We start from the raw sequence: 54,212 nt of genomic DNA on the forward strand, positions 1-54,212 counted from the left end.
CCGCGAACCTGGACGCGAAGTACCTGGCGAGGTCGGCCAACGGCCGCACGGTGTGGTTCCGCACCGACGAGGCGATCCCCGGCACCGGGGACACCGACCTGTCCACCGACGTCTACGAGCGAAGCGCCGGCTCGCCGGCGCGCCTCATCAGCACCGGCCAGTCGCCCGCCGCGGGCGGCGCGTACTTCCTCGGCGCGTCGGCGGACGCCTCCCGGGTGCGCTTCATGACCACCGAGGCGATCCCCGGCACCGGCGACACCGACACGGCGATGGACGTCTACGAACGCCGCCCCGACGGCACCCACCGGTTGATCTCCACCTGAAGGGGGAACGATGCGACTCGTCCTCGCGCTCGTCCTGGCCGCGCTGTGGGCGCAGCCCGTGCACGCCGCCACCGCCGGCATACCCGGACTCGAGCGGGTCGTCGGCTACAGCACCATCGACTCCGCCCAGACCAAGAGCGCGCGCGCCGACTGCCCCTTCGGCAAGGTCGTCATCGGCGCGGGCGGCGGACTCAGCGCGGTCAATCCGCACCTGGTCCTCAACGGGATCAAGGTGTCCGACACTCTTCGCCACGTCGAGGCCGGTGGCTGGGAGGACGAGAACGGGACCACGGCCAACTGGATGGCCTTCGCCACGGCGATCTGCGCCGATCCGCTCCCCGGCCTGGAGAAGGTCACAGTGAGAAGCCCCTACGACTCCAAACCCGTGAAGACGCTGAGCACCGGATGCCCTGACGGCAAGGAGATCCTGAGCGTCGGCTGGGAGATCGACAGCGCGCCCTCGCAGGCGTGGCTGTCCTGGCTCAGCGTGTACGAGGGCAGGCCCGCGTACGGCATCCGGAGCCGGGCGTTCATGTCCGCGAGCGAGGACCAGACCGGCTACGACCTGGATTGGTGGATCCACCTCCACCTGCTCTGCGCCTTCCCGCCCCCCGGGCTCGACTGGGTCCGCACGGGCGGCCTGCCCGACTCCACGCCGTACAAGACCGTTGAGCCGGTCTGCCCGCAAGGCAAGCGGGTGATCGGCGTGGCCGGCACGATGGAGACCGACGGCGCGCGCAGCCAGCTGGGCATCCGCCAGCTTGAGGTCGGCTCGAGCCGGTCCGCCTTCGTCACCGCGTCGGAGGATCACGACGGCACGACCGACATCTGGCAACTCGTCGGCCAGGCCGCCTGCGTGGACACCTGACCCGCCGGTACGGCCCGCCTGAGCTGCGGAAAGTGACGTGGAGGCGGGGAAGGCACCGCCCGGCGCGGCGCCCGCCAAGCCGGTCGCGGCCTACACGGGGACCTACGCCAACGCTCACTACGGGCCGCTCACCGTCACCGTGGACGGGGATGAGCTGGTGATGCGGCTCGGGCCCGAGGATCGGCGCTTTCCGCTGCGCCACTACGCGGGCGTGAACCGGGCGACCCGTCCTCGCGGGCCGCCCGGGAGGCGATCGGTCAGCGGTCCACGTGGACGACGCCGAACTCCACCAGCGGCGTGCTGCCGGCGAAGTAGCGGTCGACCTCGGCCCGCTCGGCCGCGCTGGGGTTCGGGTTGGTGCAGCTCACCCCGGCGCTGGAGCCCGACATCAGGTCCGAGCAGCGGCCGGTGCGCCGGTCGGGCAGGCCGAGGATGTGGCCGATCTCGTGGGTGGCGATGCGCAGCGGGCTGTAACCCTGGGAGGTGGCCTGCCTGCCCATCCAGATCCTCCCGCGGCCCAGGCTGGTGGGCTGCGCCCGCGGCCAGCCGTTGTCGGCGTACACGACGAAGTCGGCGGGTGTGCCCGGCACGAGCCTGACGTTGCTGACACTGGCGTTCCAGAGCTGTGCGGCCTGGTCCACCGTGGCCCGGAACTCCGCCGCCCTGGTGGCGTCGTACCGGAGCACCCTGACCAGGGATACGGCCTGGGCGGGGGAGCTGATGAGGAGGAAGGAGAGGGTGAGGGCGAGACTGACCGCGAGACGAAGGAATCGTGGCATGGGGGGATCCTCCGGGAGTGGGGGTGCTGCCACGGTATGCGCGGCTTCTCGCCCCGGAGAGCTGGCAGATTGCCCCTATCGCGGTGATATGCCCCTGTGTCGTTACGCCTGACGCGTGAGATAGCCGCCCATGGTGCGGAAGAGCTCGGTGGCCGGCAGGTCGGCGCCGTCCTCGGTGCGGACGCGCTCGATCACCAGCCCGTGGTTACGGCCACGGCGGGCGTCGGCGCCGGCGACGATGACCACGCCGTCCCCCTCGCGGATGAAGACACGGCCGGGGGTGCCGCCGTAGATCCCCCGGGACACCGAGGCCTTCAGCACCCGGACGCGCTCGCCGTTGTAGTGGGTGAAGGCGTTGGGGTAGGGGTCGGACTGCGCGCGGACCAGCCGGGAGATGTCCTCTGCGGGCCACGTCCAGTCGATGTTGCCGTCCTCGATCGACCGCTTGTGGAAGAAGCTGGCCTTCGAGCGGTCCTGCGGGGTCCAGTCCGCCCGGCCGGAGGCGATGAGGTCCAGCGCCTCGGTGACGACCGGGCCGATCAGGTCGACCGTGCGGTGGAACAGGTCGGTGGCGGTGTCCTCGGGCCTGACGGGCACGGCGCGCTGCACCACGATGTCGCCGGCGTCCAGCTCCTCGTCCATCATGTGCGCGGTGACGCCGACCTCCCGCTCGCCGTTGATCAGCGCCCAGATCAGCGGTGAGAAACCGGCGTAGGCGGGCAGCAGCGAGTCGTGCACGTTCAGGGTGCCGTGCCGGGGCAGGCGGAAGATCTCCGGCGGAATCCAGGTCCGCCAGTTGTTCGCCACGATGAGGTCCGGCTCGGCCTCCTTGAGCCGGGCCATCAGCTCCTGGTCGTCGGGCCGGTTGCGCAGCAGCACCGGGACGTCGCGCGCCTGCGCCAGCTCGGCCACCGAGTCGCTCCAGATCCGCTCGTAGGCGTGGTCGCTCTTGGGGTGCGTCACCACGAGCACGACCTCGTGCCCGGAATCCAGCAGCGCCTGGAGCGTGCGGTGTCCCCAGGTCTGGTAACCGAACATCACGACCCGCATGGTGTCTCCTTGTCGAGGGGATCCGATCAGGTTAGGCTCACCTTAATTAGGCCAGGCTAACCTAATTCAGGTCGGTCATCCACCCCGGAATCGGCCGCCAGGAAGGCACTACATGTCCTCTTCGGATCAGCACGTCCACGACCTCATAGGCATCGGCTTCGGGCCGTCCAACCTCGCCCTGGCGATCGCGCTGCGCGAGCACCAGGCGAGGACGGGCGAGGTGATCGACGCCGTGTTCCTCGAGAAGCAGCATGCCTTCGGGTGGCACCGGGGCATGCTGCTGGAAGGGACCACCATGCAGGTGTCCTTCCTCAAGGACCTGGTCACCATGCGGAACCCGGGGAGCGAGTTCAGCTTCCTCAGCTATCTGCAGGACAAGGGGCGGCTGCTGGACTTCATCAACCACAAGACGATGTTCCCGTCCCGGCTGGAGTTCCACGACTACCTCGAATGGGCGGCCGCCCCCTTCGCCGACCAGGTGGCGTACGGGTCCGAGGTGGTCATGGTCACCCCGGTGACCGTGGACGGAGCGGTGGATTTCCTGGACGTGGTCGTCCGCCAGAGTGACGGCACGCTGACCACCCGGCGCACCCGCGACCTGGTCGTCGCCGCCGGGCTCGAACCGGTCCTGCCGGAGGGCGTGGTGAGCGGCGAGCGGATCTGGCACAGCGACGAGTTACTGGACAGGCTGCCCGAGCTGCGGGATCCGCGCCGGCTCGTCGTGGTCGGAGCCGGGCAGAGCGCCGCCGAGGTGACCGACCACCTGCACGCCGTCTTCCACGACGCGGAGGTGTGCGCCGTCTTCGCCAAGTACGGCTACACCCCCGCCGACGACAGTTCCTTCGCCAACCGCATCTTCGACCCGGTGGCCGTCGACCACTTCTACACCGCGCCCGACGAGGTCAAGTCGCGGCTGCGCGCCTACCATGCCTCCACCAACTACTCGGTGGTCGACCTGGAGGTCATCGACGGCCTGTACCGCCGCCACTACCAGGAGAAGGTGCTGGGCAAGGAGCGCCTGCGCATCCTCAACGCCTCCCGGCTCGTCGACGTCGACAAGGACGAGGCGGGCGTGCGCGCCACCGTGGAGTTCCTGCCCACCGGTGAGCGCACCCTGCTGGACGCCGACGTCATCGTCTTCGCCACCGGCTACCGGCCGGCCGACCCGCTCACCCTGCTCGGCGCGATCGGCGAGCACTGCGACCGGCTGCCCGGCGGCGGCGTGCGCATCGGCCGCGACTACCGCGTCGCGACCCCACGGGCGGTGCGCTGCGGCATCTACGTCCAGGGAGCCACCGAGCACACCCACGGCCTCACCTCCACCCTGCTGTCCAACACCGCGGTCCGGGTGGGGGAGATCGTCCAGTCGATGGCCGACCGGCTCCGCCGCGGCACCTACGCCATGTCGCGCTGAGCCGCGTCGTGGTGGCGGCCGATCGGGATGACCGGCGGAGTCACGCCGACGGGGTCGGCCGTCGCCACGCAACGCCCGCGAAGACGTCCTCGACGAGGTCGGTCTATCGGCGCGCCTGGTCGAGGTCGTGCGGCGCCATGACGACCGTGCGGGCCTTTGCCAAATTTTACCGAGCGCGAAAACCCCGGCGGGTACGGGGTTTCGGGGGCAGGTAAGGCTCAGTCAGGCCATCTGTAAGGTTTGCCTACTTGTGCACTTATGGGGCTGTATATACCTTTTGCCTCATCGTGGCACACGGATCGGGCTCCCCTCGCCCATCCGTTGCCCATTCGTTGACCGGACCGTGCGCTGTCCTGGCGAGCCCCCTCCTCGGGACGGCGCACGGCCGCCGAGTCCGCATCTCGCGGAGCCGGGGACCCAAGTTTCTGGGGTGAATCGGACGCCTTGCGTCCGTAGGGCACTTCCACGCCCGAACCCGTCAGCTAACCCGGTAGGCGGCATGGAAGCAAGGAGTCAATTCCCTCATGCCCGAGCCTCGGCTCGCCGCCCTTTCCCCCAGGCGCCTGCTGAACCTCCCCGGCTACGCCATCGCCGGTGCGATCCTGGCGGCGGTCGCCCTGACCGGCCCCGCGTACGCCGTCGACCATCCGCCGGCTCACCAAGGCCGCGAACAGGTCCCGCTCACCTACGGCCAGGACGTCTCCAACTACCAGCCCCAGCACGACTGGAACGCCAGCCCCGCCAAGTTCGGCATCATCAAGGCGACCGAGGGCGTGAGCTTCCGCGACGGCACCTTCGCCCGGCACTGGCGGGAGCTGGACAAGAAAGGCATCGTGCGCGGCGCCTACCACTACGGTCACCCCGGCAACGATCCCGTCGCCGAAGCCGACCACTTCCTGTCCGTGGTGAACGCCCAGCCCGGCAAGCGCGGTGACCTGCTGGTGCTGGACCTGGAGACCACCGACGGCCTGTCCGTCGAACAGGTCAACAACTGGGCCAGGACCTGGCTGTCCTACGTCGAGGACACGACCGGCATCACCCCGATGTTCTACAGCGGATGGAACTTCGCCGACACCTACGGCAGGGGACTGGCCGAATATCCCCTCTGGGTGGCCCACTACAGCAAGCCCAAGGGCACCGTCACCCCGCCCGCGGACTGGAAGTACTGGACCATCCACCAGTACTCCGACACCCCCGTCGACCAGAACGTCTCCTCGCTCACCCCCGACGGGCTGCGCGCCCTCGGCCGGCGCTGAGGCGAGCTATGGTCGTAGTTCAGCCCTTTCGGCAGCGGAGATCCGCAGCATACGCAGACACCTGGCACGACCGCCCACGCAGCCAACTTCCGGCAGGCGCACGCCTGGGCATGCTCTCAGGCGAAGTGCATGACGATGGCCAGCCCGATGAGGTGCATGGCTGCCACCGCGGTGAGCAGTGCGATGAACACGAACTTGGCCGGGCCATGCTCGAAGTGCCTGCCCTCCTTCAGCGGAGGCAGCTTCGCTACGCGCTCGGCGATGCGGTCCTCGATCGGCTTGCGATGAAACATGAGGTGTCCCTCCCCGAAGGGCCCGGCCACAGTCGATTTGCGTGGCATCTATTGGTAGGCTAACGATTTGTACACCAAGTAAACTACCAGAGCTCGTAGGAGGCGTACACATATGGAGACTGTGAGAGAGGCAACAGGCCTCTTGGCGCTGGACCGGCAGGTGTGTTTCGCCCTCAGCATCGCCTCACGCAGCGTGATCAGCCTCTATCGACCGCTGCTGCAACCCATGGGGCTGACCCACCCGCAATACCTGGTCATGCTCGCGCTCTGGGAAAACGAGCCCTTGTCGGTCAAGGAACTGGGAGAGCTGCTCCAGCTCGACCCAGGCACGCTCTCCCCGCTCCTCAAGCGGCTCCAGGCCCTTGGCTACATCCACCGCGAGCGCAACAGTCAGGACGAACGCGCCTTGGCCGTGACCCTCGCTCCAGCCGGTCGGCAACTCAGGGCCGAAGCGGAGAAGATCCCTCCTGCCATCATTGCCCGGCTCGGCATGGACATCGAGGAGCTCGAGAAACTGCACCAGTCGCTGATGCGAGTGATCTCGGCAACGCACCGCGCCAATAATCCCCAGGTGCAGGCCTAGGCAACCTCTCCACCCCGAGGCAGCTCGCGCGCCTCCCTGGCGGCCAGTTCGGAGGGCAGGACCGATCGCCGACCAGGGCGACGAGCATGCCCGGGGACGTACCCACGGGCGCCCTGCCGCCATCCTGGTGGCTATCGCGATACACGGTGTCATCCCTGGTCAAGCGGGTACGGGCCGGGCACGAGGCCCACAGCGACGTGGTGTCTCGCCGTACACCGAACAGCTGTGAGGACGTATGAGAACCGATGGATTCGCCCGCGCGCTCGGGTGGGTCAGCCTGGCGCTGGGCGCGGCGCAACTGACCGCGCCCCGCGCCATCAGCCGCCTGAGCGGCGTCGACGACCACCCGGCGGCAGCCAGGATCACCAAGCTGGTGGGCGGCCGGGAGCTGATGCACGCGGCACTGATGCTGGGCGGCCGCCAGCCCGCGCGATGGGCGTGGAGCAGGGTGGCCGGTGACGCGATGGACCTGGCCCTGCTGGGCACGGCGCTGACCGGCCGCTCGGGAGGCAGGCGCCGCCGGGTCGCGGCCGCGACGGCGGCGGTCACGGGTATCACCGCACTCGACGTGCTGTGCGCGGTGCGCGGCTCCCGCGCCCGGCGGGGCCCGCTGAAGCTGCGCGCCTCGATCATGATCAACCGGCCGCGCGACGAGGTCTACCTGTTCTGGCGCGACCTGGAGAACCTGCCGACGTTCATGACCCACCTGAAGTCGGTGCAGGTGCGCAGCGAGCGCCGATCGCGGTGGACGGCGAAGGGGCCGGCCGCCGACCTCGTGTGGGAGGCGGAGATCCTCGACGAGCGGGCGGGTGAGGTGATCGTCTGGGGATCCGTGCGCGGCTCGGACGTCACCACCAGCGGTTCGGTGAGCTTCATCGACGGCCCCAACGGGCACGGCACGCGGGTGGACGTCACCACGCAGTACGGCATGCCGGGCCGCACGCTCGGCGCCGCCATCGCCAGGATGCTCGGCGAGCACCCCGAGCAGCAGATCCGCGACGACCTGCGCCGCTTCAAGCAGGTCATGGAGACCGGCGAGGTGCTGCGCTCCGACGCGAGCCCCGAGGGCACTCACACACTGCGCCAACTCGGGCAGCGCCCGGCCCAGCCGGTCGGGGGGCGGTCATGAAGGCCAACTGCTGGACCGGCCGCAACACCGTCGAGGTGCTGGACGTGCCCGACCCCCGGATACTCAACGCCCGCGACGCGATCGTCCGCGTCACCTCGACCGCGATCTGCGGCTCCGACCTGCACCTGGTCGACGGCTACATCCCGACGGTGAAGAAGGGCGACGTGCTCGGCCACGAGTTCATGGGCGAGGTCGTCGAGGTCGGTCCCGGCGTGTCGAACCTGCGCGCCGGCGACCGGGTCGTCGTGCCGTTCCCGATCGCCTGCGGCAACTGCTTCGCCTGCGAGCGGGGCCTGTACTCGGTGTGCGAGAACTCCAACCCCAACGCCGGCCTGGCCGAGAAGCTGATGGGCCACTCCCCGGCGGGCATCTTCGGCTACTCGCACATGCTGGGCGGCTTCGCGGGCGGGCAGGCCGAGTACGCGCGGGTGCCGTTCGCCGACGTGGGGCCGATCAAGATCGAGGACGACCTGCCCGACGAGTCGGTGCTGTTCCTGTCCGACATCCTGCCCACGGGGTTCATGGGCGCGGAGATGTGCGACATCAAGCCCGGCCAGACGGTCGCCGTCTGGGGGGCGGGGCCCGTCGGCCAGTTCGCCGTGGCCAGCGCCTTCCTGCTCGGCGCCGACAGGGTGATCTGCATCGACCGCTACGACTACCGGCTGGAGTACGCGCGGCGCGCGGGCGCGCAGACGCTCCACTACGAAGAGGTGGACGTGCTGGACGCGCTGCGTGACATGACCGGCGGCCAGGGGCCCGACGCCTGCATCGACGCCGTCGGCATGGAGGCGCACCACCCGACCCCGGCCATGTACGCCTACGACCGCGCCAAGCAGGCCACCCGGATGGAGACCGAGCGCCCGTACGCCCTGCGCGAGGCGATCATGGCCTGCCGCAACGGCGGCGTGGTGTCGGTCATCGGCGTCTACGGCGGGCTGCTGGACAAGTTCCCGATGGGCTCGCTGATGAACCGGTCCCTGACGCTGCGCACCGGCCAGTGCCACGTGCAGCGTTACCTGCGGCCGCTGCTGGACAGGATCCGCGGCGGCGAGATAGACCCGAGCTTCGTCATCTCCCACCGGCTGCCGCTGAGCGAGGCGCCGCGCGGGTTCGAGCTGTTCAAGAACAAGCAGGACCGCTGCAACAAGGTCGTGCTCACGCCGTAGGAGCCTGATGAGGCCTCAAACGCTGCACGCCGCCGGCGGCGCCGGTCTCGGCGCCGCTCCTGCTGCCGTCGCTGTGGTGGTGGTACGCCACCTCCGGCATGATCGCGGAGAATAACCTGAGCGCATGCTTGATGAGGTGACCCTGTTCCGAGCCTGCGCTTCCGGAAAGACGCTTCGCGCGCGCGACGGCGAGGAGCTCGTGGTGGACAGCCGGCTGCTGCGCGACCTGTGCCGGCGCGGCCTCGACGACATCGACCCGCGAGGGCTGACCGTCGAGGCCGCCAGAATCGACGGGGACCTGGACCTGAGCGGCATGCAGGTCCCCTTCCCGCTGCGCTTCGTGGACTGCGCCTTCGAGCGTCCCGTCAACCTGGACGGCGCCGAGTTACACCTGCTCGTGCTGGACGGATGCACCGTTCCCGGCATCCTGGCCAACGGGCTGCGCGTGCGCCGCGACCTGGACCTGTCCCGGTCGCGCATCAGCGGCGGCTTGTGGACCTCGGCCAGCACCTCCTGCAGCGCGGCGGTGTGGCTGTGCGAGTCGGAGATCGGCGGGCGGCTGATCTGCCTGGACACCGTCATCGACGCCGAGATGCGCGCCGTGCAGGCCGACCGCATGCGAGTCGGCGGGACGATCCGGCTGCTGCACGGGTTCGAGGCCCGCGGCGGAATGCGGCTCCTCGGCATCCAGGTGGGCGGCTCGCTGGACCTGACCGGCGCCCGCCTGACCCGGCCGGACCGGGGGCTGGCCCTGGACCTGGGCGATGCCCAGATCGGCGGCAGCTTCTTCCTCATCGACGACCAGACCGGCCGCCGCCCCCTGCTCGGGGGCCGCCTGGACCTGGGCCACGCCAGGATCTCCGGGCAGTTCCTCATCCGCAACGCCGACTTCGAGCCCACCGGGTCCGTCACCGGGGTCGGCTACTCCAGCCTGCGCAGCGCCGGGACCGCCGTCAGCGCGCCGGGGCTCTACGTGGGCGGTGACCTCAGCGTCGAGGGCGAGTGCCGGATCGGCGGCGGCGTCGATCTGTCCATGGGGTCCTTCAGCACCATCCAGGTGCGCAGGGGCAGCCGGTTCGCCGTCGGCGGGGGGCGTGCTCTCGACCTGACGAACGCCGAGCTGCGCTCCAGCCTCCTGTTCGAGGAAGGCGTGACGGTGCAGGGCACACTGCGCCTGGCGGGGGCGCACCTCAAGGGTGACCTCATGCTGCGGAAGACCCGGTGGAGCGACCCCGAGGACGGCTCGCTCGTCGCGGCCCAGGGCGTCGTCGTCGACAGCGCGGTGAACCTGCGGGACGTGGAGACCACGGGCGGCAGGCTGAGGTTCCGCTCCGCGACGATCGGCGGCATCCTGGACGCCAGCGGCGCCCGCCTGCGCAATCCAGGCGGCGACGCTCTCTCACTCCAGCGGGTGGTGGTCAGGGGATCGGTGCTGCTCGGTGACGGATTCACCGCCGACGGCCGCGTGTCGCTGAACCGGTGCGTCGTGGAGGGGCGGCTCGACTGCGAGGGCGGCACCTTCGCCGACGGGCTCGAGGCGGTCTCCGCCACCGCTCGCGGCGGCATGGACCTGCGCTGGGCGCGGGTCCCCGACTGGGTCGACCTTACGGGCGCGATCACCACCGTGCTCACGGACGACCCCGCGGGATGGCCGCGGCGTTCGGCGATCGCCGGGCTCACCTATGACCGCTTCGACGGCTCCTGGGACTGGCGGGCGCGCCGCGACTGGTTGCGCGCCATGGTCCCCTTCGACGCGGGCCCGTACGAGCAGGTGGCCAGGGTGTTCCGCCAGCACGGGCACCCGGGGGAGGCCGAGCGGCTGCTCATCGAGCAGCGCAGGCACGCCAGGCGGCAGCGACCGCCGGGAGGGCGCTCACCACGCCGCTTCCTGCGCGACACGCAGGACCTCCTCTACGGCCTCACCGTCGGCTACGGCTACCGGCCTGGCCGTACGTTGTGGTTGCTCGGCGCGCTGCTCGCCCTGGTGGGCGTCATGATGATGATGCCCGGCGTCCAGCAGACACTGCGGGCCACCGACCCCCGCGGCAACGTCTACGCGGTCGACGGCAGGCTGGTGACCGTGGACGGCACGTCGCGACCGGCGGACGCCACCGCGACGGCGGCGAGGCAGCCGACTCGTCCGGGGCCGTGCGGCGACGGGCAGGTGCGCTGCTTCGACCCCGTGTTCTACACGGTCGACACCGTCATCCCGCTCATCTCCCTGGGCCAGCGCGCCACGTGGTACGCCGAGACGCGCACCAGGGCGGGGACGCTCACCTCGACGCTCCTGAACATCGCCAGCATGCTGGGCTGGCTCCTGTCGACCGTCGTCGTGCTGTCCTTCGCCCGCCTCGCCAGACCGGCCTAGCTCCACCGTGTCCCGACTTTCGGGCGATCGGGGGAGTTTCTCCCGGTAGTCAACCCGCCTCTGTCAAGGGCGGTATCTTTCGTCGATGACCGAAGGCAGGCCGAACCGGAACGCCGTCATCATCCCTGGCGCCATGTACGGGCCGCAGGCAGGGCTGCTCGCCTACGTCAGCGAGGCGGTCGCCCGGCGTGACGCCGAGCTCGAACTGATCTCCTGGACGCCGCCGAGGGACCGGCTCCTGGAGAGGGGGCCGTCCTGGGTCCGCGAGCAGGTGTCGCCCGTCGTGGAGAGGCTGGCGGCGCCAGTGCTGATCGGCAAGTCGCTCGGCTCGTTCGGCGCCGCCGTGGCCGCGGACCGGGGCCTGGCAGGCATCTGGCTGACGCCGTTGCTCACGGTTCCCGCGTGCGCGGAGGCGCTGCGCCGGTCCACGGAACCCTTCCTGCTCGTCGGCGGCACGGCGGACGACTTCTGGGACGGCGCGCTGGCGGGGGAGTTGACGCCGCACGTCATGGAGGTCGAGGGCGCCGATCACGGCATGAAGCTGCCGGGGCCGCTGCACAGGTCGGCCGAGGTCCTCGGCCGCGTGACCTCGGCCGTCGAAGCCTTCCTCGACGACGTCGTCTGGTCTCGACGAGCGTCCTGAATCACCCGGGCCCGCGACAGGCGCCGGCCGCTCAGTGGATGCGCCGGCCGCGCGCGTCGGGCACTCCCGACTTGCGGAAGAAGTAGGTGTTGACCTGGTCGCGCCACTCCTCGGCGGAGCGGAGCTGCTCGTCGAGGAGCTCCGCGACCCGCGCGTGCAGTTCCGGGTTCACCAGGCCGGCCACCTCCCGCCACAGCCGCCGCGTCTCGGCCACCTGCGCGGCCCCGAACCCGACGCCGAGCGGCGCGGTGTAGCGCTCGTAGGTGCGCCAGGAGCCGTCCATCATCGCGTGCAGCGTGCGCCGTAGCCGCTCCGGGACACCGGCCGCGTCCGGTGTGAAGGTGAGGTCGATCCACTCGTCGAGAACGGCGGCCGGGTCGAGCCGCGGATCCCAGGCGAGCCGGCCGAACGCGTACAGGTTGGCCTGCGCGAGCGGATGGCCGGTCCAGTAGAGGTCGTCACCCACGTTGGAGACGGCGACCAGCTCGGACGCGATGTCGGACACGGTCGGCCCGCCGGGCCCGCCCGGCGAGAAGCCGAGCACCTCGCGCCACATCGGGGGCAGGTGACACAGGTGCCGCTGCTGACCGGTGTACTCCTGCGTCACCTGCAGCTCCACCGCCAGGCGGGTGCGCGGCATGGCCGCGATCACCGGCGACACCGGCTCGCGCGCCTGGAAGTCGATCGGCCCATGCTTCACCTGCAGGATCGCGTTCGGCCTGAACCGCCCGTCGAGCGGGGCGAAGTGGTCGTACGCGGCGCGGGCGCGGTCGGTGGTCCGGTCGCGCCAGTCCTGCCGGTGGTCGTACACGAAGGCCCGCCAGTGCACGACCCCGCCGAACGGAGCCAGCGCGTCGGCCAGCATGTTGGCCCCGTCCGCATGGTCGCGTCCGTAGGCGAACGGCCCGGGCTGCCCCTCGGAGTCGGCCTTGACCACGTAACCGCCGAAGTCCGCGATGGTGTCGTACACCCGCGCGGTGGTCTCCGCCCACCAGGCCCGCACCGCCTCGTCGAGCGGATCGGCGGCCGGCAGCCCGCCGAGGACGACGGGCGCGGCGAAGGTCACCGACAGGTGCGTGCGGATGCCGTACGCGCGCAGCTCGTCCGCGATCGCGGCGACGTCGCCGAGCCGGTCCGACAGCAGGCGGGCCTCCGTGGCGTGCACGTTGACGTTGTTCACCGCGACCGCGTTCACCCCGGCCGCGGCCAGCAGCCGCCCGTAGGCCCGCACCCTGGCCAGGTCGCCACGCGGGCGGCCGTCCTTCCAGAAGATCGACCCGCCCGCGTACCCGCGCTCGACCTGCCCCATGACCGGATGCGCGTCGACGTTGTCCCAGTGGTCGAGCATGCGCCGGCGCATCGCGGGCCGGTGGTGCTCGACCGGCCGCGCGGGCCCGAACGCCGCCTCGCCCAGCCGGACCACGTGGAACAGCCCGTACAGCAGCCCGGCGGGCCCGCCGGCGAGCACCACCGTGACTTCGCCACGCCGGGCGAGCAGGAACCCCTCGTCTCCGATCGCCCGCGCGTCCAGCCCGGACACGTCACGCACCGCCTGCGCGGCGGGCGGCAGGCGGTCCGCGGTGGCGAGCGCGAGCACGAGGTCGGCCTGCCGTCCGTCGGTCCGGCGCCGCACGCTGCCGCCATGGCACGCGCAGGCGTGCGCGACCTCGTCGAGGACGGTGCCGGTTAGGGCTCCGTCCCCGTGTACGAGGGTGCGGCGGGCCCCGACCGCCCGGAACGCCGGCGGAGGGAGCCACGCCGCGTGCACACCGGCTGGTTCGGGAACGGTCATGGGGTCCTCCGGCATGGGGTGTCGAGGTTCCGCCCGCCTCGGGGAGTCGAGCCGCGAACCCAGGAGATCTACGGTCCGGCTCTGACAACTATCGCTCCGTCGTGACCGACCATAAGTCGATCGTGATGATGGCCTCCCGAAGCGGCCTGCGTCGACACAGGGGTTCGGTGCCCGCCCAGACCTTTTCTCGCGGGTGAGCGGCGGGCGGAGAGGCCGCCTGTCACAGTCGGGCGCGTGGAACGCGACGAGATCATGGAGCGGATGGATGTCCGGCGGAGGCCTCGGCGCCCCTTCGAAGCCCAGCTCCTGAGCCCGTAGCCGGGCGAGGCCTTCCCCGGCGCCCACAGCGGCCCATCTAAGCGGATTTCCCGGTTGCCTTGACTCCCAGAGCGACCTAACCTATAACTGTGGTTAGAGGTTAGGTCTCACTGAAGAGTCTACAAGGAGGTTCGGACCATGCTTCTCACGTCGATCGACCCGTTCCTTCAGGAGTTCGAGCGTCAGTTCAGCCGGCTCGCGCACCAGGCCATCGACACCGCAGGCGCGGCCATGCCCATGGACGGGCTGCGCCGCGAGGACGACGTGATCCTGCGCTTCGACCTTCCCGGTGCCGACCCCGACTCCATCGAGGTGACGGTCGACCGCGGCGTCCTCAGCGTCACCGCACGCCGTGAAGAGGAGATCGGCCAGGACGAGCGGCTGTTCGTCCGCGAGCGTCCCATGGGCGCCTTCACCCGGCGCGTCTACCTGTCAGAGCACCTCGACAGCGACAGGATCGACGCGGGCTACACCAACGGCGTGCTGACCGTGCGGATCCCGGTCCTCGAGCGCGCCAAGCCGCGCAAGGTGGAGATCCAGCGCGCCGACACCCGCACCGACAGCAAGGCCATCAGAGCCTGACGGGGACACCGGGGGCGGGTGCCCCGGCCCGCCCCCCGAGGAGGTCACCATGCCCGAGCTGCCCTTCGACGACGAGCGCGCGCCCCTGTATTCCCTCGGGCAGGTGGCCGACATGCTGGAGGTCCGGCAGGCCTTCCTGCGGCGCCTCGACCAGCACGACGTCGTCAGCCCCAGCCGCTCCGCCGGAGGCCAGCGGCGTTACTCCCGCCGGGACGTCGTCGACGTCCAGCACGTCACGCGGATGGCGGACGAGGGCATGACGCTCGTCGCCATCCGCCGCATCCTCGAGCTCGAGCAGGAGCTCGCCGAGGTCCGCGAGCAGCTGCGGCAGGCCAGGGCCAGGCTCGCCCGGGATCACGGCTGAGCGCCACGCCCTCGGCGAGGAGCCGAAGGCGGCGGTCTGACGTCACAGCGCCGACAGGTGCACCAGTACCGACTCGTCGGGGAAGAGCTCCGGCACGGCGATGCCGGAGGCGGCCAGCACCAAGCCGGGCAGGGACAAGCCGTCGCCCGCCGTCCAGGCGGGCCCGGACCCCCGCGAGCGTGAGATCACCGGCACGAGGGGGCGGACCCGGTAGACGGTTCCCGGCGCCAGGCCGGGCAGGCGGATCAGGCCGGGAGGCCAGGTGGCGGGGCGTTCCAGCATGGCGACTTCGAAGACGGCCTCGGAGAGGTCCGCGGCCACCACGCCGTGAGCCTGGAACCCCTCGGGGGCGTCGTCGAGGCGGACCATGGTGCCGGTGTGCAGGAGCTGCCGGTGGCGCTTGTGCAGGGCGATCCAGGCGGCCACCTCGCCGAGCTCCTCGCCGGTCAGCGAGGTGATGTCCCATTCGAGGCCGAAGTGGCCGAAGAAGGCCGTGGCGGCGCGGAAGGGCAGCTCGTGACGGCGGCCCGTGGTGTGCGAACGGCCGGAGCCGACGTGGCTGCCGATGAGCTCGGGCGGGAGCAGCTGCGCGGTCCAGCGCATGATCTGCTGCCGCTCGGTGGAGTCGATGCAGTCGCTGGCCCACACCCGGTCCGTGCGCTCGAGGATGCCGAGGTCCACGCGGGCTCCGCCGGAGGAGCACGACTCGATCTCCAGCTCCGGATGCAGCGCGCGGATCTCGTCCAGCAGCCGGTAGACGGCGTAGGTCTGGTCGTGGACGGAGGCCAGCCCGCTCACCGTCGAACCGGCGTCCACCAGGTCGCGGTTGTGGTCCCACTTGACGTAGTCGATGCCGTACTCGCCGATCAGGGCGAGCAGTCGCTCCTTGATGTAGGCGTACGCGGCCGGGTTGCTCAGGTCCAGCACCTGCTGGAATCGGGCCTCCGGCGGCATCCGGCCGCCCGTCTGCATGATCCAGCCGGGGTGGGCGCGGGCCAGGTCGGAGTCGGGATTGACCATCTCCGGCTCGAACCAGAGCCCGAACTGCATGCCGTGTGACCTGACCCGCTCCACCAGCGGCTTCAGCCCGCTCGGCCAGACGCCGGGATCGACGAACCAGTCACCGAGCCCGGCGTGGTCGTCACGGCGCCCCTTGAACCAGCCGTCGTCCAGGACGAACCGCTCCACGCCGATCCCGGCGGCCCGGTCGGCGAGCTCCAGCAGCCGGTCCAGGTCGTGGTCGAAGTAGACGGCCTCCCAGGTGTTGAGCACCACGGGGCGCGGTGACGAGGGGTGCCTCGGGCGGGCGCGCAGGTAGTCGTGGAAGCGGTGGGCCGCCTGGTCCAGGCCGCGCCCGTAGGTGGCGTAGAGCCACGGACTGCGGTAGCTCTCGCCGCCGGTCAGGGTGATCTCGCCCGGCAGCAGCAGCTCGCCGCCGCCGATCAGGGTGCGGCCGGAGGCGGTGCGCTCGGCGTACGCGCGATGATTGCCGCTGAAGCCGACGTGCAGGCCCCACGCCTCGCCGCGGCGGAAGCCGAGGTCGGGGGTGCCGGCGAGCAGGACGGTGGCGGCGTCGGCGCCGGTGCGGCCACGGCGGTTCTCCCGCAGGTGGGTGCCGACGGTGAACGGCCGGCGCTGCGGCACGCGCTCCTTGCCCCAGCGCCCGGCCAGGTCCAGCAGGTCACGGGCGACGGCGGACACGGGCAGCGCGAGGTTGAGGGCGTCCAGCGTGTAGGGCGACTCGTGCTCGTTGCGGAGCTCCGCCCTGGCCCGCAGGAGCCCCGAGGGGTGCAGCTCGACGGTGAGCGACAGGGCGAGACGGGCCTGCGGGTCGGTGGCGTCGGCGGTCAGCGCCTGGACGTCGCCGGCGGCCGTGAGCCCGTAGGTGGTGGCGGTGAAGGCGGGTGACCAGTCGCGGCCCTGGCGGTGGCCCGCGACTCCCGGGATGCCCGTCCAGCCGGTGCGCCCTTCGGGCACGAGCCCGACGCGTACCGGAACGTCGAGGCCGTCCTGTGGCGGGCGCAGCGCGGCGGCGAGGTCGGCGAGGGCGCGGTCGTCGAGCGGGCCCAGGTCGGGCCCCCAGTGCAGGATGGCGGGCAGGGCGTCGCGCGGGCACTCGATCACCACGGAGACGCCGGCCGCTCTGAAGTGGTGGATTGCAGGCTGCATGTCGCTCTTTCTACGCGGGGTGGACGTCGAGCGCGGGCTCCGGACGGTGGACGCCGCGAGGCCGGTAGCCGAGCGATTCGGCGACGCCGAGCAGGTCGGCGACGTACCACAGCGTCGCCAGCCACATCTCGGTGCCCTGCAGACCCGGCCGGTGGTCGCGGTGGTGCGGACCGCTCAGCGGCGGGTGGGCGAAGGGGAATCCCTGACCGTCGACCCACTGCTCGATGATCGCGTCCACCTGCCGGGTGGCCCAAGCCGTTGTCTCGCCGGCCCGGTGCCGGGTCTGCTGCCGAGCCAGCCAGAGCGGATGCGCCACGTCGAGGACGTTGCACGCGGTGGTGCGGCCCGGCCCGAAGTGCCGGCCGTCGGCCGCGTGCGTGAGCACGGTGTCGATGACCCGTTCGGGATGCGGCACCGGTAGCCCGAACTGGGCGAACGAGCCGCGTACCGCCCGGTAGTAGCCGTTGACCGCCTGCAGCAGCCCGTCGCTCGCCCGGGACGGGGACCACATGCCGCTGTCACGCCGGCAGCGCGCCAGGAGCCGGCCGAAGAGGACGTCGAGGTCGGTCCGTGTCGCTGGTGATTCGGGGGAGTGGCGCAGGTTCCACATCAGGGCGGTGCCCAGGGTGTCGACGCCCGCCCCCGCCGCCCAGCCGCCGTCGCGCCAGGGCCGGCCGTCGAGCGCCGCCGCCAGGTCGGCGGGCGACATGCGCCCGACCGCCCTTATGGGGTGCTCGAAGCGGGAGCCGAGCAGGTCGAGGGCGTATCCGAGGCTGAGCACGTGGTAGTGCGCCGTGTCGTCGTCGAAGCCCGCGGGCGCGGGTCCGGATAACCCGGCGGCGTCCAGCAGCGGGGTCAGGCCGGTCGCGGGATCCTGGTTCCGCCGGAGCCTGCGTACGTGCTCCTGGCGCGGCAGCTGTCCCGGAGGGGCGTCCGACAGCAGGTACGCCAGCTCGACGGCGTCGGCGTGGGCCCGCAGCGTGGGGGGATCGCCGGGGGCGTTCACGTACCGTCCGGCGGGTGTCCCGTCGGACGCGATCGCGCCCGGCTCCCAGCTCCGCCCGACGATCTCGGCCACCTGCTCCCTGGCCCTGGCCGCTAGACCGGCCAGGGCGTGCGCCGCCCCGTGAGAGGTGCCGCGGCGGTCGCGGAGGAGGCGGGCCGGGTTGCCGGCCACGACCGCCCAGGCGGGCACGTCCCTGGTGACGACCGAGCCCGCGCCGATCACCGCGTGGGAGCCCACCGTGACCCCGTCCACGATCACCACGTTCGAGCCGATCCAGACGTCGTCGCCGATCGTGATGCCCCGCTCGGTCACCGGCTGCCGATGGACGGGCCGGTCCGGCTCCATCGAGTGGTTGAAACCGAGGATGGACGTGTGCGCCCCGATCCGGACGCCGTCGCCCATGGTCACGGTGCCGCGCACCACGGTGAAGGGGTTCACGGTGCAGTGGTCGCCCGCGTGGAAGGTGCCGGTGACGTAGGCGTGGGCCGCGATGTAGCAGTCATCGCCCATCCGGAAGCCGGCCGGATGCACCATGGCCAGCTCCGAGATGAAGGACCGCGCCCCGATCGAGCCGCCCGACAGCTCGGCGATGGCCGCCTGCCGGTCGAGCTGTGCCTTTCGCCGCTCCTCGCTCGCCTCGTGCCAGAACAGCCAGCCGTTGTAGTCCAGTAGTTTCGTGTCGGCACCGGGTGCCGTGTCCATACGAGCTCCTCGCGGTCGGCGTCCCACGATAGCGAGAACGTACGGAAAGCGCTTGCACGGGCGGGCCAGGTCATGTCAACCGGAACTGATCGGATAGCGTCCAAGCAGGACGATCGCGACAGGAAGGAACGGTGATGGCCCCGGTGGACCCGAACTCCCGGGGGCGAGCGGGATGAGCGGGGCGCTCGGCCTGGTGGCCATCTTCGTGCTGACCCTGGCCACCGGCTACTTCGTCGCCCAGGAGTTCGCCTACGTCGGCGCCGACCGGATCACCCTGTCCCAGCAGGCCGCCGCCGGTGACCGGAAGGCGGCCAAGGCCGTCCAGGTGATGGAGCGGCTGTCGTTCATGCTGTCCGGCGCGCAGCTCGGCATCACCGTCACCGCCCTGGTGGTCGGCTTCATCGCGCGGCCCGCGCTGGCCGAGCTGATCGCACCGGCGCTGACCGCGCTCGGCCTGCCCGCGGGCATGGTCGGCGCCGTGGCGCTGGCGATCGGCTTCGGGCTGGCGACCGTGATCCAGATGGTGCTGGGCGAGCTCGCGCCCAAGAACTACGCCCTGGCCAGGCCCGAACCGCTGGCCCGGGCGCTGGCCGGATCCACTCTGATCTATCTCAAGGTCGCCGGTCCGATCATCAAGCTGTTCGACACCTCCGCCAACAAGCTGCTGCGCGCCGTCGGCATCGAGCCGGTCGAGGAGCTGCACCACGGCGCCACCCTGGAGGAGCTGGGCCACATCATCGGCGAGTCCGAGGCCCGCGGCCACCTGCGCGGCAGCCACGCCGACGTGCTGGAACGCGCCCTGGCCTTCTCCGACCACACCGCGGAGGAAGTGATGGTGCCACGCGTCGAGGTGGTCGCCGTCGCGGCCTCCGCCACCGTGCCCGAGCTGGACGAGCTCATCGCGGCCCGCGGGCACACCCACTACCCGGTGCTCGGCGAGACCCTGGACGACGTGGTGGGGCTGGTCAGCCTGCGCGACGTCGCCGCCGTGCCGCCCGCCGAGGCGGCCACCACCCGCGTCGGCGACATCGCGCACGACGTGCTGATCGTGCCTTTCTCCCTGTCCCTGCCCGACCTCGCGGCCCAGCTGCACGCCCGGGGGGAGGAGGTGGCCTGCGTGGTCGACGAGCACGGCGGCCTGGCCGGCCTGGTCACCTGGGAGGACGTGGCCGAGGAGCTCGTCGGCGAGATCGCCGACGAGAACGACCTCGACACCCCGCTCGCGGTACGGCGCGACGGCGGCTGGGAGCTCGACGCCGGCCTGCGCATCGACGAGATCGCCCTGGAGACCGGCCTGCGGCTGCCCGACGAGGACGAGTACGACACGCTGGCCGGGCTCGTCCTGCACCGGCTCGGCCGCTTCGCCGTCCCCGGCGACGTCATCACCGTGGCGCTGCCCGCCACCCTGGACCCGGACGAGCCCACCCGCGCCGACATCGAGGTGCTGACCCTGAACCGGCACGTCCCCGAACGCGTCCGCCTGACCCCCAGCAGGCAAGCCCCCGAGGAGCAGCCGTGAACTGGCCCACAGGTCTGGCGCTGACCCTGTTCCTGCTGATCGGCAACGGCTTCTTCGTCGCCTCGGAGTTCGCGCTGGTCGCCGCCAAGCGCCACCGGCTGGAGGTGGCGGCCGCACAGGGCAGCAGGGCCGCCGCGGCCGCCCTGGCGGGCATCAGGGAGCTGTCGCTCATGCTGGCCGGGGCCCAGCTCGGCATCACGCTGTGCTCGCTGGGCCTCGGCGTGGTCTCCGAGCCGCTCATCGCCGGCTCGCTGACGCCGCTCATCCACGCCGCGGGCCTGCCGGAGACCGTCGCGCACGCGGTCGCCTTCGTCATCGCGCTGGCACTGGTCACCTTCCTGCACATGGTGCTCGGCGAGATGGCCCCCAAGTCGTGGGCCATCGCCCACCCCGAGCGCTCGGCCACGATCCTGGCGCTGCCGTTCCGCGCCTTCACGCTGATCGTCCGGCCGCTGATCAGCGCTCTCAACGCCATCACCAACGGCCTGCTGCGCCTGTTCAAGGTACGTCCGCGCGAAGCGGGCGAGACCGTGCCGCGCACGCCCGAGCAGTTGCAGCACCTGGTGCAGGAGTCCCGCAGGCTCGGCCTGATCGACAGCGACGACCACGCGGTGCTCAGCCAGGCCCTGCGGGCGCCCAGCGCCGTCATCACCTCGATGATCACGCCGCCGGACCGGATCGTCGCCGTGCCCGCCACCGCCGGCCCTCAGGAGGTGATCGACGCCTGCGTGCGCGCCCGGCGCACCCGTCTGATCGTCGGGACCGGCCGCGAGCCCGCCGGGGTGGTGCACCTGCGTGACGCCTACCTCGCCCGCCGGCGCGGCGCGCAGACCACCGCCGGGGAGCTCGCGTACCGCATCCCGGTCCTGCCGCCGGACGCGTCCGTCGCCGAGGCGGGGAGCCGGCTCCGCGCCGCCCACAGCCAGCTGGCGCTGGTGCGCGACGCCGACGGCGCCCTGCGCGGCCTGGTCAGCCTGGACGACCTGCTGGCCACACTGCTCGTCAAGGCGTGACGCTTCAGGCGGCCTCAGGCGGCGGACAGATGCTCCAGGATGCTCCGCCATCCCGCGGGGCCGAGGGCGTAGGCCGCCACGCTGCCCGAGGTGAACCACCGCCAGGAGGCGGGGCGGGCGAGCGTGGCCCCCGCCGCGACCGTCAGCAGCAGGGTGCTGCGCGGGTCGAACCCCCGGGGGTGAGCTCCTCGTGGAGGCCCTGCTCGCCGAGATGCCGCCGCCACCGGCCGAGCTGCCGTGGGACGAGCGGCTGACCCGGCTCGCCACCGCCATCCGGGCCACCGCCGGGCGCCATCCCGCCGTGTTCCCCCTCCTGCTCCAGCGGGCCGCGCAGACCGAGCAGGCGCGGGGGGTGCGCGACATCGTGTGCGCCGCACTGCGCGAGGCCGGGCTCGGCCAGGAGCAGGCCGAGCGTGCCGAGCGCCTCATGAGCACCGCGGTCCTGGGCTACGCCGCTGGCGAGGCGGCAGGGCGCTTCGCCCGCCACCCGCAGTCCGTCCGTGACGAGGACTTCGCCTGCCTGTTGCGAGGCATCCGCACCCTGGTCGAGGGCGAGGCATAGGCATCCTCACGGGCCTGCCGCCGCTGGGCGTCGGCAGGCCCTCCTTCGTCGGCGTGGAGCCCGCACCGCCCACTGCGCATCGGTCAGGTCGAACCGCCCCGTCCTCACCAAGGTGGCCACGAGGTCTCCGGATGTCAGGGTCTTCCTGGTCGAGGACCCCTCTGCCGGCCACGCCACGCAGCCGCCTGATCGTGGAGACACGTCCGAGGTGCGAGAGCGTCCTGATCTGGTCAGGGCACCAAGCCCGCTTCGTAGGCGGCGATGACGAGGTGCACCCGGGTGCGCGCGCCGAGCTTGGTCAGCAGGTGGCCGACGTGGGTCTTCACCGTGCCCAGGCTGAGGTGGAGCGCGGCGCCGATCTCGTGGTTGGACAGGCCTCTGGCGATCAGGACCAGGACCTCCCGCTCGCGTTCGGTGATCTCGAGCTTGCTGGGCGGCACGTGGGCCACGTACCGCTCGATGAGCCGTTGGGTGACGGTGGGCGCGAGGAGCGCATCACCGCCGGCGATCACCTGGATGGCCCTGAGCAGATCGGGCGGCGGGGTGTCCTTCAGCAGGAAGCCCGCGGCGCCGGCGCGCAGCGCGCCGTAGACGTACTCGTCGAGGTCGAACGTCGTCACGATGAGAACCCGCACCTCCGGCTGCGCGGCGCAGATGTGGCGGGTGGCCTCGATGCCGTCCATGACGGGCATGCGGACGTCCATGAGCACCACGTCGGGTCGTTCGCGACGGCTGATCGCGACCGCCTCCTCGCCCGTGGCCGCCTCCGCCACCGCGGACAGGCCGGGCGCGCTGTCGACGAGCAGCCGGAAACTCCCCCTGATCAGCGCCTCGTCGTCGGCGACCAGCACCCGGGTGGTCATGGCCCCTCCGCCGATGTCGGCGGGCGCGTGATGCTCGCGTCTCCCAGCCGGTCGGCTGGACGCAGGGAGTCCTGGGACAGGCTCCGCACGGAGTCCTGGGACGGGCCCAGCACGGAGTCCTTCGGCGGGGGGCGCAGGGACTCCTGAACGGGGCGTCGCGGCGGGCCCTCCGGAGCGCCGTGCACCGGCAGGAACGCGTACACGCGGAAGCCATGCAGCGGCCGAGGCCCCGCCTCGAAGGCGCCACCGAACACCCGCACCCGCTCGTGCAGCCCCGCCAGCCCATGGCCCGCCGCCGCAGCGCCCTCTTCCCCGCCCCGCCCGTCGTCGATCACCTCGACCCGGATGCCCTCTTCCTCCCGCACCACGGCCGCACGGGCATGGTGCGCCCCGGCATGCTTGATCACATTGGTGAGCGCTTCCTGCACGATGCGGTACACGGTCAGCTCCAGCTCGCGCGGCACCTCCCCGGTGACGGACAGGTGCGCGTCGACCCCGGCCGTCCGGGTGCGCTCCACCAGCTCCGGCAGATCAGACAGCGTGGGGGCGGGCGCCCGCGAGGCCTCGCCGTCCTCCCGCAGGATTCCGAGTAATCGACGGGTTTCGTGCAGCGCCGACCGGCTCGTCTCGCCGATGGAGCGCAAGGCGCGGCGCATCACCTCCGGCTTCCCGACGTGCTCGGCGACCCCCGCCTGCACGGCGATCGTGCTGAGGCTGTGTCCCAGGACGTCGTGCAGCTCCCTGGCGATGCGCAACCGCTCCTCCATCGCCTCCGTCCTGGCGCGCTCCTCCGCGTGCGCGGCCAGCCGTTCGACGTAGAGCGAGCGCTCGCGCATCATCGCTCCGGCCGCCCAGAAGGCCACCAGCACCCCGACCACCCACAGGAGACTCTGGACGGCCATCGGCCACCGGAACAGCGCGCTCCCTGCCACCGCGAGCGCCGCCAGCAGCGCGCCGACCGCCCACGCACCGCCGGCGAACCGCGCGACCGCATAGGCGGCCATGGGCACGGCCAGAACGTCTCCTCCACTCGGCACCATCGCGACCATGCCCATGTCACCGGCGATGACGACGCAGAACACCGCACGCGGCCAGATCCGCCGCACGGCCAGCGGCAGCGTCGTGGCCAGCGCCGAGACGGCACCCACCCAGCCCGCGTCGTAGTAGCTCACCAATTGCACGTAGAGGAACGCCACCACGACCGCCCACAGGCCATCGAGCAGCACCCAGGCCCACCTGGGCACCCTGCTGAACAACGGTGGACGGATCTCGGTCACCGGCACGCCTCGACGGTAGACCCTCGACCCGGCCCCGCACATCGGCCCGCGGTCTGATATCGAATCGGACCTGGGGCAGACGCGAAAACGCGTCCGACGGGGGATCGTCGGACAATGATCGAAGTTTCCGGACTCACCAAACGTTTCGGACGCGACGTGGCCGTACGCGACCTCTCCTTCGAGGTACGTCCCGGCCGCGTCACCGGCTTCCTCGGCCCCAACGGGGCGGGCAAGACCACCACGATGCGGCTGATCCTCGGGCTCGAACGCCCTACGGCGGGTCGTGCCGCGGTCGACGGCCTGCGTTACCGCGAGATCGACAGGCCCCTCACCAGGGTCGGCGCGCTGCTCGACGCAACGGCCGTGCACGGCGGCCGCCGCGCCGACCAGCACCTGCGATGGCTCGCCGCCTCCAACGGCCTGCCGTACGACCGGATCGCGCCCCTGCTCCGGCAGGTGGGCCTGGGAGAGGTCCGCAAGCGGATCCGGGCCTACTCCCTCGGGATGAAACAGCGGCTCGGCATGGCGGCGGCGCTGCTCGGCGACCCGCCGGTGCTGCTGTTCGACGAGCCGATCAACGGTCTCGACCCGGAAGGCGTCAGGTGGACGCGCGACCTGCTCAAGTCCATGGCCGCCGAGGGCCGTACGGTGCTGGTCTCGAGTCACCTGATGTCCGAGATGGCGATCACCGCCGACCACTTGGTCGTCATCGCCCGCGGACGACTGGTGGCCGACATGCCCACCGCCGAGTTCGTCCGCCCAGGCGCGTCCCTGGAGGACGTCTACCTTGAGGTCATGGGGGGCATGTCATGAGAACGCTGGCCGCGGAGTGGATCAAGTTCCGCACCCTGCGCTCCAGCCTGTGGTCGCTGGCCGCCGCCGTGGCCGCCGCGCTGGCCGTGACCGTACCCGCCGCCGGAACGGTCCTTCCCCGCCTCGACGCCGGCCGCTCACCCGACCAGGCGTCCTTGGCCGCATGGAGCGTGGCCTTCTTCGGCCTGGCACTCTCCGCGCTGGTGGTCGGCGTACTCGGCGTGATCACCATGACCGGCGAGCAGGCCTCCAGGATGATCAACCTGACCTACACCGCCATGCCGTCGCGCAGAGGCGTCCTCCTTGCCAAGGCGGCGGTCTTGACCGGCACGTCCCTGGTCACGCTGGTGCTCATCGGAACCATCGGACACCTGTACGGCCGTACCGTGATCGCGCGACTCCACCCGACGTCACTGCCCCCGGACGCCTGGCCGCTCATCGGCTCCGCGGCGCTCGTCCTGGTCACCGCCGCGCTCCTCGGCCTGGCACTCGGCGCCCTCCTGCGCAACGGAGCGCTGGCGGCCGTGGTGCTGATCGCGACCCTGCACGTCCTCCCGTTCATCCTCATGTCGATTCCCGGCGGTGAGCACGTCGGCGAGTTCCTCCCTCTGGTCGCCGGGCTCCAACTCCTCCACCAAGTCCCGCAGACCATGCCGGCGACGACGGCGTTCGCGATCTGCGCGCTCTGGACGGTGGTGCCGATCGGGATCGCCTTGGCCATTTCCCCCGGCCCGGGAAGCTCTTCCTGACAGAACCGAGGGGCAGCCGGAACAGGGTCCGGCCCGGAGGCCAAGGAGTACCTCGGCGGCTACTGCCTGGTCGAACGCGACAGCAGCGACCGTGCCCTGGGGGCGGGCCGCGCTCATCCCGGACGCCGGCGTCGAGGGCCTCTAGGCGGCGGGGACGCCCAGCGCCAGCACGGCGGTGTCGTCGTCGAGGCCGTCGCCGAAGCTCTCGATCAGGCGGGTGACGGCCTCGATCGTGGCGGCGGCCGAGGCGGGGGCCATCCGGTCGGCGAAGCCCAGCAGCGCCGCGTCTCCGTAACGGCCGTCACCGGAGTGGGTGCGGGCCTCGGTGAGCCCGTCGGTGTAGAGCAGGAGGGTGTCGCCCGGACGCAACCGGACGTCGGCGCAGACGAACGACGGCGACGGCAGCAGGCCGACCAGCATGCCGCCGGTGGTGGGCAGGTAGTCGGCCGCGCCGCCGGCACGCAGCAGCAGTGCCGGGGGATGGCCGCCGCTGGCGAGCGTGGCGGTGAAACCCTCGCCTTCGGGGGAGAGGACGCCGGTGATGACCGTGCAGTAGCGCCCGTCGCTGCCGGTGTAGCGCTCCTGCAGGGCGGTGTTGAGCGTGCTGAGCATGGTGGCCGGGTCCTGCTCGTGCAGGGCGGCGGCGCGCAGCGTGTGGCGGGTCAGCGAGGTCACGGCCGCCGCCTCGGGGCCCTTGCCGCACACGTCGCCGAGGAAGAAGCACCAGCGCTCGTCGCCCAGCGAGAACAGGTCGTAGAAGTCGCCGCCCAGGTTGTCCGGGGAGGCCGTGTGGTAACCGGCGACGGCCTCCAGGTTGGGCACCTCGGGCAGCGACGGGGGCAGCAGGCTCCGCTGCAGCGTCGCCAGCACGCTCTGCAGCCGCTCGCGGTCCCGCTCGGCGACGTGGCGTGCCTCCTCCGCCTCCTTACGGGCGCGCAGCAGCTCACTCTCGTACGAGCGGCGGTCGCGGGCGTCGAAGACGGTGGCCCGGATGAGCAGCTGCCGGCCGTCGGGGGCGGTCTTCACGACGGAGGTGACCAGCACCGGCAGCCGGGTGCCGTTGGCGGACTTCAGCTCGAGCGCGATGCCGCTGACCTCGCCCTGCATGCGCAGCAGCGGCGCGAAGTGGGTCTCGTGGTAGAGCTTGCCGCCCATCGTGAGCAGGTTCGCGAAGGACATCCGGCCGACGACCTCGTCGCGGGTGTAGCCGAGCCAGTTCAGCAGCGTCCTGTTGATCTTGACGATCTTCCCGTCCATGAGCGTGGACAGGTAGCCGCACGGGGCGTTCTCGTACAGGTCCTCGGCGCTGTCCTCCAGCAGGGCGCTGACCGCCGCGTCACCGTCCCGCCCGGGCTCAGGGCCGGTCTGGGCCGTCATCGTCAGTCGCGGGCGAAGGCGGCGATGGCCTCGGCGGTGGCATCCGGGGCGCTGAGTTGCGGGCAGTGGCCGGTCGCCTCCAGCGTGACGATCCGGCTGCCGGGGATCGCGGCGTGCACGTACGCGCCGACCTCGCGGGGCGCGATCGCGTCCTGCCGGCACTCCAGGATGAGCGTGGGCACCTCCACCGACGCCAGGTCGGCGCGGCTGTCGGACAGGAACGTGGTGCGCGCGAACACCCGGGCGATCTCCGGGTCGGTCCGGCAGAAGCTGTTGGTCAGCTCCTCGGCCAGCTCGGGCCGGTCCGGGTTGCCCATGATGATCGGGGCCATGGTGGCCGACCAGCCCAGATAGTTGGACTCCAGGGATTCGAGCAGTTCGTCGATGTCGGAGGAGCTGAAGCCGCCCCGGTAGTCGCCCTTGTCGATGTAGCACGGGGAGGGGACGAGCAGCACGAGCTTGGCGAACCGGCGGGGCTCGCGCGCCGCCGCCATCACGCCGACCATGGCGCTGACCGAATGGCCCACGAACACCATGTCCCGCAGGTCGAGCTCGCGGCAGATGTCCAGGACGTCGTCGGTGTAGCCGTCCAGGCTCGCGTAGCGCTCCTCGCGCCAGGCGGACACGTCCGACCGGCCCGAGCCGACATAGTCGAACAGGACGACCTCGAACTCCTCGGCCAGCGCGGGCACGGCCAGCCGCCACAGGTTCTGGTCGCAGCCGAACCCGTGGGCGAGCATCATCACCGGCGCGCCGTGCCGCCCCGTGACCACCACGTTGTTCCTGCTTCGCACGTCCATACCGGATATTGTCCCACTTGCCTCTCGGCCGCGCCGGGCCCGGCCAGAGTCGTTACGCGCCGCGGACGTGCTCGACGTGGCTGGTGATGAGATTCCGGCCGCCGGGGCTGAGCGAGTTGACGAACAGGCGTCCGCCGCCGGGCAGGCCGGCCAGGCGGATCAGCCCGTCGCGGGCCGCGATGCGCCACCGGGTCGGCGGTGCCATCCACTTCACGAAACGGCGGCCGAACCGCTGCACCCGCGCGACGGCGGGCCGCATGCGCTCCTCCTAGCGGGCCGGCGCGTCCGTCACGCCCCCTCGGGCGAGCACCCAGGCCGCGGCCATCCCCATCGACGCGCCGTGGCCGGCGAACAGCGAGACGGCCTGGCAGGCGTCACCGAGCAGCACCACCCGCCCCGGCTCCAGCGGTCCCGAGCTCCTCGTCGTGCACGAGGTACGCCGACACCTGGTGGCCCAGGTAGCGCAGGAAGCGGTGCTCCGGCCCGACCGCCGTCGCGGAACGCGGGCGCCCGCTCGACCAGCTCCACCTCCCAGCCGGCCCGCTCCAGGTGCCAGGCCAGGGTCAGCCCCGCGATGCCGGAGCCGCAGATGAGCGCCTTCATCGGTGTTCCTCCTTGAGCAGGGCGCGCAGCGGCCCGGTCAGCGTGCCGAGGTCGAGATCGGGGTCCAGCGCGCGGTGGAGCATGAGGCCGTCCACGGTGGCGGCCAGCACCGTCGCCGCCGCCATGGAGTCACCCGGATGGCCGCGCTCGCGCAGCCAGGAGGCCACCTCGCGGCGGAAGGCGGTGATCAGCTCGTTGAGCCGGGCGCGCAGCTCCGGCAGCCTGGTGGAGGCCAGGAACATCTCCACGATCATCAGCGAGGCCGGATCGGCGCCGGTGTAGCTGGAGAGCTCGTCGACCAGCCAGCCGACTCCCTCGTCGATGCCGGGTTGCCGCGACAGCTCCTGGGCGAACAGGCCAGGACCAGCGTCCAGGTGACGGCTCGATCAGGCGGGGCCACGGCGGAGCGGGAGCGTCGCCGCGTCGGCCCCACCGTGGACGTCAACACCCTTCTTCGTACGGGACGGTCACGTCAGCTCTCCCGGTCGACGTCACCTCGGGCAGGCACGCGGCCGGGGCGTCAGCGTGCTTCGTGCAGCTTGCGGCAGGGCATGCAGTGGCGGGTCAGCGGCCTGATCTTCAGCCGCTCGAACGGGATGGCCGAGTCGCACTCGACGCACCGGCCGTACGAGCGGTCCGCCAGCCGGTCCAGGCTCTTGCCGATGTCGGCGATGGTGCGCTCGGTCGCGGCCAGGTCGGCGAGCACGTTCTGCCGGGAGCCGTCGTCCGTGCCGCCTTCCTCCACGAACGCCCTGAGCTCGTCGAGCCTGGAGGTGCGCCACATGAGCTGCGCCCGCAGATCCTCCGTGATGGTCTGCATCTGGGTGTCGCTGAGCATGGTGTGTTCGTCGTGCTGTGTCATGGGTGTTCCTTCGTGAGAAGTCGTGAGAAGTCGTGAAGGTCGTGAGGGCGTGGAAAGTCGTGGGACGGCCGCCGGGCCGTCCCACGTGGCGGTCGCCTAGAGGGCGAGCAGGGCCGCGAGAGGCGGCAGGCAGAGGCGGGCCAGGCCCCTGACGGTGGCGTGCGCCGGTTCGGGTGTCGTGCTCACCATGAGTCCGAGCCGGGAGCAGAGCCCCGCGGCCAACCTCGGCTCACCGGCGCCGCCGCCGGTGAGCAGCAGGCCGCGGTCCCGCGTGCCGCCCCGCAGATGGGCGGGCACCCGGGCCAGCAGTTCGGCGGTCATCTCCGTGACCCGCTCCCGCACATGGAGCGGCAGCCCGTCGTGGTCGCCCTCCGGGATCTGCACCGCGACCGCGTCGGTGACGGCGGCGTCGCGGATGACGACGGCCTCGATGATGCCCGCGCCGACGTCCAGGAGGAGCTGCGGCCGGGGGTCGGTCACGTCCAGGCCGCTGCCGACGGCCGCGGCCAGCGGCTCCTCGACGACGGTCACGGTGCACCCCGCCGCCAGCTCCACGGCGCCGGCCGTCATGGTCCGCTGCGCGGGGGAGGCGGTCACTGGCACGCCGACCAGCACGCGCTCCACCGGCCGCCGGCCAACGGCCGCCGTGGGCTCCGGACGCCTGGCGCCAGGAGTCGCGAGGCCCGGATGATGCGCGGCCCCCGGGTGTTGCGCGGTCCCTGGGTGTTGCGCGGTCCCTGGGTGCCGTGCGGTGCCGAGCACCCTGCTCACCAGCCGGGCGCAGGCAGCGGCGTCCCACACCATGCCGTGCCTGACCGGCCGCCGGGTCCCACCGCCCGGCGCCACGGCCGGCTCATCGATGATCACCGGGTGGCCGAGCCCCATGAGCCGGATCCGCGCCGTGCCGAGGTCGATCGCGGCCCGGCTCGAGAGCCAGGGCGCGTGGCGGTCGCCGATCACGCCGCGGTCCCCGCCGTCTCCCCCCGCGCCGTACCCCTGCAGCCGGCGCAGAGCTGCTCCTGCGGGGTTCGCAGCAGCACGTCGAACGGGATGAAGGCGCTGCACCGCCGGCAGGTGCCGTACAGGCCGCGATCCATCCGCTCGATGGCGGCCTCGATCACGGCGACCTGCGCCCGGGCGGGCCCGGCGGCCGGGCCGGAGGCCGCGCCCAGCACGTCACGGGCAGCGCGCAGCCGCTCCTCGAGCAGCTCGCGCAGCCCTTCGAGGCGCGCGAGGTGCTGGTCGTAGTCCTGCATGAATGTCTGCAATGAAGCCATGAGTCATCGCTCCCAGCCTGAGGAATCCGGCGCGGCCCGCGTGGGGGTACGCCGATGAGCCCCGGTGCCGCTGGGGCGCGTCGCGGCGCCCCGGACGAGCCCGTGCGGGCGCGGCAGGGGGAAGAAGTCGAGGACCTCTAGGCGAGAGGAGGGCTGCGCGAGCCGGCGGCTCGGTGCCCCGGTTGCTGGGGGCCGCGGATGGCGGCCGAGCCGCCCTCCGGCCAGGCTAGGGCGGGTCGCACGGGGGCGACCTCGGAGCGGTGGCGGGGCAGGCTCAGCCTGTGCAGCTGCTCGGGGCCCCTGAACGGTTGCTGCGGCATGGTGGACATCGCCGACACCTCGGACCCGGGCGTCATCACGTCGGTGGCGGAGGAGCGCTGAACGCCGCCCCCCGCCCAGGTCGGCGCGGACGCGACGATGACCAGGGCAAGCAGCAGCAGGCCCGCCACCGCTGTGAAAGCGGCGGAGCCACGTGAAGTGCCCCAGGTCGCCATGAGGCCGACCATAGCCCACTTTTCAGACAACGGCACCGGCTCTCTTTGCCGCTCAGAGCGGACAGAGCGTGTTCCCGCGCGGAACCGGCCCGCTGCTCGGAGCCGACGGGCCGGTCGTGGAGCGCGTTCTCGGCGGGAGCGCCGGTCGCAGGCTACGGTGAGAGGGTCACGACAGGGGAAGGGAGGCACGGTGCGGACCAGACTGCCCGCCGCGTTGCTCCTGCTGCTGTCGTGGTTCCTGCCTGCGGCGGGTCATGCTCACGCCGCTGCCCAGGTCGCCGCCGTGCACGAGGCGGTCTGGCAGGCGGAGCAGCATCCCGGTGCGCGGCAGACGCCCTACCAGCCGCCCTCGGCGCATGCGCGGGCAGGCTCGTACACCGCGATCGGCGGTGGCGGCGGGACCGCCGTGCTCGCGACGGGCGGCCAGCGCGCCCGGATCTCCTGGGTCGTCGTCGTGCGGCGGCCCGCCACCGGCACCCCCGTGGTCCGCCTCCAGGCGGCCACGCCCGCGCGGGCGCCGCCCTCCACAGCGCTCTGAAGACACCTCTTCCGCACACCTGAGCCTGTGGAGGCTTCCATGTCACGTGCGCCCCTTTGGCGTGCGCTGGCGGCGCTCGCCGTCATCGCGACCTCATTGATCCTCGCTTTCACCGCAGCGCCGCGCCTGGGCCTGGACCTGCGCGGCGGTACGCAGCTCGTCTTCGAGACGAGAGACTCACCGACGGTCAAGGCGGACTCGGCCGCCACCGACCGTGCCCTCGACGTGCTCCGCCGCCGGGCGGACGCGCTCGGGGTCGTCGATCCCACCCTGGTCCGCTCCGGCGAGAAGCGGATCATCGTCGAGCTGCCCGGCGTGCTCGACCCCCAGCAGGCGGCCGAGGTCATCGGCCGCACCGCCCAGCTCGCCTTCCACCCGGTAGAGGGCGCGGCCGAGCAGGGCGACAAGACGGCGCTGCCCGACGAGGGCGGGCAGCCGCTGAAGCTCGGGCCCGTCGCCATCAGCGGTGACGGCATCAGCGACGCCACCGAGCGGAGCGATCCCCAGCGCGGCCCCGGCTGGTGGGTGGGCGTCGAGTTCCGCGACGCGGCGGCCTGGCAGAAGATGACCGGCACCGCCGCCTGCGTCCCGGAGGGCGATCCGAAGCGCCGAGTCGCGATCGTGCTCGACAACGAGATCATCTCCTCGCCGCAGCTCGACCCGTCGGTGCCGTGCGGCACCGGCATTCCCGGCGGGGCCACCGACATCACCGGGTCGTTCACCCACGAGGAGGCGCGCGACCTCGCAGTGCTGATCAAGGGCGGCGCCCTGCCCGTGCCGCTCGACCTGGTCGAGCAGCGCACGGTGGGGCCGACCCTCGGCGCCGACGCGATCGAGGCCAGCGCCAAGGCCGCCGTCGCGGGCCTGATCCTGACCGGGCTGTTCATCATCGCCGTCTACCGCGTCGTCGGCCTGCTCGCCACCGTCGCGCTGGCCTGTTACGGCCTGATCGCCTACGCCGCGCTGGTGGCCATGGGAGCCACGTTCACGCTGCCGGGCCTCGCCGGGTTCGTGCTGGCGATCGGCATGGCCGTCGACGCCAACGTGCTGGTCTTCGAGCGGGCCAGGGAGGAGTATCACCACGCTCCTCGCCGCGGCCTGAAAGCCGCACTGAACGGAGGGTTCAAGAACGCCTGGAGTGCCATCGCCGACTCCAACATCACCACGCTGATCGCCGCCGGCCTGCTGTTCTGGCTGGCGTCCGGCCCGGTCAAGGGGTTCGGCGTGACGCTCGGGATCGGCGTGCTCGTCTCGCTGGTGTCGGCCATGCTGATCACCCGCGTGCTCACCCACATGGTCATCGGCCGGATCGGGCCGCGCATGTCGGGCCTCGGCTCCATCGGCTCCGTCAGGACCTGGCTGACGCGGGCGAACCCGCAGCTCATGTCGCGCAGGAAGCTGTGGCTGGCCGTCGCGGGCGGGCTCGCCGTGGTGGCGCTCGCCGGGCTGTTCGCCCGCGGGCTGAACTTCGGCGTCGAGTTCACCGGCGGCAGGCTCGTGGAGTTCGGCACGTCCAGGCCGGTCGCGGCGGACGTGGCCAGGCAGGCGGTGTCGCAGGCCGGGTTCCCCGGGGCGGTGGTGCAGTCGTCCGGCGACGGCGTCTCGGTGCGGGCGGGCGAGCTCGCGATCGCCGACGTGGCCAGGATCCAGGAGGCGCTGGAGGGGCAGGCGGGAGAGGTGACCAAGCGGCGCGACGAGTTCATCGGGCCCAGCCTCGGCGAGGAGTTGCGCCGCAACGCGGTGATCGCGCTCGGTGTGGCCGTGGCGGCGCAGCTCGCCTACCTGGCGTTCCGGTTCAGATGGACGTTCGGCACGGCGGCCGTGCTCGCGCTGCTGGTGGACGTGTCCGTCGTGCTCGGGCTGTTCGCCTGGCTGGGCAAGCCGATCGACGGTGTCTTCCTCGCCGCGATGCTGACCGTCGTCGGCTACTCCGTCAACGACAAGGTGGTGGTGTTCGACCGGGTGCGCGAGCTGTGGGCGGCCCGGCGCAAGGCGCCGCTGGCCGAGGCGGTGAACGGGGCGATCCTGCAGACGATGCCGCGCACGGTCAACACCGGGCTGGGCGCGCTGTTCATCCTGGTGGCCCTGGGCGTCTTCGGCGGCGACTCCTTGCGTGACTTCGCGATCGCGCTGGTCACGGGCATCGTGGTGGGCACGCTGTCGTCGTCGTTCGTGGCCGGGCCGATGGCGATCGTGCTCGGCAGGTTCGACAGGCAGCCGCCTCCGGAGCCGGCCAAGCCGCGTGCCAAGCGGTCGCGCGAGGGCACGGGCGCGGTCCTGTGACCGCGCCTTGACGGCCGTGGGTGTGACCGCTCAGCGGGGCGGTCACACCCACGAACCGTTTACGGCAAACGTGCACGTTCCTGGCCGTTTGTCGATCTTTGGCATGGGCTTTTGCCGCCTAAGTGGAACGGCTGTCAATAATAAACAGCAAGAATGAGGCGAAATGGGGGCGGACAAGCCGTGAACAGCCCTCTCGGGGTGCAGCGGATGCTGATCAGCCTGCTCGACATCGGCCAGCAGGCCACGTTGGAGCAGCTCCCGGATCTGGTGGCGCAGTACGCCCCGGACGCCGGCATCCGGCACTGCCTCATCTACATCGCCGACCTGCAGCAGAACACGCTGCGCCTGCTCCCCGGGCGGGACGGCGCCGAGCTGCTGGACACCGACGACAAACCGCCCGCCGAGCTGCGCATCGACTCCACCTACGGCGGCCGGGCCTTCCAGGAGGGCCGGATCCTGTGCAAGCCGGAGGAGTCGGCGGGGCTGGACTGCTGGTGGGTGCCGCTGCTGAACGGCGCCGAACGCCTCGGCGTGCTCCGCGTCCTGGTCGGCAAGGGGGCCGACGCCGACGGTGAGATCGTGCGGGCACTGGCGAGCCTGGTGGCGCTCCTGTTGTCCAGCAAGCGCTCCTACAGCGACTGCTACGCGCGCCTGATGCGTTCGCGGCCGATGAACGTGGCGGCGGAGATGCTGTGGCATCTGATGCCCCCGCTGACGTTCGCCAACGCCGAGGTGACGATCTCCGGGGTGCTGGAGCCGGCCTACGAGATCGGCGGCGACGCCTTCGACTACTCGCTGGCGGACGACGTCGTCCACCTGGCGATCTTCGACGCCATGGGCCATGATCTGGCCGCCGGCCTGGCCGCCAACCTGGCGCTGGCGACCTGCCGCAACCAGCGCCGCCAAGGCGCGGACCTGGCGAGCAACGGTGAGGGCATCGAGAGCCTGCTGCTGAAGGAGTTCGGGGAGGCCGCCCGTTTCGTCACCGCGATCATCGCCGACTTCGACCTGCGCACCGGCATGCTCACCTGGATCAACCGGGGCCACCCTCCGCCCATCCTCATCCGGGGCGGCAGGTGGACCACCGCGCTCGACTGCTCCCCGGTCCCGCCCCTCGGGCTGGGTCTCGGCCAGCCCACCACCGTCTGCCGCGAGCAGCTCGAACCGGGCGACCGCCTGCTCCTCTACACCGACGGCATCGTCGAGGCGGGCAGCTATCAGGGCCAGGAGTTCGGGCTGGTGCGCTTCGTCGAATTCATCCTGCGCCACTGCGCCGCCCGGCTGCCCGTGCCCGAGACCCTGCGCCGGCTCATCAAGGACGTGCTCGACCACCACGACGGCCGTCTCCAGGACGACGCCACCGTGCTGCTCACAGAGTGGCACGGGCGCACGGGCACCTGCTCGGTCAAGGGCAACCTCTCCTGACCGTCGCCGAGCGGGACGGATGACCGCCTGACCGTTGCTCTACCGCTGGTAAAGCCGGTCATTCCGCTGGTCAGCGAACTCCCAAAGGTGCAAAGGGCATCTTTTAGGGGAGATGACCGGACTACGGACGAGCTAAGGGTGGTCATGATGACGGATGCAGCGGGAGAGATCGCGATCGGCGTGGAGGAGGAGTTCCACATCGTCGACGCCCGGACGCGGCAACTGGTCTCCAAGTCGGGGCTCCTGCTGGACATGCTGCCGAAGGACCGCTTCACCGAGGAGCTGCAGCGTTCCACGGTGGAGGCCAACAGCAAGCCTTTCGCCCGGCTGGAGGACCTCGCCCGCGACCTGGACGGGATGCGGGAGACGCTGATCGGCACGGCGGCGGAGGTGGGACTCGGCATCGTGGCGGCGGGCAGCGTGCCGCTGGCCGACATGCAGCAGATGAAGGTGTCGCCCGACGCGCGCTACGAGCAGATGCTCGACGACTATCAGATGCTCACCCGCGAGCAGCTCATCTGCGGGACCCAGGTGCACGCCGAGATCACCGATCCGGACCTGGCGATCGCCGTCGCACACCGGCTGGCGCCGTGGCTGCCGCCGCTGCTGGCGCTCAGCTCCAGCTCCCCGTACTGGCTCGGCGCCGACACCGGTTACGCCAGCTACCGGACGCTGGTCTGGCAGCGCTGGCCCACCGCCGGGCCGGTGGCGAAGTTCGAGTCGGCCGCCGAGTACGAGGAGATGATCGAGGAGCTGATCCGGTCCGGTGTGATCAGCGACTCCGGGATGATCTACTACGACATCCGGCCGTCGGCGCACGTCCCCACCGTCGAGCTGCGGATCTGCGACTCCTGCCCACGCGTGGCCGACATTGTGCTGATCGCCGGGCTGTTCAGGGCGCTGGTGGCCAGAGAGCTGGCCGAGGTGCGCCGCGATCCCGACCGGGAGGTGCAGCTCGAGCCGGTGCGGGCCGCGCGCTGGCAGGCGGCGCGCTCGGGGCTGGAGGGCGAGCTGGTGGACCCCGTCGAAGGGGGGCCCGCGCCGGCCGGGCAGGTGATCTCCCGCCTGGTGGAGAGCCTGCGCCCGCAACTGGAGGAGTCCTCGGACTGGGAGCTCGTCTCCGGCCTGGCCGCCGAGGCGGTGGCCAGGGGCAGCTCGGCCGAGCGCCAGCGCCAGGCCTTCGCCCGCCGCGGCGACCTGGCCGACGTGGTCGACCTGCTGCTCGCCGAGACCCGGTCCGGCGGCCTGACGAGCGGGAAATCGGCCGCGTGAAGGCATCCATCGCGAAGTGCAGAGGTGACGTATGTGTGGGTTGAGCGGCGAGATCCGGTTCGACGGTGAGGAGGCGGACATCGGTGCCGTGGGACGGATGACCGAGACGATGCACGAACGGGGCCCGGACGGCTCCGGTCTGTGGTCGCTCGGCCCGGTCGCCCTCGGCCACCGCCGCCTGAAGATCATCGACCTTTCGGACAAGGCCGCCCAGCCCATGGTGGACGGCGAACTGGGGCTGGCGGCGGTGTTCAACGGCTGCCTGTACAACTACCGCGAGCTGCGCCAGGAGCTGCGCGGCGCGGGCTACCGGTTCTACTCCACCTCCGACACCGAGGTGCTGGTGAAGGCCTTTCACCGGTGGGGTGCGAGCTGCGTCGAGCGGTTCAAGGGCATGTTCGCCTTCGCCGTCGCCGAGCGCGACACCGGCAGGCTCACCCTGGGCCGCGACCGGCTCGGCATCAAGCCGATGTACCTGACCCGGAACGGCGATCGGCTGCGCTTCGCCTCCACACTGCCCGCGCTGCTCGCCGGCGGCGGCTTGGACACCGGCATCGACCGGGTGGCCCTGCACCACTACATGACCTTCCACTCGCTGGTGCCCGGCGAGCGCACCATCCTCTCGGGCGTGCGCAAGCTGCCCGCGGCCACCGTACGGACCATCGAGGCCGACGGCACCAGCACCGACCTGCGCTACTGGGACCCGGACTACACCCGCTCCGCGCTGTCGGAGCACGCCGGGCTGAGTGCCGCGCAGTGGCGCGAGGCGGTGCGGGAGTCGCTGCGCGCGGCCGTCCGACGGCGGATGGTGGCGGACGTGCCCGTGGGCGTGCTGCTGTCCGGCGGGCTGGACTCCAGCCTGATCGTCGCGCTGCTGGCCGAGGAGGGACAGGAAGGGCTGGCCACCTTCAGCATCGGGTTCGAGTCCGCCGGGGGTGAGCGGGGCGACGAGTTCGCCTACTCCGATCTGGTCGCGCGGCGGTTCGGCACCGACCACCACCGCATCCGCATTCCGGACGGCCGCCTGCTGTCCGGGCTGGAGCAGACGGTGCTGGCGATGAGCGAGCCGATGGTCAGCCACGACTGCGTCGCCTTCCACCTGCTGTCGCAGGAGGTCGCCCAGCACGTCAAGGTCGTGCAGTCCGGGCAGGGCGCAGACGAGGTGTTCGCGGGCTACGACTGGTTCCCGCCGCTGGCCGGCGTACCGCGCGAACAGGCCGCGCCGACGTACCTGAAGGAGTTCGCCGACCGCCCGCACCAGGCGCTCGCGGACATTGTGACGCCCGAGCACCTGCTGGAGCGGGACGCCAGCGGCGACTACATCCGCGAGCACCTGGCCCGGCCGGGCGCGGACACCGCGCTCGACGCGGTGCTGCGCCTGGAGACCACCGCCATGCTTGTGGACGACCCGGTCAAACGGGTCGACAACATGACGATGGCCCACGGCCTGGAGGCGCGTACGCCGTTCCTGGACCACGAGCTGGTCGAGCTGGCCGCAGCCTGCCCCGCCGAGCTCAAGCTGGCCGGCGGAGGCAAGGGCGTGCTCAAGGACGCCGCGCGCGAGATCCTGCCCGCCGAGGTGGTCGACCGGCCGAAGGGCTACTTCCCGGTGCCCGCCATCCGGCACCTCGACGGGCCCTTCCTCGAGCACGTCCGCGACGCGCTCACCAGCCCCGCCGCCCGCTCGCGCGGGCTGTTCAAGCAGTCGTACGTGGACCGCCTGCTCGCCGACCCCGACCGGGACAGGACCACGACCGGCGTCAACTCGCTGTGGCAAATCGGACTCCTGGAGCTATGGCTGCAAGCTCACGACGTGTGACGATCGGGCCCCACACGCACCTGCCGTCGCGGGCGAGCCTTACGGCGTGGAGCTGCTGGACACCGGCCCTGGCGCCGGACGGCGGCTCCGTCGCCTTCGGCAGCGACCTGGACGGCTCGCCCCGCGTGTGGATCCGGCCGCTGCGGCCCGAGGCGCCCGCCAGGCCGGTCGACACCGGCCCGCACCCGGTCGTGGACGTGCACTGGGCGCCGACCGGCGGCCGGCTTGCCGTGCAGCTCGCACCCGGCGGCGGCGAGCACACGCAGGTCTGGACCGTCCGGCCGGACGGCGGCGACCTGCGCCCGCTCGCGGCGCCACCGGGCGGGTCCGCGTCGTTCGTGCGCTGGACCGGGCGGGGCGAGGTGCTCCTGGTCGCCGAGACGGACGCTTCCGGCCGGGCCGAGGCGGTGCTCGCCGACGCCGGCACCGGAGGCCGCCAGGTCGTCGCGGCGGGCACGCTGCTGCGCCCGGCCGCCGTCAGCCGGGACCACGCCACGCTGCTGCTGCGGCGTGGCCCGCGCGGCGCCCGCCGCATGTCGCTGCACGACGTCCGGCACGGCGAGCGGGAGCTGCTGTCGGAGCTGCCCGGCTCCACCGACTACGGCATCCTGTCGCCCGACGGCGGCACCGCCTACCTGCTGTCGGACGCCGGCCGCGACCGGGCGGCGCTGCTGGCCGTGCACCACGACGGCGCCGCCGAGGTGCTGGCCGAGCGGCCGGGAGCGGACCTGGACCAGTTCGCGCTCAGCGCCGACGGGCGCCGCGCCGTCCTGGTGTGGAACGAGCTGGGCCGCTCCGAGCTGGACCTCGTCGATCTCGGCACCGAGACGGTGGTGCACCTGCCGCAACTGCCCGCCGACGTCGTCACCTCGATCCGGATGGCGCTGGACGGCGGCCGGGCGGTCCTCGCCGCGGAGGGGCCAGGGCGCCCGTCGCAGGTGTTCCTGTGCGATCTCCAGAACGGCGCCTTCGAGCCGGTGGCCGGCGAGGGGCTGCTGCCCGACGCGGCGCGGGCGGAGCCGGTGCGCTTCCCCGCACGCGACGGGCTGGAGCTGACGGGGTGGCTGTACCGGCCACCGGACGCCTCGGGGCGGGCGCCGTACGTCGTCTTCCTGCACGGAGGCCCGGAAGACCAGGAGCGCCCCACCTTCAACCCGCTCTTCCAGCACCTGCTCGCCTCGGGCATCGGGGTGTTCGCGCCGAACGTGCGCGGCTCGTCCGGGTTCGGGCGGGCCTTCAGGGAGGCCGACGACCGCGAGCGCCGCTTCCGGGCGATCGACGACGTGGCCGACTGCGCCGCGGAGCTGGACCGGCTCGGACTCGCCGACCCGCGGCGGATCGCCTGCATGGGCTGGTCGTACGGCGGCTATCTGACGCTGGCCGCCCTGGTAGCCCATCCCGCGCTCTTCCGGGCGGGCGTGGACGTGTGCGGCATCGCCGACTTCGAGACCTTCTACGCCCGCACCGAGCCATGGATCGCCGCGGCGGCCGTCAGGGAGTACGGCCATCCGGATGCCGACCGCGACCTGCTGCGGGCCCTGTCGCCGCTGCGCTCCCTCGACCGGGTCCGGGCCCCGCTCCTGGTCGTGCACGGCGCCCGCGACACCAACGTCCCCCTCCACCAGGCCGAACAGGTGATAGAGGCGGCCGCGGCGCTCGGCCTGCCCTGCGACCACCTGGTGTTCGAGGACGAGGGGCACGAGATCCGCCGGGTCTCCAACAGGGTCGCCTACATCACCACCGTCGTGCACTGGCTGGCGGAGCACCTGATCACCCGTTGACAGGGGCCGCGCCGGTGCCCTGGTGTTCGGGGCTGGACCATCGCCCGTCCAGCCGGATGCCGGTTTACTGGGTGACATGTCTCCTTCATCGATCCTCGTCACCGGTGGCACCGGCAAGACGGGGCGGCGGGTGGCCGCCCTGCTGGATCGCCGTGGCGTGCCCGCACGGGTGGCGTCTCGGTCGGGCCCGGCGCGATTCGACTGGGCCGACGAGACGACCTGGGAACCGGCGCTGGCCGGAGTCGGCGCCGTCTATCTGGTCGACTCCCAGGGCGCGGGCGCCGTGGCAGAGGTGCGTGCCTTCGCCGGGCTGGCCGTCGCGCGCGGCGTGGACCGGCTGGTCCTGCTGTCGGCCAGGACCTGGGCCGAGATGGGTGACCCGGCCGGGCTCGCCGTCGAGAACGCGGTGCGCGAAACGGGAGTGGCCTGGACGATTCTGCGGCCGTCCTGGTTCGCCCAGAACTTCAGCGAGGACCCACTCATCGCCGGTCCGGTGGCCCAAGGGGATCTGCGGCTACCCGCCGGTGAGGGGCACGAGCCGTTCATCGACGCCGAGGACATCGCCGAGGTCGCGGTCGCCGCCCTGACCGGCGACGGTCACGCAGGAGAGATCTACGAGCTGTCCGGCCCCAGAGCGCTGACCTGGGGCCAGGCCGTGGCCGAGATCGCCCGCACGACCGGCCGCGCCGTACGCTTCACGCCGATCAGCGACGAGCAGTACCGCGCCGACCTCGCCGCGGCCGGGCTTCCGGACGACTACGCCGAGATCACCTCGGCGCTGTTCGCGCACATCCGCCACGACCGTGGCGCCGCGCTCTCGGACGGCGTGCAACGCGCCCTTGGTCGCGAACCCGCCGACTTCGCCTCCTACGCCCGACGCCTGGCACACGCAGCGGATGTCTGACCGCTCACGCCGCCCTGGCCCGTGCGGGGCCGCGCTCCCCGGCGAGCGCTCCTGGTGAACGTCGAGGAGCGCACCATACAAGCAGCCCCCAGCCCCTCGGAGGCCGGTCGAGCAGCGCCGTCGGAGCCGATGGCGGTCGCCCTCTCGCGTCACGCCCCTGCCGTCGTGATCCGGGCGTCGATGGAGGACGAGGACGAGGTCGAGGCCGAAGGTGAAGCGGTCCAGCGCCCGTTGCAGCGTGTAGGGCAGCGTGGAGTCCGACACGGCGAATGCGCCGGCCTCGCCCAGTGCGGCGAGTCGCGGGAAGCGGCCGTTCATGCGCTCGCCCAGCATCGGGGCGCGTCGCCCGCCCAGCGCCTGCCCGCGCTGGTCTACCTCGCCGAACTGCGGGTTCGCACCGGCCGGGACGACCTCGCGGCCGCGCTGCTCGCCGAAATCGGCGCGCTGGACCTGACCGCGGCCGACCGGGAGACCCTCACCACCGACCTGGCGACCGCGGCCGAACTGGCCGCCGATCTCGGATGAGAACGTGGCGGCGGCCGGCCGTGAACCAGAGGATCAGAGCGGAAGTTCCCCCACGACCTCGCCGTAGAGGACCTCGCCGGTGGGCTTGAAGCCAAGCCTCAGGTAGAACGCCTCCGGCCCGCCCTCACCCTGCTCCCACAGGACCGTGACCCGCCGGTGGCCGCGCCGCTGGGCCTCCTCGCACAGGGCGTGCACGGCGAAGCGGCCGTAGCCTTTGCGCTGCTCGTGCGCGGCGACGTTGAGCCGCCAGATGCCGCAGCGGAAGGCGTCGACCTCGTTGTCAGGGTCGAAGTTGCCCATGATGAACGCGACGGCGCGATCACCGTCGTAGACCAGGCGCGGCCAGGCGGTGTGCCGGGACGCGTAGGCCTCGGCGAGTGAGGCCATCACAGGGGCGACGAAGGGCTCCTGCTCCGGGCTCACCCTGATGTCGACGGCAGTGGAGAGATTCTCCGGCGTGATCTCTTCGAGTCGGGGCACGGCGACAAGGTAGCGCAGCGCGATGGCCGCCAGAAGCCTCGGCGGCGCGAGCTAGGCTGGCACCTCGTGGAGGATCTTCCGGAGGGCTTCGACGAGGACCGCCTGCGAGCCGGACTGCGGGGCTTCGGCTTGCACGCCACGACCATCGGCTACGCCCCGGTCGGCTTCGGCGACTACCACTGGACCGTCACCGACGCCGCAGGTGAGAGATGGTTCGCCACGGTCGCCGACCTGGACCACAAGGAGCACTGCGGGCAAGGGGCCGTGGCGGCGCTGGCCGGCCTGCGGCGGGCCATGGAGACCGCGGCGGTCCTGCGCGAGCGCGACGGGCTCTCCTTCGTGGTGGCGCCTTTACGCGCGCCGAGCGGCGAAACGGTGGTGCCGCTCGACGCCCGCTACGGGCTGAGCGTCTTCCCGTACCTGCCCGGCACGGCCGGGGAGTTCGGCCAGGAGCAGACACCGGAGGAGCGGGGGATGGTCCTCGACCTGCTGGCCGACCTGCACAGTCGCACTCCGCCGGAGCCGGTCCCGGCCATCGCGCCCGCCCTGCCGGGGCGGGCCGGGCTCGAAGCCGCCCTGTCCGAAGCGGCGACGACCTGGCGGGGCGGTCCCTTCTCCGAGCCCGCCCGCGGGCTCGTCGCCGCCCACGCCACCGCCCTGCGCGCCCGCCTGCGGGACTTCGACCGGCTGGACGGCGACGTCCGCGGCCGGGGCGCCGCCCTGGTGGTGACGCACGGCGAGCCGCATCCCGGCAACCTCCTGCTGGGTGACGGCGGCTATCTGCTGGTCGACTGGGACACCGTCGGCCTCGCCGTCCCCGAGCGCGACCTGTCCGTCGTGTCCGCCGACCCCGCCGCCTTCGCCCGCTACACCGAGACGACCGGGCACGCCGTCGACCCGGCCGCCGTCGAGCTCTACCGCCTGCGCTGGGCTCTGTCCGACGTGGCCGACTTCGCCGCCTGGTTCCGCGCCCCGCACACCCGCAATCCCGACACCGAGACGGCCTGGCAGGGCCTCACCCGGACGGTCGAGCACCTCGCCGGGGGGAGCGCAGGCCCGAGATGACCATGTGGATCAGCAACTCGTAGCTCTGGTCCAGCTCCTCGGGCCGCTGGAAGGCGCCCGCCGCCTCCAGCATCCCGAACCCGTGGGTGGCCGCGCGCAGGCAGCGCGCCGCGTGGATCGCCTCGGACCCCTCCAGGTCGTACGCGCGCAACGCGGCGAGCATGATGCCCACGAGGCGCTCGAGCTAATGCCATTAGCCGACGCGGTCAACCCGCCTGGAAGGCCACGTCGCCTGCCGCCGCTCGGCTCGCCAGGCCGACTGTCCGGAATTCGGGTGAAATGATGGGGTCACTCCCGCCATGTAGGTGATGTTCGCATCTCGTACTGACGAAGGAGACCAGCCGTGGGAACCGCCCGTGGATGACGACGACGGTGAGGCGGCCCGGTTCGAGGCCGTCTACCGGGAGACGTACGACCAGATCGCGGCCTACGCCGCGCGCCGCTGTGAATCGCCGCAGGACGCGGCCGACGTCGTGGCCGACACCTTCGCCATCGCCTGGCGCCGGATGGGCGACCTGCCCCGGGGACGGGAGGCCAGGCTCTGGCTGTTCGGCGTGGCGCGCAGGGTGCTGGCCGACCACCGGCGCAGCGCCGTCCGGCGTCGCAGCGTGGAGCTCGACGCCGAGATAGCCGACCTGTACGGGGACGCTCCTGACAGCGGGGTCGAGCTGAGCGCGGTCGCCCAGGTGTTCCGCACCCTGTCCGACGATGACCGCGAGATCCTCTCGCTGGTCGCCTGGGAAGGCCTGGAACGCGAGGAGATCGCCACGATGCTCGGCCTTTCACGCAACGCCGTGCGCATCAGGCTCTATCGAGCCCGCAGGCGCTTCTCGCGCGCCCTCGACGAAGCCAGTGTCCGGTACACCCACGAAACCCGGATGGTCCCGGCCAGGAGGTCGCTATGAGAGACGTCGACGAGCTGCTGAGGCCGCTGGCCCGGGTCGAGCCGGGACGGCCGGACAGCAAGGCGTCCGGCGCGGGGGCTCGGGCGCTGCTGGCCTCGGTCACAGCCCACGAGCGCGATGCCGTTCCCGCCGCGCCGAGGGGCCCGCGCCGGCTCGTGCTGCGGACGGCCTCCGCGGCCGTGCTGACGGCGGGCCTGGTGATGGGGGTCGTGCTGGGGCCGAGCCTGCTGGGCGGAGGTGGCGAGGCGATCTCCTACGCCAACGCCGCGGTGGAGATCCACCGGGAAGGCGACCAGTTCGTCGCCCGCATCAAGGACCCGTTCGCCGACCACGACGAGTACACCGAGGCGTTCCACGCGGTGGGCCTGAGCATCAGGCTGCGCCCGGTGCCGGTCTCACCGGGCGGTGTCGGCGAGATCCTCGGCATGATGATCTCGGCCGGGGACACGCCCGCACCGGAGATCAAGACCGAACCCGAGGGCCCACTGATCGGAGGCGTCAGGCTGTCGATGGACACGGTGCCCAAGGGATGCCGGCCGGGACAGGACGGCGACTGCGTCATGGTGATGCGCGTCCCAGCCGGTTTCACCGGTGACGTGGATGTCCGGCTGGGACGCCAGGCGAAGCCGGGGGAGGAGTACGCGAACTTCGACTCGGCCATGGCGCCGGGCGAGATGTTCGACGGTGTCCGGCTCCGGAACGGCCGCCCGGTGGACGACATCCTGGCCGAGGCGCGCGAGCGCGGCCTGACCGCGACGTTCAGCCTGATCAGGATGGACGAGCGAACCGGCGCCATGACCTCCTTCGAGCCGCTCCCCGCGGATCAGGTCGGACCCGGTTGGACCGTCTGGAACGCCTGGCAGGTGAAGGCCGGAGTCATCAGGTTGCTCGTCACACCCGGACGCCTGCCCGAGAACCCCTTCTACAACGGCAGCGCGCCACCCCCCACCTCCTGACCGACCTCAGGCCGGCACGCCGGCCGGAGTCGATGACGGGCCGGTGAGCCGGCCGTGCAGGCGCCGCGCCTGCCGCACCAGCTCACTGCCGCGCCCCCGGCCCGCCAGCTCGGCGACAACCGCGAGCTCGCCCCGCGCGTCCGCCCACTCGGCCACCTCTGCCGCGAACGTCATCAGCCGGGTGTGCGCGGTCGTGGCCCGCTCGCCCGGCCCCGGCAGGTAGGCCGTCAGCAGGCCCGCCATCACCTGCCACACCTCCCGGTGCGCGCCGTTCTCGGCCGCCTCGCGCAGCGCGGCGAGGGCGCCGGACGGGCCGCCCTCGTCCCGCCGGAGCAGGACGGCCAGCTGCCTGCCGAGCTCCTCGCCCGGCAGGTCGCCGGTGGCGGCCAGGCGCAGCAGCGGGCCCACGGCTCCGCCGTCGGGTCCGATGAGCAGGTAGTAGGCCAGCAGCAGCGCCAGGCCGGGCCCTCCGGGCCCCTCGGCTGCGGCGAACAGGTCGAGGTCCTTGTACGAGGGGCTGGTCAGCGGCCAGTACGACTTCAACGCGTACACGCACCGGGCGGCGGCCAGCTCCCGGTGCCCGGCGAGGACGGCGAGCAGCTGCTCGCTCGACTCGTCCTGAAAGCGAGGAGTGAGGAGATCGCCCAGCACCTGCTCATACTCAGGCCCCGGCACGAACTCGGAGTCGATGCGGGTGTCGCCCTCGTGGGCCGTCCACCGCAGCACCACCTGCGGCTCGGCGGGCCGTTCGGCGAGCCACCGGGCGACCTGGCGTCCCGCCTCCCCGGTCAGCCGCGCCGCCCGCGCGGCGACCTCGCCGGTGACGGTGCGGCGCAGCCGCAGCAACGCCTGCCGCAGGTCCAGCGGCAGCGCGGCCACGCCCGCGCGCTCGTAGCCTTCCAGCCGTTCGACCAGGGCCTCCGGGTCGAGCAGGCCGTTGGCATGGGTGGGGGTGCTCAGCAGGCACGGCGGCAGCCGCCCCGCCACCAGCGCCTGGTAGGCCTCGGCGTAGCGGAAGAGCGGCATGAGCTTCCAGAGAGGGCCATGGGTCATGGCGGGAACCCACGTGCCGGCGGCTGAACGATCGGCGTCCGGGTGGGTCAGCTCCCGGGCCATCGCCGCGGCCCAGTCGGCGCTCGACCACGACCATTCCAGGCGGCGGTCACCCGTGTGGCGTGCCGCGAGCGGAGCCAGGGCGGTGATCAGCCGGTCCCGCTCCTGCCCGCGCCCGGCCGCCAGCCGCACGAAGCCGTCCAGCCAGATCTCGGAACTCAGCCAGTCGTACTCGGACAGGTGGAGCCGCACCAGCTTCTCCGGGTCACGCACCGGCGGCGGCATCCTCGGGGGCTCGGGCACGGGCGGGAGCGGCGACGGGAGGAAACGCGTCGGCTCCGGCTCGGCCGCCGCCTCGCCGCCGAAGGCCGCCGCCAGCTCCGCGCCCTGCCGGGCGGGCAGCATCGCGACGGCGTCCCTGATCGTCTCGGCCCCGAGCGGGCTGAACCGTCCCGCGTGCTTGACGGCCAGTTTCACCGCGCGCTCCCGGGCGTCGGCCGACTCGCACACCAGCGCGGTGGCCAGCGCGGGCGCGTAGGCGTCGAGGTCCCCGGCGGGATCCTTCAGCAGGCGGTCGAGCCAGGCCAGCCCGGCGCGTACGAGCTTGCCCTCGCTGCGGAACAGCAGTCCCTCGACCGCCTCGCCGGCCTGCTCGGGCGGCACCGGCCCCAGGCGGCGGACCTGCTTGAGCGCGAGGTCGGCGACGTTCGCGGGAGCGGAGGGGAGCAACGCGAGGTAGTCGCGCAGGTGCGGTGCGACCTCTTCTCCGGTCGGATCGAGCAGCTCGTGCAGGCGCAGGAAGAACCGCTGGTCGGCCGCCTGACCGCCGCGCAGGAACCGGGTCCGGCAGCCGGCGAGCAGGCTCTCGCGCCCGATCCTGCCGGCGTCGGCCAGCTCGCCCAGGGCGGCGGCCCAGTGCCGGTCGTCACGCAGGAGCCTGCCCGCGCCTTCGGCCTCGAACAGCCTCGGCGCCATCACGTCCAGCAGCGGGTCGGCGGCCAGGTCCGCGGCAGGGGTGGTCGCGATCCAGGCGAGCGTGAGCGGGTCGTGCTCGGGCGGTGTGACTCCGATGCCGCGAAGCAGCTCCAGGGTCAGCCTCACCCGCTTGTCGGCCGGCGGGCGCGAGCTTCGCAGCCGCAACGCCAGCCGTACGGCGAGATCCTCCTGCCAGGCGGCGGGCCTGGCGGCCACGACGCGGACGATCAGCGGGACATCGTCGGCCTCGGGCGGCTCCCAGCCGCGCTCGAGGTCACGCTTGTTGAGCCAGGCCGCGACGCCCGCCGCTCCGGAGATGGCGCCCGCACCCGCGACCCGCATGGGCTCGATCCAGCGGCTGCCGATCTCCTGGGTGACGTGGCTGTACATCTCGGGCATGTCGTAGACCGATCGGCCCATCCGCTGCGCCCGATCCTGGAGTGCCGCCCACCGGGCCTGGCGCTCCAGCTCTCGCTCACCGTCCCTGCGCTCTCCGGCCTCGCGTGCGATCGGCAGGTAACCGGGCAGCTCGCGCGCCACCTCGCGCCGCTGCGCGTCGTCGAATCCCGCGACCAGTGTCGCGACGGCGGCGGCGTCCTCTGCGTCTATCGCCGCGCGTACGTGATCCCAAGCGTTTGTCATGATCGGGACGATAGGGGGGTGCTCCGACAATCCGCCCCCGGGTCATGCCCCACAGCATCCGCTCGGCCCGGTCGACGATGACGGCGCGCACGGATCGCCGGATCGATGGTGTTGGCACCACCGAAATCTAGGCGATCTGCAATGCATCGGCAGGTGCCGGACACTGACCACTGTGTCCGGCACCTGCCCCTAGGAGATCCTGTGACACAGCGAGATCGCTCGACGGCTACGACCCCGATGAGCGGACCGTCGCCGAGGTGGTGGCGGAAGCCCGCAGGAGAGGGTTGCGGGTCACCTTCCAGATCATCGAGCCGCAGAGTGACGGTTTCTCCGTGGATCCCGACAGGCAGTCGGCCGAGGTCGGCGACCACTGGATCGTCTGGGCCGCCGAGCCCGAGCGGGTCGGCACGGTGAGGCTGCTGGTGTCGGAGAAGCGATTGGCGAAGAACCCCGTCACCGGGGATTAGGTTGACATGCAGCCGTTCGGCTGCCTATTGTTCAGGCAGCCGAACGGCTGCATATAAGGGATGGCAGATGGACGAGGTGTTCAAGGCGCTGGCCGACGCCAGCCGCCGGCGGCTGCTGGACCGCCTCAACTCCCGCAACGGGCAGACCCTGCGCGAGCTGTGCGACGGGCTCGACATGGCGCGCCAGTCGGTCAGCAAGCACCTGGCGGTGCTGGAGACCGCAGGCCTGGTGACGTCCGTGCGTCAGGGCAGGGAGAAGCTGCACTACCTCGACGCCGCGCCGATCAACGCAATCGCCGATCGCTGGATCAGCTGCTACGACCGCGAGCGGGCCGGGGCGCTCGCCGACCTCAAGACCGCACTGGAGCAGGAACCGATGGAAACCTCCGCGTTCGTCTACACCACCTACATCAGGACCACGCCCGAACGCCTCTGGCAGGCGCTGACCGACCCGGCGTTCACGCGCCGCTACTGGGGGGTCGCCCTCGAATCGGACTGGCGGGCCGGGTCGGCGATGACGTGGCGGCAGGAAGGCGTCACGATCGCCGACCCCGGCCAGGTCGTCCTGGAGTCGGAGCCCGGCCGCCGGCTGTCCTACACCTGGCACACGTTCACGCCCGAGTTCGCCCAGGCCGTCGGCCTGAGCGAGGAGGTCCTGGCCAAGCTGGCCGCCGAAGGCCGGTCGAAGGTGACGTTCGACCTCGAACCGCACGGCGACACGGTCAAGCTGACCGTCGTCCACGACGGCTTCGACCCCGGCAGCACGGTGCGCGAGATGGTCGGTCAGGGCTGGCCCGAGCTGCTGTCCAGCCTCAAGACCCTGCTCGAAACCGGCGCCCCCCTCGCCGCGGAAGCCGCACAGGCCGGCGCGTGACCGCGCGCCTCACCCGGCTCCGCTCCGGTCAGTTCGGGAGCTGGAGCCGCATGGCGGGGTCGCCCGTGCGGTCGAACCCCAGCGAGCGGTAGAGCGGCTCGCCCTCCTCGGACGCGCGCAGGAAGACCGTCGCGATGCCGCGGTCGCGGTACCAGCCGAGCAGGGCCGTCACGCACTGCCGCGAGTAGCCGCGTCGCCGCTGGTCCGGGTCGGTGGCGACGCTGTAGACGTAACCGCACGTCCCGGCGGGGTTGCCCGGCCCGCCGAGCCGCTGGTCGACGGCGCCGACCGCGCAGGCGGCCAGCGCGCCCGGCCGGTCGGGCCGGTCCACGACGAAGGCGGCCATGGTCGTATCCGGCTCGTCCAGCCGGGCCCTCAGCATGTCGGCCGCCGCCTGCCGCCAATCCTCGCCGACCGGCTCCCGCCCGCTCATGTGAGCGAGCAGCACGGCCCGCAGCCGCACCAGCTCCTCGGCGTCCGCCGCCGTCGCCCTCCGCGCTTCACCCATCGGCGAGATGTTAGTCGCGGCCGCCGTGCAGGGACAACGGCTGATCATGGCTGCCTCGATCGACTCGACCGTCGCGGTGTTGATCTCGTGATGCATCCCGAAGTCGTCGCAGCCGAGGATGAGCACCCGGGCGTCCGGCGGGAAACCGGGCAGTTCGTTCGAGGTGACGTTCAACCCACCGGCATGTCGCCGTAGATCCGGCCGTTTCCCGTTCGTGTAGAGGGTGACAGGACGACCCAGCGGAGGAGAACACCCATGACCGAACCTCGAATCCTGCTGACCGACCTCGTGATCGGCGAGTCGCCCCGCTGGCACGAGGACCGGCTCTGGCTCTGCAACTGGGGGGCGCACGAGATCATCGCCGTCGACCTCGACGGCGCCAGCGAGGTCGTCACCCGCGATCCGGAGATCAGCCCGCACTCCATCGAGTGGCTGCCCGACGGCCGCCAGCTGATCGTGCCGAAGAACGCCGAGCCCAAGAGGCGTCTCCTGCGCCGGGAGCCCGACGGTTCGCTGGTCGGTCACGCCGACCTGAGCGGCCTGCCCAGCGGGTTCAACGAGATCGTCGTCGACCACCGCGGCAACATCTACGTCAACGGCGCCGACTTCGACTTCCTGGCCTTCCTCGAACGTCTCCAGAGCGAGGGCCCCGACGCGATGCGTGCCCCGATGCGGGAAAGGCCGGACTTCGTCCCCGGGTACATCGCGCTGATCACCCCCGACGGCACGGCCCGCGTGGTCGCCGAGGGCATCGAGTTCCCCAACGGGATGGTGGTGACTCCCGACAACGCCACGCTGATCATCTCGGAGTCGTTCGCCGGCAGGCTCACCGCCTTCGACATCGCCGCCGACGGCGGCCTGTCGAACCGCCGGGTCTGGGCCGACGGCCTCGGCCCCGACAGCATCTGCCTCGACGCCGAGGGCGCCGTGTGGACGTCCACCGCCGAGAACGAGTGCGTACGGGTCCGCGAAGGCGGCGAGGTGCTGCAACGGATCGAGCTCGACCGCGGCCCGTTCGCCTGCATGCTCGGCGGCCCCGACCGCAGGACGCTGTTCATCCTGGCGGCCCGGTGGAACCCGGCGGACCCGTTCGGCGGGCCCAGGACCGGCCAAGTGCTCGCCGTCCCCGCGCCCGCGCCGGGCGCCGGCCGCCCCTGACGCGCCGCACGCCGATCGGCCGGGGGTGCCTGGCGCGCCTTCGGCCGCCTGCCCGCCGCCCGGATGGCGGGCGCGACATGAAGAGAGCCCGGCGAGGCGGGTCTCCTCGCCGAGCTCTCGCGGGCCCCCGTCAGGCTCGATCGGTCAGCGGACCATGTCGCCGCCAACGGCCGCGGACCGTCCGTGGTTCTTGTCCACCGCAAGTCCATGCTGGCCTGACGCCCTGGACAGAACCTTGTTGAATCCTTGTCGCCCGTCTGTTCTGCTGTCTTCTGGGGACCCGACGAGAAGGCGGAGTGGTGCATGGCCGAGTTCCGGCTGCTGGGTCCGATGGAGATCAGCACGGCGGGCGGCCCCCTGGACCCCGGCCCGCCCCAGCGCCGCGCCGTGCTCGCCGCGCTGCTCGTCGACGCGGGCCGGCCGGTCTCGGTGGAGAGGCTGATCGACCGGGTCTGGGACGGCGAGCCGCCGCCCAAGGCGCGCGAGACGTTGTACGCGCACATCACCAGGGTGCGCGCCATGCGGCTGGGGGTGGCACGCCTGCCGTCCGGATACGTGCTCGACGTCGACAGGAACGACGTCGACCTCCACCGGTTCCGCGACCTGCTCGACCGGGCCAGGGAGCCGGACGTCGCCGACGCCGAACGGGTCGCGATGCTGCGCCGGGCCATCCACCTGTGGCGGGGGACCCCGCTGGCGGAGCTGCCCTCCCAGTGGGCCTCACAGGTGCGAGAAGGGCTCATCCGGCAGCGGATCGGCGCGCTGACGCTGTGGGCGCGGGCCGAGACCCGGCTGGGCAGGCCCGACGTGGTGATCGACCGGCTGCGCGACGCGGTCGCCGAGCACCCGCTGGCCGAGTCGCTGGCCGGTGAGCTGATCCGGGCGCTGTGCCTGGGCGGGCGCACCGCCGAGGCGCTGGACTGCTACGCCATGACCCGCCGCCACCTGATCGACGAGCTGGGCGCCGAGCCGGGGCCCGAACTGCGCGCCCTGCACCTGGCGGTGCTGCGCGGCTCTGTCGGCCGCCCGGAGGCCGCGCCGGGCGCCGCGCGGGCGGTCCCGGCCCAGTTACCGGCCGACGTGCCGGCGTTCACCGGACGGGCGGTAGAGCTGTCGGAGCTGTCGGAGCTCCTCATCGGGCCGGGGAGGGAGTCGGCGGTGGTGATCACCGCGCTGTCCGGCACCGCCGGGGTGGGCAAGACCGCCCTCGCCGTACGCTGGGCGCACCAGGCGCGCGAGGCGTTCCCGGGCGGGCAGCTCTACGTGAACCTGCGCGGCTACGATCCCGAGCAGCCCGTGGCGCCGGCCGACGCGCTCGCCGGGTTCCTGGCGGCACTCGGGGTGAGCGGGCAGGAGATCCCGCTCGACCTGGAGGAGCGGGCCGCGCGCTACCGGACCGAGCTCAGCGGGCGGCGGGTGCTGATCGTCCTGGACAACGCCTCGTCGGTGGAGCAGGTCCGCCCGCTGCTGCCGGGCACACCGGCCTGCGCGGTACTGGTGACCAGCCGGGACTCCCTGGCCGGGCTCGTGGCCGTGCACGGCGCCCATCGGCTGACCATCGGAGCGCTGCCCCCCGCCGACGCGATCGCCCTGCTGGGGACCCTCATCGGGCGGCGGGCCGGGGCGGCGCCCGAAGCCGTCGCGGTGCTGGCCGAGCAGTGCGCGCGGCTGCCGCTGGCGCTGCGGGTGGCCGCCGAGCTGGCCGTCGCCCGGCCCGCCGACTCGCTGCGGGCGCTGGTCGAGGAGCTGGCCGATCACCGGCGGCGGCTGGACCTGCTCGACGCCGGAGGGGATTCGCGGGCCGCGGTCCGCGCCGTGTTCTCCTGGTCCTACCAGCGGCTGCCCGCCGCGGTCGGCCGCGCCTTCTGCCTGCTGGGCCTGCACCCCGGCCCCCACTTCGACGTGCAGGCCGCCGCGGCGCTGGCCGGCGAGCCGCCCGCCCGGGTCCGCCCCGTCCTCGACCACCTGGCCCGAGCGCACCTGATCCAACCGGCCCGCACCGGCCGCTACGCCATGCACGACCTGCTGCGCGCCTACGCCATCTGGCGGGCCGACGCCCAGATCAAGGACCTGGACCAGGAGGCCGCACGGGGCCGCCTGCTCGACCACTACCTGTCCGCCGCCGGGGTCGCGGTGGACTCGCTCTACCCGGAGAACCCCGCCCCGGCCGAGCGCTTGACCAGCGCCGACGCCCTGGCCTGGCTCGACACCGAACGCCCTGTCCTGCTGGCGGTGGCCGCGCGGGCCCGCTCGGTCCGGCTCGCCATGACCCTGCATCGTTACCTGGAGAGCGGCGGGCACTTCGCCGAGGCCCTCCTGCTCCACACCCGCGCCCACCAGGCGGCCCGGCAGGCCGGCGACCCGCGTGGCGAGGCCGACGTGCTCACCTGCCTCGGGGTGATCCACCGGCGTCTCGCCCAGTACGCGGACGCCGCCACCCACCACCACAGCGCCCTGGCCCTCTACCGGCGCATCGGCGACCGGATCGGCGAGGCCCGCAGCCTGACCAACATCGGCATCGTGCACGAGCTGCGCGGCCGGTACGACCAGGCCGCCGGCCACCACGAGCTCGCGGTGACCCTGTTCCGCGAGGGAGGCGACGGGGTGGGGGAGGCCGACGCCCTGAACAACCTGGGCATCGTGCGCGAACTGCTCAACGACTACACCGGTTCGGCGGCTCACCACCGGCAGGCCCTGGCCCTCTACCGCGAGCTGGGTCAGCGCAGCGGCGAGGCCAAGGCGCTGGGCAACCTCGGCATCGTGCACGCCAGGCTCGGTGACCCCGAGACCGCGGCCGACCACTACCGGCAGGCCCTCCTGATCTTCCGCGAGCTCGGCGTCCGCAGCGGCGAGGCGCACGCGCTCACCAACCTCGGCGACGCCCACACCCGGCTGGGCCGGTACGAGGCGGCCGCCGACCACCAACGACGGGCACTCGACCTGTTCAGGCGGATCGGCGAGCGGTACGGCGAGGCCGGCGCGCTCAACGGGCTCGGCGAGGCGCTGGCCGGCGGCGGGCAGGCAGGCGAGGCGATCGCCACGCACGCCGCCGCGCTGACCCTGGCGGGCGAGATCAGCGAGCACGAGGAGCAGGCCCGCGCCCACCTCGGCCTGGCGGAGATCCACCAGGCCGCGGGCCGCCCCGGCGAGGCCCGCGAACACTGGGCGGGCGCCCTGGCCATCTACACGGCGATCGGCTCCCCGCACGCCGCCGCCGTCCGCGACCGCCTGGCCGCACTCGACGGGTGACTCACCAGGTGACGTGCAGGGCCGCGGGCCCGACGTCCACCCCGCTGCGGACCCACTCGATCTGGTCGGCAGGCTGCTGGAGCTTGAGCCCGCGATCGTCTGGCCCGGATCTCCCGCTCCTGCAGGGCCAGATCGGCGTCGATCCCGGTCAGGATGCCGGGCAGCTCCATGGTCCGGTCGTCGGCGACGGCGTCCCGGGCCTCGTCCAGGCTCAGCCCGAGCTCGACGAGGCGGCGGACCCGCGCCAGGGCGACGGCATCCCGGATCCCGTACTCGCGGTAGCCGTTGGCGCGGCGCGACGGCTCGGGCAGGACTAGTG

Annotated in this window: 52 protein-coding genes, 3 pseudogenes and 1 riboswitch (1 of these 56 only partly in view); of the genes and pseudogenes, 32 read left to right on the plus strand and 23 right to left on the minus strand. The window is 72.3% G+C overall.

From position 1 onward, the window contains the following. The 3 genes and pseudogenes from V5E28_RS36440 to V5E28_RS49740 form a co-directional block, all read left to right on the plus strand. On the plus strand, nt 1–323 hold the 3' portion of the coding sequence (locus tag V5E28_RS36440) for a hypothetical protein (RefSeq protein ID WP_336213865.1). It extends 1,321 nt beyond the left edge of the window; the window shows 323 of its 1,644 coding nt (coding positions 1,322–1,644); the start codon falls outside the window, past its left edge; its stop codon occupies nt 321–323. 10 nt (nt 324–333) lie between these two features. Then, nucleotides 334–1,191 carry a hypothetical protein gene (locus V5E28_RS36445; RefSeq protein WP_336213866.1) on the plus strand — a complete coding sequence of 286 codons (858 nt, stop codon included), beginning with the start codon at nt 334–336 and terminating at the stop codon, nt 1,189–1,191. A gap of 37 nt (nt 1,192–1,228) precedes the next feature. After that, nucleotides 1,229–1,390 (plus strand): annotated as a pseudogene (locus tag V5E28_RS49740) (DUF3471 domain-containing protein); the annotation flags it as partial. A gap of 58 nt (nt 1,391–1,448) precedes the next feature. Here the strand turns inward: V5E28_RS49740 and V5E28_RS36450 are convergent. Both V5E28_RS36450 and V5E28_RS36455 read right to left on the minus strand, forming a co-directional pair. Further along, nucleotides 1,449–1,970 (minus strand): snapalysin family zinc-dependent metalloprotease, encoded by a 522-nt coding sequence (locus V5E28_RS36450; protein WP_336213868.1) that lies wholly within the window; start codon nt 1,968–1,970, stop codon nt 1,449–1,451. 102 nt (nt 1,971–2,072) lie between these two features. After that, complete coding sequence (locus tag V5E28_RS36455; protein ID WP_336213870.1) at nt 2,073–3,020, minus strand: methionyl-tRNA formyltransferase; 948 nt, start codon at nt 3,018–3,020, stop codon at nt 2,073–2,075. 112 nt (nt 3,021–3,132) lie between these two features. Between V5E28_RS36455 and V5E28_RS36460 the strand changes: the two genes are divergently transcribed. Further along, on the plus strand, nt 3,133–4,434 hold the full coding sequence (locus V5E28_RS36460; RefSeq protein WP_336213872.1) for a lysine N(6)-hydroxylase/L-ornithine N(5)-oxygenase family protein: 1,302 nt from the start codon (nt 3,133–3,135) through the stop codon (nt 4,432–4,434). Between the two features lie 376 nt (nt 4,435–4,810). Next, a riboswitch (cyclic di-AMP (ydaO/yuaA leader) is annotated at nt 4,811–4,946 on the plus strand. A 12-nt stretch (nt 4,947–4,958) separates the two neighbouring features. Then, nucleotides 4,959–5,690, plus strand: a complete 732-nt coding sequence (locus V5E28_RS36465; protein WP_336213874.1) for a glycoside hydrolase family 25 protein — start codon at nt 4,959–4,961, stop codon at nt 5,688–5,690. 116 nt (nt 5,691–5,806) lie between these two features. On the opposite strand, the gene V5E28_RS36470 is transcribed toward V5E28_RS36465, so the two are convergent. Then, nucleotides 5,807–5,983 (minus strand): hypothetical protein, encoded by a 177-nt coding sequence (locus tag V5E28_RS36470; protein ID WP_336213875.1) that lies wholly within the window; start codon nt 5,981–5,983, stop codon nt 5,807–5,809. 112 nt (nt 5,984–6,095) lie between these two features. On the opposite strand from V5E28_RS36470, the gene V5E28_RS36475 reads away from it, so the two are divergent. The 5 genes from V5E28_RS36475 (at nt 6,096) to V5E28_RS36495 (ending at nt 11,872) form a co-directional block, all read left to right on the plus strand. Beyond that, nucleotides 6,096–6,566 (plus strand): MarR family winged helix-turn-helix transcriptional regulator, encoded by a 471-nt coding sequence (locus tag V5E28_RS36475; protein ID WP_336213876.1) that lies wholly within the window; start codon nt 6,096–6,098, stop codon nt 6,564–6,566. A 235-nt stretch (nt 6,567–6,801) separates the two neighbouring features. Then, complete coding sequence (locus V5E28_RS36480) at nt 6,802–7,695, plus strand: SRPBCC family protein (RefSeq protein ID WP_336213877.1); 894 nt, start codon at nt 6,802–6,804, stop codon at nt 7,693–7,695. Beyond that, the gene (locus tag V5E28_RS36485) at nt 7,692–8,861 is read left to right on the plus strand and encodes a zinc-dependent alcohol dehydrogenase (protein ID WP_336213879.1); all 1,170 of its coding nucleotides are present in this window, start codon (nt 7,692–7,694) and stop codon (nt 8,859–8,861) included. The genes V5E28_RS36480 and V5E28_RS36485 overlap by 4 nt, the downstream gene beginning before the upstream one ends. Before the next feature lie 124 nt (nt 8,862–8,985). After that, complete coding sequence (locus V5E28_RS36490; protein ID WP_336213880.1) at nt 8,986–11,229, plus strand: hypothetical protein; 2,244 nt, start codon at nt 8,986–8,988, stop codon at nt 11,227–11,229. Nucleotides 11,230–11,314: 85 nt separating this feature from the next. Next, nucleotides 11,315–11,872: a hypothetical protein gene (locus V5E28_RS36495; protein ID WP_336213882.1), complete on the plus strand. Its 558-nt coding sequence runs from the start codon at nt 11,315–11,317 to the stop codon at nt 11,870–11,872. A 31-nt stretch (nt 11,873–11,903) separates the two neighbouring features. Here V5E28_RS36495 and V5E28_RS36500 read toward each other — a convergent pair whose 3' ends face one another. Further along, a complete protein-coding gene (locus tag V5E28_RS36500; RefSeq protein WP_336213883.1) occupies nt 11,904–13,664 on the minus strand; it encodes an alpha-glucuronidase in 1,761 nt (586 codons plus the stop codon). 456 nt (nt 13,665–14,120) lie between these two features. Between V5E28_RS36500 and V5E28_RS36505 the strand changes: the two genes are divergently transcribed. Both V5E28_RS36505 and V5E28_RS36510 read left to right on the plus strand, forming a co-directional pair. Then, the gene (locus V5E28_RS36505; RefSeq protein WP_336213885.1) at nt 14,121–14,564 is read left to right on the plus strand and encodes an Hsp20/alpha crystallin family protein; all 444 of its coding nucleotides are present in this window, start codon (nt 14,121–14,123) and stop codon (nt 14,562–14,564) included. Nucleotides 14,565–14,613: 49 nt separating this feature from the next. After that, nucleotides 14,614–14,928 (plus strand): MerR family transcriptional regulator, encoded by a 315-nt coding sequence (locus tag V5E28_RS36510; protein ID WP_336213887.1) that lies wholly within the window; start codon nt 14,614–14,616, stop codon nt 14,926–14,928. A gap of 42 nt (nt 14,929–14,970) precedes the next feature. On the opposite strand, the gene V5E28_RS36515 is transcribed toward V5E28_RS36510, so the two are convergent. Together V5E28_RS36515 and V5E28_RS36520 are read right to left on the minus strand one after the other, a co-directional pair. Continuing rightward, nucleotides 14,971–17,097, minus strand: a complete 2,127-nt coding sequence (locus V5E28_RS36515; RefSeq protein ID WP_336213889.1) for an alpha-galactosidase — start codon at nt 17,095–17,097, stop codon at nt 14,971–14,973. A gap of 10 nt (nt 17,098–17,107) precedes the next feature. After that, nucleotides 17,108–18,805 carry an acyltransferase gene (locus tag V5E28_RS36520; RefSeq protein ID WP_336213890.1) on the minus strand — a complete coding sequence of 566 codons (1,698 nt, stop codon included), beginning with the start codon at nt 18,803–18,805 and terminating at the stop codon, nt 17,108–17,110. A 172-nt stretch (nt 18,806–18,977) separates the two neighbouring features. Between V5E28_RS36520 and V5E28_RS36525 the strand changes: the two genes are divergently transcribed. The 3 genes from V5E28_RS36525 to V5E28_RS36535 all read left to right on the plus strand — a co-directional run bounded on the left by V5E28_RS36525 (nt 18,978) and on the right by V5E28_RS36535 (nt 21,899). Beyond that, nucleotides 18,978–20,324: a hemolysin family protein gene (locus V5E28_RS36525; RefSeq protein ID WP_336213891.1), complete on the plus strand. Its 1,347-nt coding sequence runs from the start codon at nt 18,978–18,980 to the stop codon at nt 20,322–20,324. After that, nucleotides 20,321–21,337, plus strand: a complete 1,017-nt coding sequence (locus V5E28_RS36530) for a hemolysin family protein (protein ID WP_336213892.1) — start codon at nt 20,321–20,323, stop codon at nt 21,335–21,337. The genes V5E28_RS36525 and V5E28_RS36530 overlap by 4 nt, the downstream gene beginning before the upstream one ends. Before the next feature lie 190 nt (nt 21,338–21,527). Further along, the gene (locus V5E28_RS36535) at nt 21,528–21,899 is read left to right on the plus strand and encodes a WHG domain-containing protein (protein ID WP_336213894.1); all 372 of its coding nucleotides are present in this window, start codon (nt 21,528–21,530) and stop codon (nt 21,897–21,899) included. 230 nt (nt 21,900–22,129) lie between these two features. Here the strand turns inward: V5E28_RS36535 and V5E28_RS36540 are convergent, their stop codons facing one another. Beyond that, nucleotides 22,130–22,762, minus strand: coding sequence for a response regulator transcription factor (locus V5E28_RS36540; RefSeq protein ID WP_336213896.1), 633 nt, complete (start codon nt 22,760–22,762; stop codon nt 22,130–22,132). Next, nucleotides 22,759–24,045, minus strand: coding sequence for a sensor histidine kinase (locus V5E28_RS36545; protein ID WP_336213897.1), 1,287 nt, complete (start codon nt 24,043–24,045; stop codon nt 22,759–22,761). The genes V5E28_RS36540 and V5E28_RS36545 overlap by 4 nt, the downstream gene beginning before the upstream one ends. A gap of 108 nt (nt 24,046–24,153) precedes the next feature. On the opposite strand from V5E28_RS36545, the pseudogene V5E28_RS36550 reads away from it, so the two are divergent. Then, a pseudogene (locus V5E28_RS36550) lies at nt 24,154–24,789 on the plus strand (ABC transporter ATP-binding protein); the annotation flags it as partial. A 59-nt stretch (nt 24,790–24,848) separates the two neighbouring features. After that, nucleotides 24,849–25,601 (plus strand): hypothetical protein, encoded by a 753-nt coding sequence (locus tag V5E28_RS36555; RefSeq protein ID WP_336213899.1) that lies wholly within the window; start codon nt 24,849–24,851, stop codon nt 25,599–25,601. A 141-nt stretch (nt 25,602–25,742) separates the two neighbouring features. Here the strand turns inward: V5E28_RS36555 and V5E28_RS36560 are convergent, their stop codons facing one another. From V5E28_RS36560 to V5E28_RS36605, 10 genes and pseudogenes are all read right to left on the minus strand, one after another. Next, nucleotides 25,743–26,978 (minus strand): PP2C family protein-serine/threonine phosphatase, encoded by a 1,236-nt coding sequence (locus tag V5E28_RS36560; protein ID WP_336213900.1) that lies wholly within the window; start codon nt 26,976–26,978, stop codon nt 25,743–25,745. Between the two features lie 2 nt (nt 26,979–26,980). Further along, a complete protein-coding gene (locus V5E28_RS36565; protein WP_336213902.1) occupies nt 26,981–27,778 on the minus strand; it encodes an alpha/beta fold hydrolase in 798 nt (265 codons plus the stop codon). A 52-nt stretch (nt 27,779–27,830) separates the two neighbouring features. After that, entirely contained in the window at nt 27,831–28,037 is a 207-nt protein-coding gene (locus V5E28_RS36570) for a hypothetical protein (RefSeq protein WP_336213904.1), read from the minus strand. A 9-nt stretch (nt 28,038–28,046) separates the two neighbouring features. Further along, nucleotides 28,047–28,169 carry a hypothetical protein gene (locus tag V5E28_RS36575; protein WP_336213941.1) on the minus strand — a complete coding sequence of 41 codons (123 nt, stop codon included), beginning with the start codon at nt 28,167–28,169 and terminating at the stop codon, nt 28,047–28,049. An 89-nt stretch (nt 28,170–28,258) separates the two neighbouring features. Continuing rightward, nucleotides 28,259–28,381: pseudogene (locus tag V5E28_RS36580) on the minus strand (FAD-dependent oxidoreductase); the annotation flags it as partial. Continuing rightward, nucleotides 28,378–28,755 (minus strand): TetR family transcriptional regulator C-terminal domain-containing protein, encoded by a 378-nt coding sequence (locus V5E28_RS36585; protein WP_336213940.1) that lies wholly within the window; start codon nt 28,753–28,755, stop codon nt 28,378–28,380. The pseudogene V5E28_RS36580 and the gene V5E28_RS36585, both read right to left, overlap by 4 nt. A gap of 146 nt (nt 28,756–28,901) precedes the next feature. Next, nucleotides 28,902–29,243, minus strand: coding sequence for a TraR/DksA family transcriptional regulator (locus V5E28_RS36590; protein ID WP_336213905.1), 342 nt, complete (start codon nt 29,241–29,243; stop codon nt 28,902–28,904). A 96-nt stretch (nt 29,244–29,339) separates the two neighbouring features. After that, a complete protein-coding gene (locus V5E28_RS36595; RefSeq protein WP_336213906.1) occupies nt 29,340–30,203 on the minus strand; it encodes a rod shape-determining protein in 864 nt (287 codons plus the stop codon). Beyond that, a complete protein-coding gene (locus V5E28_RS36600) occupies nt 30,200–30,520 on the minus strand; it encodes a hypothetical protein (RefSeq protein ID WP_336213907.1) in 321 nt (106 codons plus the stop codon). The genes V5E28_RS36595 and V5E28_RS36600 overlap by 4 nt, the downstream gene beginning before the upstream one ends. Before the next feature lie 137 nt (nt 30,521–30,657). Further along, nucleotides 30,658–31,014: a hypothetical protein gene (locus V5E28_RS36605; protein ID WP_336213908.1), complete on the minus strand. Its 357-nt coding sequence runs from the start codon at nt 31,012–31,014 to the stop codon at nt 30,658–30,660. Nucleotides 31,015–31,204: 190 nt separating this feature from the next. On the opposite strand from V5E28_RS36605, the gene V5E28_RS36610 reads away from it, so the two are divergent. The 8 genes from V5E28_RS36610 to V5E28_RS36645 all read left to right on the plus strand — a co-directional run bounded on the left by V5E28_RS36610 (nt 31,205) and on the right by V5E28_RS36645 (nt 41,561). Continuing rightward, entirely contained in the window at nt 31,205–31,552 is a 348-nt protein-coding gene (locus V5E28_RS36610; protein ID WP_336213909.1) for a hypothetical protein, read from the plus strand. A 39-nt stretch (nt 31,553–31,591) separates the two neighbouring features. After that, nucleotides 31,592–33,835 (plus strand): protein translocase subunit SecD, encoded by a 2,244-nt coding sequence (gene secD / locus V5E28_RS36615; RefSeq protein ID WP_336213910.1) that lies wholly within the window; start codon nt 31,592–31,594, stop codon nt 33,833–33,835. A 180-nt stretch (nt 33,836–34,015) separates the two neighbouring features. Beyond that, the gene (locus V5E28_RS36620) at nt 34,016–35,260 is read left to right on the plus strand and encodes a PP2C family protein-serine/threonine phosphatase (protein ID WP_336213911.1); all 1,245 of its coding nucleotides are present in this window, start codon (nt 34,016–34,018) and stop codon (nt 35,258–35,260) included. A 147-nt stretch (nt 35,261–35,407) separates the two neighbouring features. Next, nucleotides 35,408–36,532, plus strand: coding sequence for a carboxylate-amine ligase (locus V5E28_RS36625; RefSeq protein WP_336213912.1), 1,125 nt, complete (start codon nt 35,408–35,410; stop codon nt 36,530–36,532). 31 nt (nt 36,533–36,563) lie between these two features. Continuing rightward, entirely contained in the window at nt 36,564–38,351 is a 1,788-nt protein-coding gene (locus V5E28_RS36630) for an N-acetylglutaminylglutamine amidotransferase (protein WP_336213914.1), read from the plus strand. Beyond that, complete coding sequence (locus V5E28_RS36635) at nt 38,348–40,132, plus strand: S9 family peptidase (RefSeq protein WP_336213915.1); 1,785 nt, start codon at nt 38,348–38,350, stop codon at nt 40,130–40,132. Before V5E28_RS36630 ends, V5E28_RS36635 begins: the two co-directional genes overlap by 4 nt. Before the next feature lie 76 nt (nt 40,133–40,208). Further along, a complete protein-coding gene (locus V5E28_RS36640) occupies nt 40,209–41,036 on the plus strand; it encodes an NmrA family NAD(P)-binding protein (protein WP_336213916.1) in 828 nt (275 codons plus the stop codon). A gap of 54 nt (nt 41,037–41,090) precedes the next feature. Next, the gene (locus tag V5E28_RS36645; protein WP_336213918.1) at nt 41,091–41,561 is read left to right on the plus strand and encodes a hypothetical protein; all 471 of its coding nucleotides are present in this window, start codon (nt 41,091–41,093) and stop codon (nt 41,559–41,561) included. A 33-nt stretch (nt 41,562–41,594) separates the two neighbouring features. On the opposite strand, the gene V5E28_RS36650 is transcribed toward V5E28_RS36645, so the two are convergent. Continuing rightward, on the minus strand, nt 41,595–42,041 hold the full coding sequence (locus V5E28_RS36650; protein ID WP_336213919.1) for a GNAT family N-acetyltransferase: 447 nt from the start codon (nt 42,039–42,041) through the stop codon (nt 41,595–41,597). Between the two features lie 66 nt (nt 42,042–42,107). Between V5E28_RS36650 and V5E28_RS36655 the strand changes: the two genes are divergently transcribed. Further along, on the plus strand, nt 42,108–43,106 hold the full coding sequence (locus tag V5E28_RS36655; RefSeq protein WP_336213920.1) for a phosphotransferase: 999 nt from the start codon (nt 42,108–42,110) through the stop codon (nt 43,104–43,106). Here V5E28_RS36655 and V5E28_RS36660 read toward each other — a convergent pair. Next, on the minus strand, nt 43,057–43,278 hold the full coding sequence (locus V5E28_RS36660; RefSeq protein ID WP_336213921.1) for a TetR-like C-terminal domain-containing protein: 222 nt from the start codon (nt 43,276–43,278) through the stop codon (nt 43,057–43,059). The two genes, V5E28_RS36655 and V5E28_RS36660, sit on opposite strands and share 50 nt — an antisense overlap. 184 nt (nt 43,279–43,462) lie before the next feature. Between V5E28_RS36660 and V5E28_RS36665 the strand changes: the two genes are divergently transcribed. Continuing rightward, on the plus strand, nt 43,463–44,011 hold the full coding sequence (locus V5E28_RS36665; RefSeq protein WP_336213923.1) for an RNA polymerase sigma factor: 549 nt from the start codon (nt 43,463–43,465) through the stop codon (nt 44,009–44,011). After that, nucleotides 44,008–44,967: a hypothetical protein gene (locus tag V5E28_RS36670; RefSeq protein WP_336213925.1), complete on the plus strand. Its 960-nt coding sequence runs from the start codon at nt 44,008–44,010 to the stop codon at nt 44,965–44,967. Before V5E28_RS36665 ends, V5E28_RS36670 begins: the two co-directional genes overlap by 4 nt. Before the next feature lie 6 nt (nt 44,968–44,973). On the opposite strand, the gene V5E28_RS36675 is transcribed toward V5E28_RS36670, so the two are convergent. Beyond that, complete coding sequence (locus V5E28_RS36675) at nt 44,974–47,637, minus strand: DUF7824 domain-containing protein (protein ID WP_336213927.1); 2,664 nt, start codon at nt 47,635–47,637, stop codon at nt 44,974–44,976. 257 nt (nt 47,638–47,894) lie between these two features. Between V5E28_RS36675 and V5E28_RS36680 the strand changes: the two genes are divergently transcribed. Together V5E28_RS36680 and V5E28_RS36685 are read left to right on the plus strand one after the other, a co-directional pair. Beyond that, nucleotides 47,895–48,104: a hypothetical protein gene (locus tag V5E28_RS36680; RefSeq protein WP_336213929.1), complete on the plus strand. Its 210-nt coding sequence runs from the start codon at nt 47,895–47,897 to the stop codon at nt 48,102–48,104. A 67-nt stretch (nt 48,105–48,171) separates the two neighbouring features. Continuing rightward, nucleotides 48,172–48,978, plus strand: coding sequence for an ArsR/SmtB family transcription factor (locus tag V5E28_RS36685; RefSeq protein WP_336213931.1), 807 nt, complete (start codon nt 48,172–48,174; stop codon nt 48,976–48,978). Nucleotides 48,979–49,006: 28 nt separating this feature from the next. Here V5E28_RS36685 and V5E28_RS36690 read toward each other — a convergent pair whose 3' ends face one another. Beyond that, nucleotides 49,007–49,660: a GNAT family N-acetyltransferase gene (locus tag V5E28_RS36690; RefSeq protein WP_336213933.1), complete on the minus strand. Its 654-nt coding sequence runs from the start codon at nt 49,658–49,660 to the stop codon at nt 49,007–49,009. 81 nt (nt 49,661–49,741) lie between these two features. Here V5E28_RS36690 and V5E28_RS36695 point away from each other — a divergent pair, with 81 nt between their 5' ends. Together V5E28_RS36695 and V5E28_RS36700 are read left to right on the plus strand one after the other, a co-directional pair. After that, complete coding sequence (locus V5E28_RS36695; protein WP_336213934.1) at nt 49,742–50,644, plus strand: SMP-30/gluconolactonase/LRE family protein; 903 nt, start codon at nt 49,742–49,744, stop codon at nt 50,642–50,644. 303 nt (nt 50,645–50,947) lie between these two features. Then, nucleotides 50,948–53,893 (plus strand): AfsR/SARP family transcriptional regulator, encoded by a 2,946-nt coding sequence (locus V5E28_RS36700; RefSeq protein ID WP_336213936.1) that lies wholly within the window; start codon nt 50,948–50,950, stop codon nt 53,891–53,893. On the opposite strand, the gene V5E28_RS36705 is transcribed toward V5E28_RS36700, so the two are convergent. Further along, on the minus strand, nt 53,827–54,212 hold a 386-nt coding region (locus V5E28_RS36705), incomplete at its 5' end, for a MerR family transcriptional regulator (protein WP_336213938.1). The genes V5E28_RS36700 and V5E28_RS36705 overlap by 67 nt on opposite strands.

The sequence above is a fragment of the Nonomuraea sp. LPB2021202275-12-8 genome (assembly GCF_037044575.1).
Taxonomy (GTDB): domain Bacteria; phylum Actinomycetota; class Actinomycetes; order Streptosporangiales; family Streptosporangiaceae; genus Nonomuraea.

Bases quoted from the DNA above. Each gene is read 5' to 3' on its own strand.
- V5E28_RS36445 (WP_336213866.1), top strand. From the start codon at position 334: ATGCGACTCGTCCTCGCGCTCGTCCTGGCCGCGCTGTGGGCGCAGCCC.
- V5E28_RS36450 (WP_336213868.1), bottom strand. From the start codon at position 1,970: ATGCCACGATTCCTTCGTCTCGCGGTCAGTCTCGCCCTCACCCTCTCC.
- V5E28_RS36455 (WP_336213870.1), bottom strand. From the start codon at position 3,020: ATGCGGGTCGTGATGTTCGGTTACCAGACCTGGGGACACCGCACGCTC.
- V5E28_RS36460 (WP_336213872.1), top strand. From the start codon at position 3,133: ATGTCCTCTTCGGATCAGCACGTCCACGACCTCATAGGCATCGGCTTC.
- V5E28_RS36465 (WP_336213874.1), top strand. From the start codon at position 4,959: ATGCCCGAGCCTCGGCTCGCCGCCCTTTCCCCCAGGCGCCTGCTGAAC.
- V5E28_RS36470 (WP_336213875.1), bottom strand. From the start codon at position 5,983: ATGTTTCATCGCAAGCCGATCGAGGACCGCATCGCCGAGCGCGTAGCG.
- V5E28_RS36475 (WP_336213876.1), top strand. From the start codon at position 6,096: ATGGAGACTGTGAGAGAGGCAACAGGCCTCTTGGCGCTGGACCGGCAG.
- V5E28_RS36480 (WP_336213877.1), top strand. From the start codon at position 6,802: ATGAGAACCGATGGATTCGCCCGCGCGCTCGGGTGGGTCAGCCTGGCG.
- V5E28_RS36485 (WP_336213879.1), top strand. From the start codon at position 7,692: ATGAAGGCCAACTGCTGGACCGGCCGCAACACCGTCGAGGTGCTGGAC.
- V5E28_RS36490 (WP_336213880.1), top strand. From the start codon at position 8,986: ATGCTTGATGAGGTGACCCTGTTCCGAGCCTGCGCTTCCGGAAAGACG.
- V5E28_RS36495 (WP_336213882.1), top strand. From the start codon at position 11,315: ATGACCGAAGGCAGGCCGAACCGGAACGCCGTCATCATCCCTGGCGCC.
- V5E28_RS36500 (WP_336213883.1), bottom strand. From the start codon at position 13,664: ATGACCGTTCCCGAACCAGCCGGTGTGCACGCGGCGTGGCTCCCTCCG.
- V5E28_RS36505 (WP_336213885.1), top strand. From the start codon at position 14,121: ATGCTTCTCACGTCGATCGACCCGTTCCTTCAGGAGTTCGAGCGTCAG.
- V5E28_RS36510 (WP_336213887.1), top strand. From the start codon at position 14,614: ATGCCCGAGCTGCCCTTCGACGACGAGCGCGCGCCCCTGTATTCCCTC.
- V5E28_RS36515 (WP_336213889.1), bottom strand. From the start codon at position 17,097: ATGCAGCCTGCAATCCACCACTTCAGAGCGGCCGGCGTCTCCGTGGTG.
- V5E28_RS36520 (WP_336213890.1), bottom strand. From the start codon at position 18,805: ATGGACACGGCACCCGGTGCCGACACGAAACTACTGGACTACAACGGC.
- V5E28_RS36525 (WP_336213891.1), top strand. From the start codon at position 18,978: ATGAGCGGGGCGCTCGGCCTGGTGGCCATCTTCGTGCTGACCCTGGCC.
- V5E28_RS36540 (WP_336213896.1), bottom strand. From the start codon at position 22,762: ATGACCACCCGGGTGCTGGTCGCCGACGACGAGGCGCTGATCAGGGGG.
- V5E28_RS36555 (WP_336213899.1), top strand. From the start codon at position 24,849: ATGAGAACGCTGGCCGCGGAGTGGATCAAGTTCCGCACCCTGCGCTCC.
- V5E28_RS36560 (WP_336213900.1), bottom strand. From the start codon at position 26,978: ATGACGGCCCAGACCGGCCCTGAGCCCGGGCGGGACGGTGACGCGGCG.
- V5E28_RS36565 (WP_336213902.1), bottom strand. From the start codon at position 27,778: ATGGACGTGCGAAGCAGGAACAACGTGGTGGTCACGGGGCGGCACGGC.
- V5E28_RS36570 (WP_336213904.1), bottom strand. From the start codon at position 28,037: ATGCGGCCCGCCGTCGCGCGGGTGCAGCGGTTCGGCCGCCGTTTCGTG.
- V5E28_RS36590 (WP_336213905.1), bottom strand. From the start codon at position 29,243: ATGACACAGCACGACGAACACACCATGCTCAGCGACACCCAGATGCAG.
- V5E28_RS36600 (WP_336213907.1), bottom strand. From the start codon at position 30,520: ATGGCTTCATTGCAGACATTCATGCAGGACTACGACCAGCACCTCGCG.
- V5E28_RS36605 (WP_336213908.1), bottom strand. From the start codon at position 31,014: ATGGCGACCTGGGGCACTTCACGTGGCTCCGCCGCTTTCACAGCGGTG.
- secD (WP_336213910.1), top strand. From the start codon at position 31,592: ATGTCACGTGCGCCCCTTTGGCGTGCGCTGGCGGCGCTCGCCGTCATC.
- V5E28_RS36625 (WP_336213912.1), top strand. From the start codon at position 35,408: ATGACGGATGCAGCGGGAGAGATCGCGATCGGCGTGGAGGAGGAGTTC.
- V5E28_RS36630 (WP_336213914.1), top strand. From the start codon at position 36,564: ATGTGTGGGTTGAGCGGCGAGATCCGGTTCGACGGTGAGGAGGCGGAC.
- V5E28_RS36640 (WP_336213916.1), top strand. From the start codon at position 40,209: ATGTCTCCTTCATCGATCCTCGTCACCGGTGGCACCGGCAAGACGGGG.
- V5E28_RS36670 (WP_336213925.1), top strand. From the start codon at position 44,008: ATGAGAGACGTCGACGAGCTGCTGAGGCCGCTGGCCCGGGTCGAGCCG.
- V5E28_RS36675 (WP_336213927.1), bottom strand. From the start codon at position 47,637: ATGACAAACGCTTGGGATCACGTACGCGCGGCGATAGACGCAGAGGAC.
- V5E28_RS36685 (WP_336213931.1), top strand. From the start codon at position 48,172: ATGGACGAGGTGTTCAAGGCGCTGGCCGACGCCAGCCGCCGGCGGCTG.
- V5E28_RS36695 (WP_336213934.1), top strand. From the start codon at position 49,742: ATGACCGAACCTCGAATCCTGCTGACCGACCTCGTGATCGGCGAGTCG.
- V5E28_RS36700 (WP_336213936.1), top strand. From the start codon at position 50,948: ATGGCCGAGTTCCGGCTGCTGGGTCCGATGGAGATCAGCACGGCGGGC.